Annotated in this window: 52 protein-coding genes, 2 tRNA genes and 1 pseudogene (1 of these 55 cut by a window edge); 36 read left to right on the top strand and 19 right to left on the bottom strand. The window is 70.7% G+C overall.

The annotated features are described in order from the left end of the window. Together ABZV94_RS15635 and ABZV94_RS15630 are read right to left on the bottom strand one after the other, a co-directional pair. Positions 1-1,278, bottom strand: partial view of an exopolysaccharide biosynthesis polyprenyl glycosylphosphotransferase gene (locus ABZV94_RS15635; protein ID WP_356340778.1) — the 5' portion only. Its footprint begins 144 nt before the window's first position; 1,278 of the gene's 1,422 nt are visible here — the first part of the coding sequence; the start codon lies at positions 1,276-1,278; the stop codon falls past the left edge of the window. After that, positions 1,275-2,564, bottom strand: coding sequence for a glycosyltransferase family 4 protein (locus tag ABZV94_RS15630; protein ID WP_356340776.1), 1,290 nt, complete (start codon positions 2,562-2,564; stop codon positions 1,275-1,277). The genes ABZV94_RS15635 and ABZV94_RS15630 overlap by 4 nt, the downstream gene beginning before the upstream one ends. Positions 2,565-3,069: 505 nt before the next feature. Here ABZV94_RS15630 and ABZV94_RS15625 point away from each other — a divergent pair. From ABZV94_RS15625 to ABZV94_RS15595, 7 genes are all read left to right on the top strand, one after another. Continuing rightward, complete coding sequence (locus ABZV94_RS15625) at positions 3,070-3,309, top strand: chaplin (RefSeq protein ID WP_356340775.1); 240 nt, start codon at positions 3,070-3,072, stop codon at positions 3,307-3,309. A gap of 171 nt (positions 3,310-3,480) precedes the next feature. Next, complete coding sequence (locus tag ABZV94_RS15620; protein ID WP_356340774.1) at positions 3,481-4,590, top strand: hypothetical protein; 1,110 nt, start codon at positions 3,481-3,483, stop codon at positions 4,588-4,590. A gap of 143 nt (positions 4,591-4,733) precedes the next feature. Then, positions 4,734-5,021, top strand: a complete 288-nt coding sequence (locus ABZV94_RS15615) for a hypothetical protein (protein WP_356340772.1) — start codon at positions 4,734-4,736, stop codon at positions 5,019-5,021. 158 nt (positions 5,022-5,179) lie between these two features. Further along, positions 5,180-5,683, top strand: a complete 504-nt coding sequence (locus tag ABZV94_RS15610) for a DUF5949 family protein (protein ID WP_014672803.1) — start codon at positions 5,180-5,182, stop codon at positions 5,681-5,683. Positions 5,684-5,909: 226 nt separating this feature from the next. Then, positions 5,910-6,422, top strand: a complete 513-nt coding sequence (locus ABZV94_RS15605; RefSeq protein WP_356340771.1) for a hypothetical protein — start codon at positions 5,910-5,912, stop codon at positions 6,420-6,422. 100 nt (positions 6,423-6,522) lie between these two features. Then, entirely contained in the window at positions 6,523-7,014 is a 492-nt protein-coding gene (locus ABZV94_RS15600) for a tyrosinase family oxidase copper chaperone (RefSeq protein ID WP_356340770.1), read from the top strand. Then, positions 6,998-7,864, top strand: coding sequence for a tyrosinase family protein (locus ABZV94_RS15595; RefSeq protein ID WP_356340768.1), 867 nt, complete (start codon positions 6,998-7,000; stop codon positions 7,862-7,864). Before ABZV94_RS15600 ends, ABZV94_RS15595 begins: the two co-directional genes overlap by 17 nt. A 93-nt stretch (positions 7,865-7,957) precedes the next feature. On the opposite strand, the gene ABZV94_RS15590 is transcribed toward ABZV94_RS15595, so the two are convergent. The 3 genes from ABZV94_RS15590 to ABZV94_RS15580 form a co-directional block, all read right to left on the bottom strand. Next, on the bottom strand, positions 7,958-8,263 hold the full coding sequence (locus ABZV94_RS15590) for a chaplin (protein ID WP_356340767.1): 306 nt from the start codon (positions 8,261-8,263) through the stop codon (positions 7,958-7,960). Positions 8,264-8,850: 587 nt separating this feature from the next. Beyond that, positions 8,851-9,810 carry a D-2-hydroxyacid dehydrogenase family protein gene (locus ABZV94_RS15585; RefSeq protein ID WP_356340766.1) on the bottom strand — a complete coding sequence of 320 codons (960 nt, stop codon included), beginning with the start codon at positions 9,808-9,810 and terminating at the stop codon, positions 8,851-8,853. Positions 9,811-10,126: 316 nt separating this feature from the next. Further along, entirely contained in the window at positions 10,127-10,585 is a 459-nt protein-coding gene (locus ABZV94_RS15580; protein ID WP_356340765.1) for a hypothetical protein, read from the bottom strand. A gap of 416 nt (positions 10,586-11,001) precedes the next feature. Between ABZV94_RS15580 and ABZV94_RS15575 the strand changes: the two genes are divergently transcribed. Then, a complete protein-coding gene (locus tag ABZV94_RS15575) occupies positions 11,002-13,494 on the top strand; it encodes a phospholipase D-like domain-containing protein (RefSeq protein WP_356340763.1) in 2,493 nt (830 codons plus the stop codon). Between the two features lie 315 nt (positions 13,495-13,809). On the opposite strand, the gene ABZV94_RS15570 is transcribed toward ABZV94_RS15575, so the two are convergent. After that, complete coding sequence (locus ABZV94_RS15570; protein ID WP_356340762.1) at positions 13,810-14,238, bottom strand: hypothetical protein; 429 nt, start codon at positions 14,236-14,238, stop codon at positions 13,810-13,812. 231 nt (positions 14,239-14,469) lie between these two features. Here ABZV94_RS15570 and ABZV94_RS15565 point away from each other — a divergent pair, with 231 nt between their 5' ends. The 3 genes from ABZV94_RS15565 (at position 14,470) to ABZV94_RS15555 (ending at position 17,098) form a co-directional block, all read left to right on the top strand. Then, complete coding sequence (locus ABZV94_RS15565) at positions 14,470-15,429, top strand: DUF4240 domain-containing protein (protein ID WP_356340761.1); 960 nt, start codon at positions 14,470-14,472, stop codon at positions 15,427-15,429. Positions 15,430-16,450: 1,021 nt separating this feature from the next. Continuing rightward, positions 16,451-16,660, top strand: a complete 210-nt coding sequence (locus ABZV94_RS15560; RefSeq protein WP_356340760.1) for a hypothetical protein — start codon at positions 16,451-16,453, stop codon at positions 16,658-16,660. Positions 16,661-16,690: 30 nt separating this feature from the next. After that, positions 16,691-17,098, top strand: coding sequence for a hypothetical protein (locus ABZV94_RS15555; RefSeq protein ID WP_356340758.1), 408 nt, complete (start codon positions 16,691-16,693; stop codon positions 17,096-17,098). 178 nt (positions 17,099-17,276) lie between these two features. Here ABZV94_RS15555 and ABZV94_RS15550 read toward each other — a convergent pair. The 3 genes and pseudogenes from ABZV94_RS15550 to ABZV94_RS15540 form a co-directional block, all read right to left on the bottom strand. Then, a tRNA-Arg gene (locus ABZV94_RS15550) sits at positions 17,277-17,348 on the bottom strand. A gap of 88 nt (positions 17,349-17,436) precedes the next feature. Continuing rightward, positions 17,437-17,784, bottom strand: a complete 348-nt coding sequence (locus ABZV94_RS15545; RefSeq protein WP_356340783.1) for a hypothetical protein — start codon at positions 17,782-17,784, stop codon at positions 17,437-17,439. Between the two features lie 38 nt (positions 17,785-17,822). Next, positions 17,823-18,578: pseudogene (locus ABZV94_RS15540) on the bottom strand (GntR family transcriptional regulator). 79 nt (positions 18,579-18,657) lie between these two features. Here ABZV94_RS15540 and ABZV94_RS15535 point away from each other — a divergent pair. From ABZV94_RS15535 to ABZV94_RS15520, 4 genes are all read left to right on the top strand, one after another. Beyond that, on the top strand, positions 18,658-18,936 hold the full coding sequence (locus ABZV94_RS15535; protein ID WP_356340757.1) for a hypothetical protein: 279 nt from the start codon (positions 18,658-18,660) through the stop codon (positions 18,934-18,936). A 523-nt stretch (positions 18,937-19,459) separates the two neighbouring features. Next, positions 19,460-19,684: a hypothetical protein gene (locus ABZV94_RS15530; RefSeq protein WP_171156168.1), complete on the top strand. Its 225-nt coding sequence runs from the start codon at positions 19,460-19,462 to the stop codon at positions 19,682-19,684. Beyond that, positions 19,681-20,424, top strand: coding sequence for a GntR family transcriptional regulator (locus tag ABZV94_RS15525; RefSeq protein ID WP_356340755.1), 744 nt, complete (start codon positions 19,681-19,683; stop codon positions 20,422-20,424). Before ABZV94_RS15530 ends, ABZV94_RS15525 begins: the two co-directional genes overlap by 4 nt. Then, entirely contained in the window at positions 20,421-20,723 is a 303-nt protein-coding gene (locus ABZV94_RS15520; protein WP_356340754.1) for a hypothetical protein, read from the top strand. Before ABZV94_RS15525 ends, ABZV94_RS15520 begins: the two co-directional genes overlap by 4 nt. A gap of 268 nt (positions 20,724-20,991) precedes the next feature. On the opposite strand, the gene ABZV94_RS15515 is transcribed toward ABZV94_RS15520, so the two are convergent. Further along, the gene (locus ABZV94_RS15515; RefSeq protein ID WP_356340752.1) at positions 20,992-22,593 is read right to left on the bottom strand and encodes a restriction endonuclease; all 1,602 of its coding nucleotides are present in this window, start codon (positions 22,591-22,593) and stop codon (positions 20,992-20,994) included. Between the two features lie 575 nt (positions 22,594-23,168). On the opposite strand from ABZV94_RS15515, the gene ABZV94_RS15510 reads away from it, so the two are divergent. Beyond that, positions 23,169-24,791 carry a DUF6119 family protein gene (locus tag ABZV94_RS15510; RefSeq protein ID WP_356340751.1) on the top strand — a complete coding sequence of 541 codons (1,623 nt, stop codon included), beginning with the start codon at positions 23,169-23,171 and terminating at the stop codon, positions 24,789-24,791. Positions 24,792-26,057: 1,266 nt separating this feature from the next. Further along, positions 26,058-26,441, top strand: coding sequence for a hypothetical protein (locus tag ABZV94_RS15505; protein ID WP_356340750.1), 384 nt, complete (start codon positions 26,058-26,060; stop codon positions 26,439-26,441). 351 nt (positions 26,442-26,792) lie between these two features. Here ABZV94_RS15505 and ABZV94_RS15500 read toward each other — a convergent pair whose 3' ends face one another. Then, positions 26,793-27,257 (bottom strand): NUDIX domain-containing protein, encoded by a 465-nt coding sequence (locus ABZV94_RS15500; protein ID WP_356340748.1) that lies wholly within the window; start codon positions 27,255-27,257, stop codon positions 26,793-26,795. Positions 27,258-27,275: 18 nt separating this feature from the next. Here ABZV94_RS15500 and ABZV94_RS15495 point away from each other — a divergent pair, with 18 nt between their 5' ends. The 12 genes from ABZV94_RS15495 to ABZV94_RS15440 all read left to right on the top strand — a co-directional run bounded on the left by ABZV94_RS15495 (position 27,276) and on the right by ABZV94_RS15440 (position 34,886). Next, positions 27,276-28,055, top strand: a complete 780-nt coding sequence (locus ABZV94_RS15495; protein WP_356340747.1) for a GntR family transcriptional regulator — start codon at positions 27,276-27,278, stop codon at positions 28,053-28,055. A 137-nt stretch (positions 28,056-28,192) separates the two neighbouring features. After that, positions 28,193-28,549: a hypothetical protein gene (locus ABZV94_RS15490; protein ID WP_171156182.1), complete on the top strand. Its 357-nt coding sequence runs from the start codon at positions 28,193-28,195 to the stop codon at positions 28,547-28,549. 2 nt (positions 28,550-28,551) lie between these two features. Continuing rightward, positions 28,552-29,907, top strand: a complete 1,356-nt coding sequence (locus ABZV94_RS15485) for an FtsK/SpoIIIE domain-containing protein (protein ID WP_356340746.1) — start codon at positions 28,552-28,554, stop codon at positions 29,905-29,907. 81 nt (positions 29,908-29,988) lie between these two features. Then, positions 29,989-30,192 carry a hypothetical protein gene (locus ABZV94_RS15480; protein ID WP_171156186.1) on the top strand — a complete coding sequence of 68 codons (204 nt, stop codon included), beginning with the start codon at positions 29,989-29,991 and terminating at the stop codon, positions 30,190-30,192. Continuing rightward, positions 30,192-30,878: a DUF2637 domain-containing protein gene (locus tag ABZV94_RS15475; protein ID WP_171156188.1), complete on the top strand. Its 687-nt coding sequence runs from the start codon at positions 30,192-30,194 to the stop codon at positions 30,876-30,878. Before ABZV94_RS15480 ends, ABZV94_RS15475 begins: the two co-directional genes overlap by 1 nt. Positions 30,879-30,896: 18 nt before the next feature. Then, positions 30,897-31,091 (top strand): hypothetical protein, encoded by a 195-nt coding sequence (locus tag ABZV94_RS15470; protein WP_356340744.1) that lies wholly within the window; start codon positions 30,897-30,899, stop codon positions 31,089-31,091. 1 nt (position 31,092) lies between these two features. Continuing rightward, the gene (locus tag ABZV94_RS15465; protein ID WP_356340743.1) at positions 31,093-31,284 is read left to right on the top strand and encodes a mobile element transfer protein; all 192 of its coding nucleotides are present in this window, start codon (positions 31,093-31,095) and stop codon (positions 31,282-31,284) included. A gap of 12 nt (positions 31,285-31,296) precedes the next feature. Continuing rightward, the gene (locus ABZV94_RS15460) at positions 31,297-31,452 is read left to right on the top strand and encodes a hypothetical protein (protein ID WP_101417603.1); all 156 of its coding nucleotides are present in this window, start codon (positions 31,297-31,299) and stop codon (positions 31,450-31,452) included. Positions 31,453-31,476: 24 nt separating this feature from the next. Continuing rightward, the gene (locus ABZV94_RS15455; RefSeq protein ID WP_356340742.1) at positions 31,477-31,794 is read left to right on the top strand and encodes a SpdD-like protein; all 318 of its coding nucleotides are present in this window, start codon (positions 31,477-31,479) and stop codon (positions 31,792-31,794) included. 127 nt (positions 31,795-31,921) lie between these two features. Beyond that, positions 31,922-33,289, top strand: a complete 1,368-nt coding sequence (repSA, locus tag ABZV94_RS15450) for a replication initiator protein RepSA (protein ID WP_356340741.1) — start codon at positions 31,922-31,924, stop codon at positions 33,287-33,289. Beyond that, positions 33,286-33,486: a helix-turn-helix domain-containing protein gene (locus tag ABZV94_RS15445; RefSeq protein WP_171156200.1), complete on the top strand. Its 201-nt coding sequence runs from the start codon at positions 33,286-33,288 to the stop codon at positions 33,484-33,486. The genes repSA and ABZV94_RS15445 overlap by 4 nt, the downstream gene beginning before the upstream one ends. Next, on the top strand, positions 33,486-34,886 hold the full coding sequence (locus ABZV94_RS15440) for a site-specific integrase (RefSeq protein WP_356340740.1): 1,401 nt from the start codon (positions 33,486-33,488) through the stop codon (positions 34,884-34,886). Before ABZV94_RS15445 ends, ABZV94_RS15440 begins: the two co-directional genes overlap by 1 nt. 178 nt (positions 34,887-35,064) lie before the next feature. Here ABZV94_RS15440 and ABZV94_RS15435 read toward each other — a convergent pair. Further along, positions 35,065-35,140: transfer RNA gene (locus ABZV94_RS15435), tRNA-Arg, on the bottom strand. Positions 35,141-35,460: 320 nt separating this feature from the next. Between ABZV94_RS15435 and ABZV94_RS15430 the strand changes: the two genes are divergently transcribed. The 4 genes from ABZV94_RS15430 (at position 35,461) to ABZV94_RS15415 (ending at position 42,273) form a co-directional block, all read left to right on the top strand. Next, a complete protein-coding gene (locus ABZV94_RS15430) occupies positions 35,461-37,068 on the top strand; it encodes a dynamin family protein (RefSeq protein ID WP_356340738.1) in 1,608 nt (535 codons plus the stop codon). 3 nt (positions 37,069-37,071) lie between these two features. Next, positions 37,072-39,525 (top strand): GTPase, encoded by a 2,454-nt coding sequence (locus ABZV94_RS15425; RefSeq protein WP_356340737.1) that lies wholly within the window; start codon positions 37,072-37,074, stop codon positions 39,523-39,525. A gap of 333 nt (positions 39,526-39,858) precedes the next feature. Continuing rightward, on the top strand, positions 39,859-40,392 hold the full coding sequence (locus tag ABZV94_RS15420; protein ID WP_356340736.1) for a single-stranded DNA-binding protein: 534 nt from the start codon (positions 39,859-39,861) through the stop codon (positions 40,390-40,392). Positions 40,393-40,944: 552 nt separating this feature from the next. Then, positions 40,945-42,273, top strand: a complete 1,329-nt coding sequence (locus ABZV94_RS15415; protein ID WP_356340782.1) for a TQXA domain-containing protein — start codon at positions 40,945-40,947, stop codon at positions 42,271-42,273. Between the two features lie 17 nt (positions 42,274-42,290). Here ABZV94_RS15415 and ABZV94_RS15410 read toward each other — a convergent pair whose 3' ends face one another. The 4 genes from ABZV94_RS15410 to ABZV94_RS15395 all read right to left on the bottom strand — a co-directional run bounded on the left by ABZV94_RS15410 (position 42,291) and on the right by ABZV94_RS15395 (position 47,327). Further along, positions 42,291-43,526 carry a cellulose-binding domain-containing protein gene (locus ABZV94_RS15410; RefSeq protein ID WP_356340734.1) on the bottom strand — a complete coding sequence of 412 codons (1,236 nt, stop codon included), beginning with the start codon at positions 43,524-43,526 and terminating at the stop codon, positions 42,291-42,293. 195 nt (positions 43,527-43,721) lie between these two features. Then, complete coding sequence (locus tag ABZV94_RS15405; RefSeq protein ID WP_356340733.1) at positions 43,722-44,408, bottom strand: lytic polysaccharide monooxygenase; 687 nt, start codon at positions 44,406-44,408, stop codon at positions 43,722-43,724. Positions 44,409-44,720: 312 nt separating this feature from the next. Further along, positions 44,721-46,688 carry an NHL repeat-containing protein gene (locus ABZV94_RS15400; protein WP_356340732.1) on the bottom strand — a complete coding sequence of 656 codons (1,968 nt, stop codon included), beginning with the start codon at positions 46,686-46,688 and terminating at the stop codon, positions 44,721-44,723. A gap of 174 nt (positions 46,689-46,862) precedes the next feature. Beyond that, entirely contained in the window at positions 46,863-47,327 is a 465-nt protein-coding gene (locus ABZV94_RS15395) for a hypothetical protein (RefSeq protein ID WP_356340730.1), read from the bottom strand. Positions 47,328-47,926: 599 nt separating this feature from the next. On the opposite strand from ABZV94_RS15395, the gene ettA reads away from it, so the two are divergent. From ettA to ABZV94_RS15380, 3 genes are read left to right on the top strand one after another with little or no spacing between them, the layout of a single operon-like run. Beyond that, on the top strand, positions 47,927-49,591 hold the full coding sequence (ettA, locus tag ABZV94_RS15390; RefSeq protein ID WP_356340729.1) for an energy-dependent translational throttle protein EttA: 1,665 nt from the start codon (positions 47,927-47,929) through the stop codon (positions 49,589-49,591). A 6-nt stretch (positions 49,592-49,597) separates the two neighbouring features. Beyond that, positions 49,598-50,035, top strand: a complete 438-nt coding sequence (locus ABZV94_RS15385) for a thioesterase family protein (protein WP_356340727.1) — start codon at positions 49,598-49,600, stop codon at positions 50,033-50,035. Next, positions 50,032-50,712: a hypothetical protein gene (locus tag ABZV94_RS15380; RefSeq protein ID WP_356340726.1), complete on the top strand. Its 681-nt coding sequence runs from the start codon at positions 50,032-50,034 to the stop codon at positions 50,710-50,712. The genes ABZV94_RS15385 and ABZV94_RS15380 overlap by 4 nt, the downstream gene beginning before the upstream one ends. Before the next feature lie 15 nt (positions 50,713-50,727). Here the strand turns inward: ABZV94_RS15380 and ABZV94_RS15375 are convergent, their stop codons facing one another. The 3 genes from ABZV94_RS15375 to ABZV94_RS15365 form a co-directional block, all read right to left on the bottom strand. Next, a complete protein-coding gene (locus tag ABZV94_RS15375; RefSeq protein ID WP_356340725.1) occupies positions 50,728-51,678 on the bottom strand; it encodes an ABC transporter ATP-binding protein in 951 nt (316 codons plus the stop codon). Between the two features lie 85 nt (positions 51,679-51,763). After that, on the bottom strand, positions 51,764-54,499 hold the full coding sequence (locus ABZV94_RS15370; protein WP_356340724.1) for an FtsX-like permease family protein: 2,736 nt from the start codon (positions 54,497-54,499) through the stop codon (positions 51,764-51,766). A gap of 131 nt (positions 54,500-54,630) precedes the next feature. After that, positions 54,631-56,605, bottom strand: a 1,975-nt coding sequence (locus ABZV94_RS15365) for an ABC transporter permease (RefSeq protein WP_356340723.1), incomplete at its 5' end; no start/stop codon positions are given.

The raw sequence follows: 56,605 nt of genomic DNA, 5'->3' as shown, positions 1-56,605 counted from the left end.
GGCGAGCCCGGTGATGCCGGTCTGCATGCGGTGGCGGGCCGCGTACCCCGGGTACGTCCTGCTGAACTGGGCGACGAAGTACGGCCGTTCCGGGCGCGGGCCGACCAGGCTCATGTCACCGCGGACGACGTTCCACAGCTGGAGCAGCTCGTCCAGCGAGGCCTGCCGCAGGAACCGGCAGAACGGGTTCATCCTCCGCTCGCCGGCCACGCTCCACCGGGTGGCCGCCTCGTGCTCGTCGGCCGGACGGTGCGTGCGGAACTTCAGCAGCGTGAAGGGACGGCCGTCCTTGCCGACGCGCTCCTGCCGGAACACCACCCCCGGCCCGTCGGTGAGCCGCAGCACCGTCGCGCACACCAGCAGCAGCGGGCTGATCAGCACCAGCAGCGCCCCGGAGACCGTGATGTCCAGCAGCCGCTTCGCCACGCTCGTCCGCCGCCGCGCGCACAGGTCCAGCCGGCGCACGGCGAACCCGGCGAGCTGGTCGCGCATCTCGTACGCCGGGCTGTCCGCGTCCACCTCCCACAGCGTGCAGCCCGACTCGGCGAGCGCCCGCAGCAGCGGCCCCTTCTCCGTGCGCACGGCCGGGTGGACGGTGAGGACGACCCGCACCCCGTTCTGGATGAGCGCCCGCTCCACCTCCTCGCCCGTGGTGAGCACCGGCAGACCGCCCGCGCCGTCCGGGTGCTCCGCGACCACGCCCACCGGCCGCACCCCGCAGCCCGGCCGGCGGAGCAGTGCGGCGGCCACCCGCTGCGCGGTCGCCGCCGGCCCGATCACCAGGGCGGGCCGCGGGTGACGGCGCAGGACGACCCGTCGCCGCCAGTACACCGCGCCCCTTCCGGCAGCGGCCACCGCAGCGTGCAGGGCGCAGCCCAGCAGCAGGGTCCGGGCGGTGAGGGCGCGCTCGGGGTCGTACGCGGCGAGCAGCGCGGCCAGCGCCAGCCAGGCCACCGCGATCCGCCCGCACACCAGGGGCAGTTCGTCGAGCACACCGGGCACCGGCCGAGCCGAGTGCGGGCGCAGCAGCAGCGCGCCGCACACCAGCGCGGCGACGCTCACCGGCCGGCGGGCCGCCTCGTCCAGCGCGACCGCGCCCACCAGCGCGGCGAACAGGTCGGCGGCGAGCAGCGGCAGCGGGGAGGCGGGCCGCGCGGGTGGGCGCCACGCCGGGAACCGGAAGCCGCCGGCGGCGCGGGCCGGCAGCACCGAGACGGGCGAGAATCCGTGGTCCCACGGCTGCGAGCCGGGGGAGGGAACGGTGCTTTCCGCAGTCACGAGTGGATGGACTCCCTGCACTCGGAGGACACGGGCTGGGCTGCTTCACCGGCTCCCGGCAGGGTGGCAGGGCCGGGACGGGCGGTGCCGGGGGGTGGATCAGCGGCGCCGCGGCCTGCGTCGGTGGTGCCGGGGGCTGGGCAAGCGGTGCCGGGACCCGTGTCGGTGGTGCCGAGGAGGTCGCCGTAGAGGGACGTGATGCGTGCGGCGGTGTGCCGGATGTCGTGCGTGGACAGGACGTGCCGGCGGCCCTGGTCGCCGAGCGTCGCGCGCAGCGGTGGGTCGGACAGCAGCGCGGTGACCGCGCCGGCCAGCGCCACGGGGTCCTCGGGCGGCACCACGCAGTGCGCGACGAGCGCCGGCGGCATGCTCTCGCGGGCGCCGTCGACGTCGGTGACGACGACGGGGGTTCCGCAGCCCAGCGCCTCCAGCGGGGCGAGCGCCATGCCCTCCCAGCGCGAGGGCAGCACCACCAGGTCGGCCGTCCGGTACCAGGGCACGGGGTCGGCGACGGCTCCGGTGAACCGCACCGAGGGGGGCGCCTGCTGACGTAAGGCCTCCCGCTCCGGGCCGTCGCCGACCAGCACCAGTCGCGCCCGGGGCAGCGCCCCGAGGACGTCCTGCCAGGCGCGCAGCAGCACGTCCTGGCCCTTTTGCCGGCAGAGGCGGCCCACACAGACGACGAGCGGACTGCCTTCGTCGCCGGGTTCCGCGGCCGAGGGGGTGCCCGTGGACGGAGCCGGTGCGAAGCGGGTCGTGTCGATGCCGTTCGGGACGACCGCGTACGCCGCGCGCACCCCGGCGCGCAGACCTGTCGCACGCTCCGCCTCGCTGACGCACACCACCCGGTCCGCCCAGCGCGCCCCCCATCGCTCCCAGCGCAGGGCGAGCGCCGAGGTCAGGCCGCCGACCGCCTCGAAGGACCAGGCGTGCGGCTGGAACACGGTCGGGACACGCCCGCGCACGGCGAGCCGCGCGGCCAGGCCGGCCTTCGCACTGTGCGCGTGCACCAGTGCGGGCCGTACCTCGTCGACCAGGCGTGCGAGTCGCCGTACCTCGCCCGGCAGGCCGGGCCCCGGGGAGCGGGCCGCCCGCCAGTCCCGGACGTCCGCGCCCAGTTCCCGCAGGCCGGCGGCGAGTGCGCCGCCCGGACAGGCCGCCGTGACCCGCAGGCCGGCCGCCAGCTGGGCGCGGGTCAGGTCGAGCACGACCCGGGCGACACCGCCGTCGACGGGTTGCGCGAGGTGCAGGACCCGGGGCCCAGGGTCGGGTACTGGCTGGTGCATTCGCGGGTTACCTCGCTCACGGGGGCGCTCTCGGGACTGCGGTCGTGAACGCGGCCGTCATCTCCGGGCGTTCGCAGCGGCGAAGAGCACGCCGGCCCGTGCCGCGTCCGCGTGGGAAACGAGCCGGAAGCCCAGGTGGTCACCACCTCGTCGCAGAGCCCGGCCGAGATCGCACAGCGCGCAGTCGTAGCCGAGCGTGTCGGCGTAGGCCCGGACCCGCCGGGCGCGTACGTCACCCGGTGCACCGGTCGTGGAATCGACTACGCCGTCCGGAGGATCGGTGGGGTCGCGCGGCGCGGCTCCCCTCCCCACGTGCCGGAGAGGCCCGCAACTCTAGCGGCCGACCGGACCAACCCTCAGAAACCGTGCGAACTCGGTGGAGTTGTGAAGGGGCCTCCCGCGTACGTCACTCCATTGGCGGCACAACCCCCAGGGGTGCCACGCGTTGACACAACGCCGGGTATCCCGCCCGGATGTTTGTGTCGATCCCAAGGAGCACCTCTCCATGTCGCGTATCGCGAAGGGCCTGGTCCTGACCTCCGCCGCCGTCGCGGCCGTCGCCGGCGGCGCCGGCGTGGCCTCCGCCGACGCCGGTGCCGGCGCCGTCGCCGCCGGCTCGCCCGGCGTGCTGTCGGGCAACGCCATTCAGGTCCCGATCCACGTGCCGGTCAACGTGTGCGGTAACACGGTGGACATCATCGCGCTGCTGAACCCGGCGTTCGGCAACACCTGCGTCAGCGACTGACGTCGGGGCGCAACCCTTCGGCCGGCCGCCCGTCCCGCTCGTCCGTCGCGGGGTGGACGGCCGGTTTTGCGCTCCCCCAGGTGGATCACAGTGGGTGGGTGAGCGGTTGCGGTGGGCTACCGGTGAATCGACGGTGGGGTCAGGTCCCACTGTTCACCGAAAGGAACACCCATGCGTGATCTGCCTGCCCGGCGTCTCGCGTCCACCGTTCTCTGCGCGTCCGTCCTGGTCGGGATCACCGGCCCGATCGCGGTCGCCGCAGACGCGGCCCGGGAACACGACCGTGCCGCCTCCCGGGCGCCCGTCCCGGCAGCGGAGAAGGAGAAGCTGCTCGCCCAGATCAGAGCCCTGGGCAAGGCGGACTCCACACTCGATCCGGTCGTCGACCTGCTGAACCGGTCGCTGGAGCGGGGCAAGCTCCCCGCCGACGAGGCCCGACGGCTGGGCGAGGCGGCCAAGGCCGCCATCGCCAAGGCCGCCACCGATCCCCAGCCGGCCACCCCGACGGCAGCGGCGGTCCAGCCCGCACCGGCCCGGCCCGCGGCGGCGACGCCCACCACGCCCGCGAAGCCCGCGGCTCAGACGACGCCCACGACAGCGGCGAAGCCGGCGACCCAGACGACGGCGACGCCTGCGACGGCGGCCAAGCCCGCGGCGTCCACGCCCACGACCGCGCCGAAGCCCGCGACGCCCACGGCCCCGGCGGCGTCCGCGTCCCCGGCGAAGCCGGCGGCGGCCACGCCCACGGCGTCCGCGTCCCCGGCGACCTCCGCAAAGCCCGCGGCGCCGACCGCCCCCGCCACGCCGACCGCGCCCGCCTCTTCCACGACGTCCGCCAAGCCGGCCGCGCCCACGGCCTCCGCCTCCCCGGCGACCTCGGCCAAGCCGGCCGCCCCCACCGCCCCCGCGGCCTCCACCACCCCCGCGTCGCCGGCCGCTCACGCTGCCTCCGCCGCCCCGGTGGCCCTTGCCGCGCGGGCGGCCACGCGGCACGGGGGCATCGCCAAGCTGCCCTCGGCCCGCGACCTCACCAGCGACGCGCTCTCCGCCCTGGAGACCGCGATCGACAACCTGGTCAAGGCGGTCACCGAGCAGCTCGACCAGATCCTGTCGTCCGCCACCGACGTGGTGTCCGGCCTGGTCGACCTGCTGGGCACGACCCTCCTCGGCAAGGACGCGTCCGACGCCGGCGTCGAATCCCTGCCTTCCCTGCCCGCGTTGCCGTCCCTGCCCGCGCTGCCCAGCCTCGCCGCGGAGTCGAGCCAGCCGACGACCGGCTGACGACCGGCTGACGTGGGGAATCACCTGGACCGCACGGCAATTTCATATGTCTTCTCGGCGCGGGGTTTCCGCCCCGGCCGGGCATCGTTGGACAGGGCGTCAGACATCCCTGGGTGACGTGAGTTGCCGAAGAAAGGAACACGATGAAGTCCCTGAAGGCCGCCGCCGTTGTCGCCGGTTCCGTGGCCCTTGCCGGCGTCGCCGCACCCGCGTTCGCCTACGACGCCCAGCACCTGCCGCCGATGAGCCTCAACGGCGCGCTCGCCGAGCTGGCCGAGAAGCCGCCCGCCGTACAGGAGCTGATGCCGTTGCAGCACCAGTCGGACGCGCTGGACACGGAGAACAAGGACTCCGTGCTCAGCAGCGTGAAGGGCGCCACCACCACCCTCAACCAGCGGGGGCTGCTCGGCGGCCTGCCCCTGCGACGCTGACGCCCGCTCGCCGCCAGGGCCGGTGCCGCACCGTGCGGAACCGGCCCTGGCGCGTGCCGACGACCCCGTCCCTCGATCGTGTGGAGCCGCCACGGGCGCTGCTCCGGAAGGGTGAGAAGCCGCCGGGTCACGCCACGGCCCGTCGATATGGTCGCGCGGTGACCTCAGTATCGAGCGAAATCCGCCCCTTCCGCGCCGCCGACCTCGGCACGCTCGCCCTGCTCGCCTGGATGGCCAGGAACGAGGAGGGCGACGGCAGGACGCCCTGTCTTCTCGCCTGTTCGCTGGGTGACGGCCCGGACGGCCCGGAGGCCGCGTCCGCCGCCGTGGCGCGGCTCCTCGACGAGATGGGCCTGCCCGTGGGCGGCGACCCGGTCGACGGCACCACCCGGCCGAGCCTGAAGGTCGGCATGCTGGTCGTCGCGGGCCAGATCGTCCTGCAGATGCCGCACGTCACCACGCAGGTGACCCCGCCCGCGGAGTGGCTGAGGGCGGTCGGGAAACTCGGTTACACCTACTTCATGTTCACCACGCGCGTCTGCCCCACGACCGGCCCCCGCCGGCCGGCCGAGGGCGCGGAGCTGGCCGCGTTCGCGGGCGCCCCGGAAACCACGAACGCCGCCGCACACGCCTATCTGCCCGCCCGCAGCCTGCGCGTCTGAGCCCGGCCCGCCGCGTTCACCCGGGTGCTTGCGCCGGCACACACCGGGGTGGCCGGAACGCCGGCGCCGATCCGTTGGTGGGACTTCTGGACGAGCTGACTATTACGACACTCGGGCGAATTGCGAAATGAAGGCGTTTTCCGCTCGTTACGCGGTACGGACGTCGAACCCCCGCATCCCGGCGGACGTCGAACACCCCCGCATCCTGAAAGGGACCGTACCTGACATGAAGCCGACCACCCGAGGAACCCTTGCCGCCGTCGTCACCGGCGTCGCGGCCACCGTGGGGGCCGCCGCCCCGGCCGCGGCGGCCGGCACGGTCCCCGTCCCCGTGCCCCTGGGCGGCGCCTCCACGGCGCTCGGCATGGAGCTGCCGAGGCTCGGCGCCGAGCTGCCGCTGCTGAAGCCGGGCGCCCCCGACGGGCCCCGGTACGTCACCGGCCGGCTCCTCCCCGACCGGACCCTGCCCCAGCTGCCGGTGACCAGCGGGCTGCCCGGCCTGGACGCCAGGGCGCCGCTGCCGCACGTCCTGGGCGACGGTTTCGACCACCTCGGCGTCGACGCGCCCGCCGGCGACCTGCGGGCCCTCGCCCCGGGCCTGTCCCTCGACGCCCCGCTGACCGCGCCCGACGGGAGCAACTTCGGCCTGCCCGGCGCCAAGCTGCCCCAGGCCGGCGTCCTCGCACCGGTCCTGCAGACCGTCGCCGGCGGCAACCTGGGCACGGGGCCGGGGCTGTAGCCGGGCACGGCCGTACCCGCCGTACGGCTTTCCGCCAGTGACCCCGCGTGCCCTCGGCCGGTTAGCCGGTACGGAATGTGATCCCGGAGGAGGAGCGAACATGGTCGTCGGTGTCGGCGGAGTGGCGGTCGGTGCGGAGCAGCAGGCCGGAGCGGGGGCGGCCAGACCCTCCCGTAGGGAGGTGGCGCGGAGGCTGCTCGCCTCCACGGCGGCACTGGCGCTGGCCCCGGTCGTCGCCGCCTCCCGCCCCGTGCCGTCGGCCGGGGCGTCCGGCGGCTCCTTCGACGAGACCTACCGGGGCCGCCGTATCCAGGGCGTCCTGGTCCCGGCCGCGGGGCGCGCGGCGACCGGGGGCGAGTGGCGGATCACCATCGACGGCCGCCCGCTGCATCTGATGCGCCGGGCCGACGGCACCTGGCTCAGCATGGTCGACCACTACACGTCGTACCGGACACCGCTGGAGGCGACCCGGGCGGCCGTGGACGAGATCGGCCCCGGCCGGCAGCTGCGCGACCTCGCACCGGGCCGGCTCACCGGCGGGCGACCGGGAGGGCACGCACACATGGGGGGACAGCATGGCGTACGTGCGTAAGAACGTCAGCACGCTCACCGCGGGCGAGCGGCGCCGGTTCGTGAACGCCCTGCTGACGCTCAAACGGCGCGGAGAGTACGACGAGTTCGTGCGCCTGCACATCGACTACTACACCACCGACGGCGAGGACGGTCTGCGCACCGCCCACATGGCGCCGTCGTTCCTGCCCTGGCACCGCAGGTTCCTGCTGGAACTGGAGCGGGCGCTGCGGCGGGTCGACTCGTCGGTGACGGTGCCGTACTGGGACTGGACCCGGGACCGCTCGACGACCTCCGTGCCATGGACGAAGGACCTGCTCGGCGGGAACGGGCGGCGCTCCGACCGGCAGGTGATGACCGGCCCGTTCGCCTACGCGGCGGGCCACTGGACCCTCAAGGAGGGCGTCACCGACGGCAAGTTCCTCACCCGGGACCTCGGCCGCTCCGCCGCCCCGCTCCAGCTGCCCACCCGGAGCGAACTGAAGTGGGCGCTGGACGACCCGGTCTACGACGCCCGGCCCTGGGACTCCACCGTCCGCAAGGGCTTCCGCAACAAGCTGGAGGGCTGGGGGCCCGGCAGCGGCAGCGGTTCCTGGAAGAACCACAACCGGGTGCACCGCTGGGTCGGCGGCGCCATGCTCGGCGGCGCGTCCGTCAACGACCCGGTGTTCTGGCTGCACCACGCGTTCCTCGACCTGCAGTGGTACCGCTGGCAGCGGGCCCACCGCAGCCACCGTTACCTCCCGGCGGAGCCGCCCGGCGCCGCCGACGAGCAGCACGAGCGGGTCGTCGCCCGGCACCAGAAGCTGCCGCCGTGGGACGAGACACCGGACCAGCTGGAGGACATGAGCCGCGTCTACCGGTACGCGTGAGCGGGCGGGCGTCCGCACGCGGGAAGAGCCCCGGCGCTCGGAGTGCCGGGGCTCTTCCCTGTCGTGCCTGTCGTGCCTGGCGTGCCGGTCGGCTCAGTTGCCGTAGCCGTCGCCGTAGCCGCCGTGCCCCGGACCGGGGTTGCCCGGCTTGCCCTTGTCGCTGTGGTTGACGCAGGCGTTGCCGAAGGCCGGGTTCAGCGCTCCGACGATGTCGACGGTGTTCCCGCAGACGTTGATCGGGATGTGCAGCGGAACCTGGACCAGATTGCCGGACAGCACGCCGGGCGAAGCGACGGCGCCGCCCTGAGCGCCCGCGTCGGCCAGGGCCAGCCCGGCCCCGCTGACCACCACGGCACCGGTGCCGAGGGCGACAGCGGCTGCCTTCGCGATGCGAGACATCACGTCCTCCTTTTGTAGCTCGGAAAGCGCAGCGGCAGGCCCGCCGCCGCACTTTCCGTTCAACGGCGCCGCACGGGGCTGGTCACGGTGATCAGCGGCGGATCACCCTTTCAACGGCAGGTCGCCGCCGCGTGAGACCCCTTCGGGCGCGGACACCGGTAGGGCTCCCGAGGGCGCATGTCAGCGGTCGCGGCAGCCGATCGGTCTGCCCGTCGAGGGGAACCGGCCGCGGAGCAGGGCGAGGGCCGTGCCCCTGGGCGGGAGACCTGTCGTCTGGGCGACCTGCCGGGACTGCGCGAGCAGGGGGCCGTGGCCGACGGGCCGGGGTTGGGGGGCCGGGGTTGGGGGGCGGCCCGGCCGTCACCTGCGGTGTGCTGCGCGCGCCGGCCCGCCCTGTGAACGCGTGCGGTCGGAGGCGGGCTGACCTGTTCGTCGTAGAGCCGGCCGTACGGTCCGTCGTAGGGATGCGCGGTACCGGTCCGCAGCAGGGTCTGGCCGTACTGATCCGGCGTACGGCCCCGGTACCGGTCCGCCGAAGCGTTCCGTCGTACCGAGCCCGCGTACGGTCCCGCCGTACCGTTTCGCCCTCAGGGGAGCCGTCGTACGGGGGAGCCCGCGAGCCACGCCTGGATGTTCTCGACGGCCTGGCCGTAGTACGTCGTGTAGTTGGCGTGGGAGACGTAGCCCAGGTGGGGTGTGGCGAGGAGGCGGGGCGCGGTGCGCATCGGATGATCGGCCGGCAGCGGCTCGGTGTCGAAGACGTCGACGCCGGCGCCGGCGATCCGGCCCTCGTGCAGTGCGGCCAGCAGCGCGTCCTGGTCGACGATCGCGGCGCGGGAGGTGTTGACGAGGTAGGCGGTCGGCTTCATCAGGGCCAGCTCGGCGGCGCCGACGAGGCCGCGGGTGCGGTCGCCGAGGGCCAGGTGGACGGACACGAAGTCGCTGTCGCGGAGCAGTTCCTCCTTGGAGCCGGCGAGTTCGACGCCCACCTCCTCGGCGCGCTCCTTGGTGAGGTTCCGGCTCCACGCGCTGACCCGCATGCCGAAGGCGAGGCCCACCTGGGCGACACGGCCGCCGATCCTCCCCAGCCCGAGCAGACCCAGCCGGCTGCCGTGCAGATCGGCACCGACGGTCGACTGCCAGGGCCCGTTGCCGCGCAGCGCGTTGCTCTCCTGGACGATCCCACGGGCGAGACCGAGCAGCAGCGCCCAGGTCAGCTCGACCGGCGGGGTGCCGGAACTCGCCGTACCGCACACGGTGACGCCGTGCGCCTCGGCGGCGGCGTAGTCGATGACGCTGTTGCGCATCCCGGAGGCGATGAGGAGTTTCAGCCGGGGGAGGCGGGCGATCAGCGAGCCGGGGAAGGGGACGCGTTCGCGCAGGGTGACGACGATGTCGTAGTCGGCGAGCGCGGAGGCGACGGCGTCCTCTCCGTCAAGGTGCTCGCGCAGCGCGACGACCTCCACGCGCTCCTCGATCACCGACCAGTCGGCCAGCCGGGTCGCCACACCCTGGAAGTCGTCCAGCACCGCACAGCGAAGTCGCACGTGATCTCCCTCCCTGCCGGTGACTGTAGCGCCCCCGCCTGGCCCCCTCCCATCCGATCCCGGGTCACCCGACGACCCGGCTCACCTGCCCCGCCTCCCCAGCCACGCCACACACCCCCACCGCACGGCTCCACCCACGGCGAGAGCCACGAGAACGGCTCCCCAGTCGATGACGTGCGGAAGCCCGGGGAAGAACGCGAAGAACGCCAGGGCCCCCACCAGCCCCACCACGAACGCACTTCCACCGATCCACCGACGCCGCGCATCCGCCACTTGCCCCGGCCCGGGGTCCCGCTCCTGCTCGCTCATGACCGACTCACTTGGTGATGTGGTGACACTGGCTGACGCGCCGTACCCCGTTGACGTAGAGGCGGGCGCATGCCCTGCCATAACGAGGGAGCGTCTGGGGAGAGTTGCTCCGCATGGGGTCGATCTTGCACTCGCTGTGGGTCTTGCCCCGTGAGGTCCGGTAGGTTCGATTGTTGGTGTCGGCGTAGGTGAAGTCGATGCGCCAGTTGCAGAAACCGCTGCTGAGCGCCGCGACGAAGGCGCAGTCGACACCGGCGTTCTGGTAGGTGATCTTCCTGCCGCTGCCGCGGATGATGTGCGTGAACATGCAACCGGTCGGCACCTTCACGGTCATACCGCCCACGCTGTACTCGAAGGTACGCACGGGCGTCGAGCCCATGGCGCCGGCGTGCGCGTTCGCCGGCGCGGCGAGGGCGAGGGATGCTGCGGCGGTCAGCGTCGTGACAACGCGCCTGAAGTACGCCATGGCCAAGGTCGGTCCCCTTCTGATGGTCGCCCGATGAACAGCCTGGGCAACCGGGTTCCGACGCGACCCGTTGCGGGGCGCCGGTCGGCTTCAGCAAAGTGAGGGAACTTGGCAAGGCCGGGATGACCAGCAAAAACGTTACCTGGGTTCCGGGCCGCTTCCCACCCCACAGAGCGCCGCCGTACGGACGGGGCGCGAGGCGGGGACGTCACGGGGAGGCACAGCGCGGTGACGAGCAAGTCACTCGACTTGGACGGTGCCTTGCCGGCGGACGGGTCACCCGGCGATCGAGTTCCCAATGGGGCTCGTCCGCCCTCCCGCGACCACCGTGCGCCGACGCGTCGACCGGTGATCAGGAGCGATGACCGCACCATAAGATGGCTCGTCCTCAACTTGTCATGAACTGAAGGAAACATATGGGCAGACAGATACGGAGCCTGGCGGCACTCGCCGCCCCTCTCGCGCTGGGGGCGGCACTGCTCGCTCCGGCCACTGCTCAGGCGGAGACCGTGGCCGCCGGAAACTACACCGCGGTTTTCAACTACCCCACGCCCACGACGTACGACTCCTCGATCAACACCTCGGTAGGTGACCTGATCGATCTCGCGGCGCCCAACTCGACGCTGTACATGGGCATGTACTGGTTCAACAGCTCGACTCTGCGGGCGAAGCTCACCGCCGCCCAGAGCCGTGGCGTCACGCTGCGCATCATCTCGGAGTCGGCGAACCGGGGCAGCAGCGACCTGGACAGTCTGACGCTGACGGGCAACTCCACCCTCACCTGGTGCTCCCGAGGCTGCCTGGGCAACGGCTCGGGCGACACGAACGCGATCGACCACGACAAGTACATCGTGTTCGACGCGCTCACCGACGGACGCACGAACGTCGTCTGGCAGAGCTCGCAGAACCTCGCGGGCGGTCAGGACGGCGAGATCAACAACGCGGTCGTCGTGTCCAACAACGCGACCCTCGCCTCCCGTTACCGCGCGCACTTCAACGACCAGATCAAGCACGCCGGCGACAGCCTGCACACGACGTACGACTACACCACGGGCGACCCCAGCTCCCCCGTCGAGGCGTTCTTCTTCCCCCGCGACACCGCCTCGGACGCCACCCACTACGGCAACGCCGACATCCTCGCCTCGTTCATCGACAAGGTCGACTGCTCGATCGACGGGAAGATCAGGATCTCGGCGGCCGAGCTCGACCAGCGTTCCACCCGCCCGGCTGTCTACGACGCCCTGGAGGCGAAGCGGTCCCAGGGGTGCAGCGTGGACGCGAACGTCCGCGATCTCAGCAACGGCGGCGGCAACAACGGCGTCAACGACCTGACCGGCCTCGACATCGCGGCCTACGGCAACCGCCCCGGCGGGTGCCGCTACAAGTCCTCGGCGACCGCGTCCTGCAACCACGGCACGACCCACTCCAAGTACCTGCTGACGGAGTGGACGAAGGCCGACGGCACCAAGGTCCAGCACGTGTACACGGGCTCGCACAACTGGACCTCGGGCTCGCTGAAGACGAACGACGAGACGCTGCTGCGCATCGACGACCCGACGGTCTACCAGGCCTACGTCGCCAACTTCAACAAGGTCCGCTCGGGCGCGGTCGACATCGACGCCTCGAAGTACGGCTCGACGTCCCAGCACTACTCGCGGGTCAACGTGCAGGCCGACGGCGACCAGCACTACAGCGCCATCGCCTCCGGCGGCACCTCGTCCGTCTACACCGCGGTGGTGTACGAGCAGGGCGACCGGCACGACTCCTCGGACACCGAGCTGGGCACCGACGTGTACATCCGCATGTACAAGGACGGCGTCCCGCTGTGGAACGAGAAGCTGCTGAGCAACAGCGGCACCGCCGGCAACACGACCTGGTCGCACCAGAAGCCCGACGTCGGCGTGGACGACCAGGGCAACGCCATCGTCGCGTGGGCCAAGGACGACGACGGCAACAAGTTCGCCGACATCGCCGTGGTCAAGGTGGCCCCGAACGGCACGGTGACCGCCCTGCCGCGCCCGCACGCCTCCGGTAGCGGGGACCAGCTGCGGCCGACGGTCGCGGTGGCCGGCGACGGCTCCTACACCGTCGCCTGGGAGAGCACGGCCGACGGCTCCACGCTCAACCAGATCTACGCGAGCAGCTGGTCCGGGACGGGCACGCTGCGCTACCAGGACGTCCAGGTCAGCACGATCAACGCGGGTGCGGCCGGGTCGAACCGCCGCCCCGACGCGGCGATCGACGACGCCGGGAACACCACGATCGTGTGGGAGGAGGACGCGGACGGCAACGGCGGCCTCAACATCGGTCTCGCCAAGCTGAACACCTCGGGCGGTTTCGCGGTGGCCCGCAAGGTGGCCAACTCCCTCACCGACGGGCAGCAGACCGTTCCCGCGGTGGCGTCGGCGGGCGACGGCCGGTTCGTCGTGGCGTGGACGGACGAGTACACCACCGGCAGCGGCACGCCGGTCCGTCCGCAGCGGATCTACCACCGCGTCTTCTCGGCGACCGGCAGCGCCGCGGCGGCCGAGCAGCGCACCACCGAGGACGGCACCAGCAGCGGCCCGTACGTCGACGACCAGCGGCCGATCTCCGACCAGGACGTCCCCGATGTCGCGGTCGCCGACGACGGCAGCTTCGTGGTCGCGTGGAAGGAGGCCTTCGACGTGAACATCGGCGGGACCGTGTACGCGGGCAAGGACGACGTGTGGGCCCGCGGCTTCAACGCGGACGGCACGACGACCGGCAGGCTCCCCGCCTACCGGATGAACGTGGTGACCGGCGGCGGCCAGGGCGGCCCGGCCGTGACCCTGGCCTCGACCGGCCGGCTCGCGCTGACGTACTCGGACGACTACGACGGCAACGGCTTCAACGAGATGCGGCTGCGGGACGCGTTCAGCAACTCCTGAGTCCGGCACACTCCGAACGTCCGAGGGCGGCACTCCGGGAGGGGTGCCGCCCTCGCTGCTGTGCGCAGGTGCACAAGGCCCCGCTGGCGGTGCCGGCACACATGCGCCATGAGCGGCTGAGGCGGCACGGCATCGGGGGGGGAAGGAGGGAAGCCCGGTCTGCTGCCGACCGCGGCATCGATGTCCCCGTCGCCCGGGCGGACGCTGGTGGCGTGGCCCGCCGGCACACCGGGCCGGGGCTGCGCCGGGATGTCGAGGGCCGTTTCCGTCCGCGCCACCGTCCCTGCCGTCGGCCGCAGCTCCTGTGCGTACCGCTCAGATCCGCCCGCCGGTGAGACGGGTGATCGGACCATGCGTGCGGCTCACCGCGCGGCGACCCACCAGGTAGGACGTGGCACTCAGCGCCGACAAGCCCGCACCCACACCGGCGGCGAGGAGCTTCCGCTGGGCGATCACCGTCCAGGCCGTCCTGGCGAAGTCCACGGCCTGCCCCGAGGCGGCGACGACGGCCCGGCGGCCGGCCTGGACACGCTCGGCCGCGCTGTGCGCGACCGCGCTGCCCTTCCCGGCCACTCGCCCCGCCCCGTCCACGGCTGCTGACGCGCCGTCGCCGACCTTCTCGGCTGCCTTGTCCGCCGCCTGCGACGCGGGAGCAGCCGCCTTCGCCGTGGCCCGCCGGGCCTTGGCGGACGCACCTCGCTGGGATACGGAACTCTCATTGGTGCCGCTGTTCGACTGACTCATGGACTTCGCCTTGCCGCTCCCGCGAACGCCAAACTCACCCAGCCTGGAGGGGCACGCCGATCCGCGTCCGAATCCAGACGCGGGCGTGCCCGAACGGCAGACCGTAGCTTCGTCGCGCTGGACCGCTTTCACCGTGATTCCCCGCTGCCCCCACTCGATCTGGGTTTGCGGTGCGGCCTTCGCGACAACCGACAACCCCTGCTGTCGGACCCGAGTGCCATGATGGCCGGCATGGACGAGGACGCGTTCTGGGCGCTGATCGAAGAATGCCGACCGGCCGGGCCCGCCCCTGATGCCGATGGCCTCGCGGCGGCCCTTGCAACTCGGCTTGCGGCCGGGCCGGTGTCCTTGATCGCTGAGTTCGCCGAACAGTTGGCCTGGGCGCTGTACCGACTGGACTTGCAGGAGTACGGCCATCGCCTCTCCGGCGACGCGTTCCTCCACGCGCGTGCGGCTGTCATCGCCGATGGCCGCGAAGCCTACCGGCAAGTGCTTCGGGATCCCGCGCGGTTCACGGCGTATGCCGCGGGCCTGATGTGGGCCGAGTCGCTGCTCCACGTGCCAGACCGGGCGTACAAGGCCCTCACCGGGCAGGAGTGGGATCGTCGCACCCGCTACTCGTACGAGTCCTACTCGAACCGGGCCGGCTGGGGGCGACAAGCCATGACCGACGACGAGCTTGTCGAGGCCGTCCGTGCCCGCGTCGCCGACCGCGACCTGCCCCCGCCGGCCACGCCGGAGGACGTCGCGGCGGTCGAAGCCGCGGTCGGCCGCCCGATGCCGCAGTTGCTGCGGCGCCTCTACCTCGAAGTCGCCAACGGCGGTTTCGGAGTCTGGGAATGCCTTTCGTTGACGGACACCGGCCATTGGTTCAGCGACGAGCGGGACATGATCGAGGCTCACCGCCTCTTCTCGGCGAAGGACGACTCGGGCAGCCCTGCGACACCCGAGGGGGTCGTCCCGCTCATGGATCGCGGCTGCTGCATGTGGACCATGATCGACTTCAGCACTGCCGAGGGCCGCGTCTGGGACTGGGATGCCAATGACTGCTGCGTCCTGGTGCCAACCACCTTGACCCTCGCCCGGTGGCTTACGGGCTGGCTGGAGGGCTGGATAGTCCCAGGGCCGTACTCCGCGTTCCGAGTACACGCTGACGGCTGCCGTGTTCCGCAACCGTCAGGTGCTTCGTAGTGGGCGCGGCTCCGAGCAGCGTGCCTCACCGAGGTGAGATCGTCACCGAGTTCGAAGCTGAGTTGGCAGACGGCTGCAAGAGGGAAACACCCACACCTGACCCTTGGCTGACGACCGTGGCCAGCGCCATCTTTTCGGCTAACAGGGCCTACTTCGAGCTGTAGCGCAGGCCCATTCTGCAGCGCGGGTCGGGGCTCTGCAGAGCGCCGACCTGCGCTGACCTGCGGATTCGTTTGCCGTCGGCGGCGCGGGCGAGGGGCTCGTCGGCCTATCTTGGCAGAATTCGAGCTGCTAACAGAGGCTGAACAGCTCTGTTGCGGCGGCTGCGTGCGACCTGAGATGCCGGCCTCCTGACTACCGGTCCCGCCAAACAAGAAGCTCGACGAAGCCCACGGTTCTGAACACCCCATGCCGTGGGCTTCTCTCATAGCTGGGCGGCCTCGGACGGCCCGGAGACGGCTCGGCTACCGCAGCGCCTCTCCGCTTTGTCATCGCCCTGGTCGGGGCTTGCCTCGTGAGCCGGAGCCACAACTGGTTGCCGCTGTCCAGGGTCGCTGATGTCAGCGCTGGACGTCAGCGGAACAGCCCCGGGACTGGGCAGACCTCCAAAAGTTCGTCTGGCCGGTCGGCCCAGCGCCACCAGACATGCCGACCGGCACACCTCCATAGTGTCCGGCAGGTCCGCCGGCCGTCGTCCTCCCGCTCGGAGAGAACAAGGCCACCGGACTGCATGGGTTGGTTGCACTCGGGACAGGCTGGGGTGTCGGTGGTCATGCAGCGCACCTTAAGGACGCGACCGCTTCGTCCCGCTGCAACTTGGGCGGGTGCGTGACCTTGGGGTGGTGAGCATCTCACCTGCGGTGATGGTCCGCAGGTGTGTGTGGTTGTCCGCTGCTGTCTGTCGGCGATGTCACGTAGTTAGACACTCAGCGTGACATACCCGGACCTCTGGACCCCTGCCGCTGCGCTAGGCTCCGCGCCGGGGCGAGGAGAGGGGGTTTCGCAGGTGACGCCATTTCGCATGGGTGAGTGGACGGTCTACGTCCTCGTGTCCCTGGGGGTGCTGTGGGCGGCGACAGGCAGGTGGCGTGATTACCCGAACTCTGATGGTAGGACGGCCGAAGAGGTTGCCGTTGTGGCAGTGAGGCGGTCCCGAACGTTCAACCGTTTTGTCCTCGCCGTGCTCGTAGCTCTGCTCCTGACAACCATCGTGGTCGTCGTCAGTTACTGAGCCAGCAGACATCCGCTTTGTAAGATCAATTTGTCCCCGCTAGGGCCGCTGCCGTCGGCCCTCACGCGCATCCTGCGGCAGCACATCGAGGACGAACAGCTCCAGCCGGGTGATCTGCTCATCCAGGGCGAGTTCGGTGGCATCCTCGCCGGCTCCGTCATCCGCCGGGCGTGGCGCAGTGCGCGTAAGGCCGTATTGCCCCCGCACGTCTTTGAGTCACCCACCGGACGGCGTGTTTACGACAACCGCAACACGCGCCTGACGAAGTGGCTCAACGACGGCATCCCGCCCGCTCACGTGGCCGAGTGGGCCGGGAACAGCGTCGCCGTGCTGCTGGCGACTTACGCCCGGTGCATCGACGGGCAGCTGCCGGACCTGAAGCGGCGGCTGGAAGCTGCGGGTGACCTTCCGGAGGCGGAGGTGCCGGGCGCCGGCTGATCTTCGGCCGGTCGAGAACTTCGCCACGTATGCGACCCGGCCACCCGCGAGAACCCGGTGACAGCCGGACAGCCCCGGAGTCTGCCCTTGATCATCAAGAGGGCGTCCGGGGCTTCGTCGTACCCGCTGACAGCCGCTCTGACCAGCGAAAAGCCCTCCCGAGCGGGAGGGCGGATACTGGCGCCCCCGGCAGGACTCGAACCTGCGGCCAAGCGCTTAGAAGGCGCCTGGTGTGACGACCGGCGCACCCTTGATTACCTGCACCTCTTCTCGTGCCTGGCACTACGGTGCCTGGCCTTCGACACGGATTCGACAGCGCTTCGGTACCCGGGTGCTAGTCAGTCTCCGGCGAACCACACGTAACTGCCCGCGGTGGAGACGCACTCTTGCAAGACCGCGGCAAGATCATCCAATGCCGCGCGCTGCCGCTCGTCCGTGCACTGTTCCCTCAAACCGGGCACTTCGGCGAGGGCGGCTTCGGCCTCTTGCTCGTTCATCATCGTGTCCCCGTAGAGGTCGACAGCGGTGAGTCGACCAGGGACACCGAGATAGTGAAGCGCCCCCAAGGCGTCGGCCAACGCATCGGCGTTCCCGTGGCACCCGCGCAAGAACGTTGCGCGAGACTTCTTCCAGTTGCGAGCCGGCCGAGCAGAGTGCAGTTCCACATCGATCCCCACGCCCGTCATCATGCATCCCGCAATGAGGTTTTGCAGGGGGTGATCGATCAGCGGTTGATCGGAATCTCGTAGACGATCTCGCAGTGAGCGGCGGGCACCACGATGTCGGCCGTCTCCACGGGCCGTCCCTTGTCGCTGTAGTACGTCCGCCGGATGTGCGTGACGAGCGCGGCCTTCTGGATGCCCAGAAGTGACGCTTCCTCGGCGGTCGCCTGCCTCGGCTCAGGCTGCTCGACGGCGTGGCTGACGGTGACACCGATAGCGGCCATCCGGTTCACGACCCCCGCCCCGGCGTGCGGCCCTCCCTCCGGGAGGACGACGAGAGTGCCGGCGGTGAGGTCGTACGGCTCCCAACTCGTCTACAGCTGCACGGGCCTGCCGTCGGTCAGGAACTCGTATGTCGTCCGGACGCACAGGTCGCCCTCGGCGATGCCGAGCCGCGCCGCGATGTCCGCCGGAGCCGGCACCTTGGCCTCAGTCCGGCTCTCCCAGTCCCCTTGCCTGCCCACGGCCTTCATGTCCGCCCGGAACGGCGACCCGTCGGGCCGCTCACGCGCGGACGAACGGACCACCCGTACCCGCTGCCGGGGCTCGGCGACGTATGTGCCCGAACCGGCGCGGCCCTCCAGCACGCCCTGGGAGATCAGTAGCTCCTGAGCCCGGCGGACCACGTTCTCGCCAACCCCGTACTCCTGGCCGATCTGGGCGCGGGACGGCAGACGGTCCCCGGGCTCCCATACGTGCTCCGCGATCCGGCGCCGGAGTTCGTCGGCGATGCGGAGATAGGGCGGCTGCTCAGGCATATGGAAAATCTAGTCCACTAGCTCTAATCTAGTTAACTAGCTTCACTGAAAGTGATCGCCGGTTGTCGGAGGCTGCCCTGTGCCCGCTTCGGGATCCCGCGCGGCGGCCATCGCCGCCCGGCTGTCCGCCGCCGGGCTTCCCGCGCGCGTGGAGGAGTACGACCGCTACACGTCGGTCGAAGCGCAGATACCGGAAATGCCCTCCGCCGACTTATGGCGGGAGGCCCTGGAAGTGGTGGCCGAGGCCGATCGGTTCGGCCTCCACGCCACCAGCCAGAACGGCCGCACCCTCTGGGCGGTCGTACACAAAGCGGTCCCCGCGACGGGCGATGTCGGGGAACCGAGCCATCAGCGATAGGAGCTGAGCAGCGTGCTCAACCGTATCCGCCGTGCCGTCTCGCTCACCAGAGCGCGGTACGCCCCCAAGGGCAGGCACCGCCGCCCCTTAACGACCTTCCGACCGACGGTCGCCCCTGCCTGCCCGGTGTCCGCCGATGCGTCGAGGCGGCCACTGGTCCGAGTTTCCGACATCGCCAACCACCGACTCCCGCTCGCAGGGGAGGACAACGCACTCGTCCGCCCCTACGTGCTGGCCTGGGAGCAACGAGTACGGCCACGGGCGGTGGTCGTTGCTTCCCATCTGCCGGCTGATGCCTGGTCGACCCTGGCGGGGGCCCGCTGATGTCTCCACGCCAACAGCTCCGCGTCACCGACGCCTCGGCCGTCCCCTACCGGTCGTCCGCCTGCCGTATCGGCACACACCCGATCTGCACGGAGTCCTGTCCCGTCTCCGCGCCGACCGACCTGCCGGTTGTCTATGAGACGTGCGCGTGCCCGTGTCACTCGATCCCGGGCCACTCCAAGCCCAGAGAGGTGCAGCGGTGAGCGGCTGGGCACCGGGCGGCGCGCTGGTCTCCACGGTCGAGGTCACGGCGACCACCGTGCAGCGAGGCGACGTCATTCAACTGGGCGGCAGAGCGTGCCGGGTCATGGACCTCTTCCAACTCCCCCAAGGGGCCAAACGGCTTCTCTTCGAGTCGGGCGAGCTGCTGACCATACACACGCGAACCCGGCTCGCCGCCGTTCGCGTGCAGAGAAGGCGGTGACCCGGTCTGTGCCTCGACGCCATCACGACATCGCCGACGATCTCCGGCGCCAGATCACAACGGGCGCAGTCAAACCGGGTGAACGCCTGCCGTCTGAGGCAGACCTCGCCGACCGATACAAGGTCAGTACGGCCACACTGCGAAGTGCGCTCGCGGTCCTCCAGGGCGAAGGTCTTGTCGAGAAGATCCACGGGAAAGGCAACTTCGTCCGCCGCTGCCGCCGCAAGGTCGTGTACGTCGGAGGGTGGGGAACGCTGGACCCGTGGACCGCCGCTGAAGCGGCCATGCGCGTCACTGTTCGCACCGCCACCGTGCAGGCGGACGGCCATCTGACGTCCTTGCTGAGGGTGCCGACGGGCAGCCCTCTCGCTGAGTTCTGCTGCATCAGCCATGAGGGAGACTCACCGCACGGTCTGGCCCGCATCTACATCCCGCGCGACCTGGCACCGGCCGGCGTGCTGGGTGACGACTCCTCGTGGCGGGACACGGCCACGCGCTTCGCCGTCCTCGGCTCGGCACCGGCAACTGTCCGGGAAACGGTATGTGCTCGTCCACCGACACCGGACGAGGCATCCGCCCTCCGGATCGGCCCAACGGCGGCAGCCCTCGCGATCACACGGGTCGCGACCGACGCCACCGGTCGTGTCGTCGAGGCCGCGCTACTCGTGTTCCCCGGGGATCGCGTCGACGCGGTCTTCACCACCCACAACGTGACCGATGAGAAGGGAACCCAACGATGACGGCACCGAACGAACTGCGACTCCTCCCGTGGTCGGGGCCGGAGGGGAAGGCCTGTTACTTGGACACCGACGACAAGGCCGGCTACATGTCCCGCCTGGCGGACAACATCGAAGCGGTGCAACTGGGGACGGCCGCCGAGTTGCTGGAGCATGCCTCCGCCACCCTCGACGACCAGGACGCCGGCCCGGAAGACTTGCAACGGCTGGCGACGGAACTGACCAGGGCGTTGCGGGACGTGCTCCGCGTTGCAATCAGCCGCGGTCGCCTCCTGGCAGTGAGCGACCCTCATCGACCCTGAGGGGGTCGCTGCGTCGTCCCAGAGGCTGAGGCAGCTTCCTCTGCTGCGGCCTGCTGGGTGCGACGTGAGATGCCGCCGAACAAGAAGCCCGACGAAGCCCACGGTTCTGAACACCATGCCGTGGGCTTCTGTCATTGCTGGGCGGCCTCGGACGGCCCAGAGACGGCTCGACTGCCGCAGCGCCTCTCCGCTTTGCCGTCATTGGTCAATATCGAGCGACCTCGGACGGCCCAGGGACGGCCCAGCTCCCGCGGGCGGCCCGCCGGCCTCAACGCGAGGGGCGTCTCTTCGGGGGGACCGGGCCCGGGATTACATCCTTGCCAAGGTGTTCCTTGATCAGGTACTTGAGTTCCGGCCCTTCGATGAGCTGGAGTCGGCCGTGTTGGCGAGCAAAGTCGTGGCTTGCCCTGCCGAACCACGATGTGGTGATCAGGACCCCCTTGGCGGCACGTTTGTGCTCGACCACTCCGGCGAGCGCCTGGACGGACTCCACGCCCACGAGCTTGCTGTAGCGCTTAGCCTGAATGATGCACTCACCGTTGAAGACCGGGTCCTTGCTGACAGCCACCGCGTCAATGCCCTCGTCTTTGGACGCCTGGGTGTTCCAGGCCTCCATGCCGATCGCCTCGAACAGTTGGCGAATTAGGTGCTCGAACTCGGTGGGCGTTAGCTTCACCAGCACGGGCCTGCTGTCCAGGCCTGCGACTACGTCCATGCTGTCCATGAGCCGGTACTTCGACAGGTCGAACTCGACGATGGGGCGGATCGGTTCCAGATCGTAGGGGTTGGGAGACACCAGCGCGTTGAGTCCCCTGAGGCACTGCGCTGGATCAACCTGGCTGAGACGGAGCTTCCCGAACTGCTCCCTGCTGGCGCTGAGCGTCACCAGGCAGGGTGAGACCTCCTGACCGGTGGCCCGGTCGATGGTTCTCACATGCCCGTTGAGGATTACGCCATTGACGATCCGGTCCGGATCGCTCGTCAGGACCTCGTGGACTGTCCTCAGAGCGACTTGGGCCAGGACCGAGGCGTAGATCTCCTTGCGCTCCTTCTCCGGACGAGGCAGCACGGTCGTCTCGTCTCGGTTCTTCACGTACCGATAGCCCCGCGCGGTAGGAACAATCGACTCAGGCGGCAAGTGGATTTCAACGAGTACGTCACCTGTGGCAGGTCGAAAGGCGATCCGATGCTCGTGGGGGAAGCCCAATGGATACTCCGACGCATCCAGAACAGCCCCTAGATGAGCCTCAACCGCCGCGGGCTCCCCAGCCCTGTACGCCTCACGCTCCTCGTCCAACTTCCCGTTGAAAGTTGCCACCTCGTCAAGGGCCTGCGCTTCGGCCTGGCGATGCTCGGCACGCCTCCGCTCCAGCGTTGCCAGCCGCTTCTCCTCAGCTCGCCTGTGGCGCTCTTGCGCCTCGCCGAACCGCACACGCGCCTCGGCAACCTCAGCTTCATAGCGCCTCCTGCCAAGACCCAGGACGGCAGCCAGACCGCCGGGCTCCGGTGGCGCGAACTCCTCCCAGCGCGGCGAAGGCTCCGGACGAGACCAAGGACGCTCGTCTAACTTCCTCGGTGTGTGAGTCCTCCGCCGGCGCTCAAAGGTCGTAGGCGGATCGCCCACCAACGCGTTACGGAGCAACTGCCCAAGCTGCTCGACTTCGTGCTCGACCCCGATCGTGCGCACCTGCGCCTGCTCAGCCTGCTGCTCCTGATACGCGGCCTTCCGCTCGCGTTCCTGCCGCTTGCTGGCCGTCTCAGCGGCCTTGCGTTCCCGTTCCGCTCGTCGTGCCCGTTGCTCCTGGGCACGTCGTAACGCCTGCTGCTGCCGCTGATGGTCGTTGCCTCGGCCACTGCCCCGTTGCGCCACCTGTCCATCCCTCCCCTGGCCTTACTCCGCCACAGGGCTGCATTCCCCTTCCAACTCGCAGAATCACGCAGGGCAGAGACGTTGCCTCAGCCGGACGGCACGGTGCATCGTGGAGTCAAGTCGTCTGTGCCTCAACCGACGACAGCCAGCCACGATGGCGGGTTTGCCAACCGACCAGGCGCGCGTATGCCTCGCCGCACTCCCACTGGCCTCAGCTGCGCTGTCGAGGTGTCGTTGACCAGAGGAAGCAAGTTTGGCCGACCCATGAGCACACCGCCTGAGCCATCAGCTGAGGTCACCCGGCAGGCCAGAGACGGTGGCGGACGCCGGTGAACGATGGCGGCCGTCAGCGCGTCGGCAAATAATAGGACAAAAGTGAATGACGCCTCGCAGTACGGGGCCCTCGGGCGGGAGCAGTGCCTCGCGTCGAGGCTCACCGTCGTAGGCGCCGGCATCCGGCACGTTCGCAACTAAACAGAATATACGTTCGAATTCTGCACTGTATCTGCACACTTCCCATTGAACACATTCACGCTTATGGTGAGGTTCAGGGTGGCTACGTGTAGGGGGGCGTCATGAAGCTAACGGTGCATCTTGCGCGCGAGAATGTCGCGGACTTCTCCGAACTCATCAGGCCCGTTTACATCGAGAGTCTCGGACTTGAGAAACTGGACCCTGCTGCTTCTCTGGGGTTCCCGGCGCAGGCTTATATTCAGCAGGACAAGCCAACCCAGCCTAAATGGCTCAGCTTTCTGAAGCCTCACTTTAACGTCTCCGAAATCTGGAACACTTCGACATCTTTCGTCTTGTTGGTGAAGGTTTCCGGACGAATTTTCGCCCTGACGTTCGGCATGTCAGGTTACAACGCGCTCGACCCTGCGAAGCTTGAAAAAGGCTTCGGCTTGCGAGTGTCAGCTAACTCGGTGGACGAGAATGACCTAGTAACGGTGGACACGCGTAATCTTGACGCAGTCACCCGTCAGCAGCGTACTCACCTAAGCGCCGGGAGTCGGATCTCAGAATTCTCCATTCCTTTGGAGCAAGATTGGGTACGCAGAATTCAAGGCAAGACCGGCAAGCTCTCCCATATCAGTAGCCTGGCCGGTGCAGACTCGCTTCAAATCAATATTTCAGCCCCCTTGAAGCGGCTGCCTGCGGTTCTCGCCGAACTCTTGGAACGATACAAGGCCACGGACTACAAGCGCGGGTTCCCGTTTTTGGACTACTTCCAACCTCTCAGTGAGGGTTCCGAAGTTGTTTCCGCCCTCGATGAGACGCTGCTCGACTGGATGAAGGAGCGGAGGGATGGAAAAATTTCACTCGCGATGCCTCAGATCATCGACGATGAGCAAGTAAATCACTTCGAGATTTCTGCCCGCAGGAGAGTGGTCGAGCTTGACGAAGTCACCTTGGGTGGCGTGTATAGGTTCTTGGATGAGTTTTATGGGGGAGACGACCCTCTAGGTGAAATTAAGGTTGTGCCCGTCTCGGACTCTGGTCAGGCGGCAGGGAAGAAGCGTACATTACGTGATTGGGTCGTCTGCGAGTTGGAGTATTCAGGTAAGACGTATGTGCTGTCCCTCGGGGATTGGTACGAGGTGAACAGAGATTACGTCGCATCGGTTAACGAGGCCATTCGTGCGATCCCTGATCTGACGCGCGATTTTGACTTCGACGAGTGGGACCCTAAGGAGAAGGAAGGTGAATACAATGAGCGAGTTGCCAAGAAGCATGGTTGGGTCCTGCTCGACAAGGACAACTATTACATCGGCGGACCCTCGCAGAAGATCGAGATTTGCGATCTTCTAACCAAAGATATGCATCTGATTTGCGTGAAGCAGCAGTCAAGCTCGGCCACCCTCTCCCACTTGTTCAGTCAAGGCAGCGTTTCGGCGGAGCTTTACAGAGGTGAGCCGGACTACAAGGCTCGCATCTACCGCGATGCCTCGGAGTACTGGAATGAGGCTATTGAGGAGCCGAGTGACGGCCCTGTGATCGTTTATGCGATAGCCAACGACCGCGCGGGGGATCTCGCCGACAATTTGTTCTTCTTCAGTAAGATAAGCCTACTTTTCAATGCGCGCATAGTGCAGCGACTTGGTCTCGGCGTGGCTTTGGCGCGCATTCCGATGCCTGAAGGATCACTGCGACGTAAGAAGAGGAACCCCCGTAAGAAGCAAGCGTCACGATCAGGCTAGCGTAGCGGCGGGAACGGAAAGCACTTGCCGAACGCCGCCGACATCCGCTGCCCGCGCAGCAGCCGCCGATGAGTAGTGCAGCCAGCCCGCCAGGATCCAGTTTGCCCTCCCCTGTGAAGCGTTTCATGCTTGTCTTTTCTGATCAGGCCTCCGTCTTCACAGCTTCATACCGCAGCCGTAAGTAGCTTGTGCAGCAGGTGCACGCTCTGCAGAGCGCAACTGATCACCGGCGGCCGTGACCTGCGGCCGCCTAACTGATCAAAGTCCTGACCTGCTGCCGAGTTGCCGGCTCCTGTCGACGTCGGTCACCGTCGAGCGCCTTGCCGAGGACGGTTCGGGCGGATGCTCACACGCTGGTCTACTGATCACCGGTCCCGCTCACCGGCGAGAATGACGAAGCCCATGGCTCTGAACAGCGCAGACGCCATGGGCTTCTGTCGTTGTCGGTCGGCGTCGGGTGACCTCGGACGGCCCGGAGACGGCCCGTGCCTCGCGCTGGAGCGGCCAGCATCCTCGTCGCGGAGCAACTCGGTTGGGCTGCACAGCCACAACTCAGCCGGACACGACGCAACCACTCACCATATTGCTACATGGATGGCATGATGTTTCTTTGTGATTGGAAGCATCAGGCGACAGTTGAGCGTCAGACGTTCTAAGCCCAATGAAGGCCTCGTAAGTAGACTAGAGGGGAGCCTTGCATGCCTGAGGCTCCCCCCTGCGCCGCGTAAGATGCGCGCCCTTTTACGTGCTCGCTTGTATCGCGGCGCAAGGGTTCCCATCATCGGCCTGTTGTGTTCCTTCCTAGCTATCATATGGGTCGACGGTATGGTCACAAACTTCATCAAGGGGGATGCTCAGCGAATATATCTAGGATTCAGCAGGCCGACTGTTGACGGATGGCATCTAATTGAGAGCGGTCACTTTCGGAGTATTAATGAGACGCTTACCTCGCCAACCGTGAAAGCTGTCTTTGGCGCTGCTGTTTGGACGGCGTTTCAGTGGCTGCCCCCTTTTCTAGCTTTCAGCACTGCCCTGGGGCAGCGATGGTCCCTCTCTCGAAAGACTCGCATATGGCAGCGCTATGGTGCTTTGGATAACGTTGCACGAGGAGTGACGGCATGTGCTGACGTGATGAGGGCCAGTCCCGCTAAGCGACCCAGCGCCCTACGTCATCTGGCCAAGCAGATTTCGCATGTGGAGGACGGGATCCTTACCCTTCACCGTCACAGCCATCAGCTTCCCGTTCGGTCGCACCGAAGGCGCGAATTGAAGAAGCATGCACAACTAGTAGTCTCGCAATTGCGCAAGGCGGAATCACGAGTTGATGTCGAGGGGGATGCGGCGCTGACTCCACTGGCTTCCCTGTTGATGAAGATCGGCACACGCTCCATGGAGGGTAAGATTGGAGCCCTTCTCGATAAAGAAGATTTCGAAGCGGATCTGAATCCTGTGCGGGATTGGGAACCATTGAGACTCGCATTGGCGGCCGTCTTAATTGCTGGTTGCGCTGTCGGTGTCAGCCTTCTTTCTTTGCCGGAAGATGTAACTCCATACGTAATTGGTGGTTGTGGTGTCGCCATCCTCGCTCTCCTTTATGGCCGCCGTGCCCATAATCTTCTCGGCTTGATTGATGCGATTCGCGGTGCATAAACCGAGATGCTGTAGCAGTCGAAAACCTCAGGTCGGTGGAACGGCTTTGGGCTGGAGCTGATTTGGCGCGAGTGATCATGGCCCATTACGCTAGCCAGCGGATCGGGCAGGTTTGCGATCCTGCCCGTTAGTGCCCGATCTTGGGCCATGATCTTCGAGGCTCGCGCCAAATTGGCTGCCTAAAGCCGTGGAGCCGACCGCCCCAGCCACGGAGAGGGTCCCTACCTCAGCCGGCATGCACGCAGCGCGCCGCCGGGCGCGGCCAGCCGGGGCGAAGACAGGAGGCAGGCCGCGCCGCAGAGGCGGCGCGCGCCCGCGCTGTGCGCGGGCCTTGATGAAGGAGAGAAGGTTTTATCCCGCTGGAATCAGGTGCTTGCCGTCGTGGCTGCGTACGTGAGGGCCGTTGCCGTCCAAGGCATCCAGGAGCCTGACCGCGAAGACCTCGGACATGCGCTCGCTGACCTCGTCGGGCGTGAGCCAGGAAACCGCGGTTGACTCGCTCGACGTGCGCTCGGTACCGCCGGAGGGCTTGCACCGGAAGACCAGGGCCACGATGCCGCGGGTGAGGTTCTTGTAGACGCCGGTCAGTTCGTCCACCTCGACGTGGATGCCCGTCTCCTCCAGGACCTCGCGGGCCACGCCGGCCTCGGGGGTCTCGTTGAGTTCGAGGATGCCGCCGGGGAGTTCCCAGGTGCCGTTGTCGGCTCGGCGGATTGCCAGGAGGCGGCCGTCCTCGCGCACCACCACTCCGGCCACGGATACGGAGTGCAGGGGAGACGGCGTCGCTTCCTGTGCTTGACTCATGTAGAGGAGCATAGGAGGCAGAGAAGGACTATGGGAACTGCGGCGGGAGGGGTCGGGTCCGGACCTCGGTACGTGCAGATCGCGGACGAGATCGTGCAACAGATCCGGGCGGGGGTCCTCAAGCCTGGCGACATGGTGCCGAGTGAGTCTGAGCTGGTGGAGCGCTACGGCGTGTCCGGCGGCACGATCCGTAAGGCCATGGTCGAGGTGCGGGCGAGCGGGCTCGTAGAAACCCGGCATGGCAAGGGCTCGATCGTGAAGAACCGGCCTCCGGTGCGGCACCGCTCCTCTGATCGCTTCCGGCGTTCGCTCCGGCAGGGAGGACAGGCGGCCTATCTTGCGGAGTCCGCCCAGTCCGGCGCCACGGCCAAGGTCAGCGTTCTCTACATCGGACCCATGGAGGCGCCAGAGGATGCGGCCCAGCGGCTGGGCGTTCCGACCGGTACGCAGGTGCTGGCTCGTCGGCGTCTCTACTTCCGTAACGGCACACCGGTCGAGACCGCGACGTCGTATCTGCCCTGGGACGTCGTGAAGGACATCCCGGAGCTGTTCGCCGAGAACCCCGGCGGAGGTGGCATCTACGCCCGACTCGAAGACCACGGACATGAGTTCGCGGAGTTCGTCGAGACGCTGCAAGCGCGGCCGGCCTCCAAGGCGGAAGCCTCGGAGCTGGCGCTGAGCCCGGGGGCGCCCGTGGTTCATCTGATCCGTGAGGCTCGTACGACCGCGGGTCTCGTGGCCGAGGTGTGCGACACCCTTATGGCCGCTGACCAGTTCGTTTTCGAGTATCGGATCCCTGCCGTCGACTGACGCGCACTCAACTCTCGGCAGCCCGTCACGAGTTCTTCTTCGTGGCGGGTTGACTCATGTACAGGAGTCGGCACTCTTCTTCCTGTCACTCATGTACATGAGTGGCTGAGTCCAGCATCTATAGAGGAGTGCCCTCCGTGCGTCAGATTCCCGTTGACACCTCCGGTGCCGTCGTGATGGTTGCCAAGTCCCCGCAGGTCAAGGTCCGTGACCGCCGTACCGGTGAGATCGCCACCGACGCCGAGACCGGGGCCAAGCTGATGACGGTCGATGTGATGTTCGCGGCGAACGAGGAGGTAGAGATCCTCTCCATCACCGTCCCGGAGCCCGGCATCACCGGCGAGCTGGCCATGGGCACGCCGGTCGCGCTCACCGGCCTGATCGCCCGGCCCTGGGAGAACGACTTCAACGGCCAGAAGCGGCACGGCATCGCGTTCCGCGCCGTCGCGGTCACTTCGCTCGCCGATGCCGCCGCAAGGCCCAAGGCGGCCTGATCATGACCGCCTTAACGGTCGCTCTGATGCTGGTCGCCGCCGCCGTAGGTGTTCTGCGGTGGCGGCGCCCCGCCTGGTACTGGTTGACCTTCGGGGTCACGCTGGCCGTGGTGCGGGTTCTGGTCCGGTACGGCTCCGTCATGGACGCGTGCGGGCTGACCGTTCCGCCCGCGCGGTGGCGGCTCGCCCTCGCCCGTGCCACCAACCGGCCGATACCGGGGCCACGCGCCCCGCGCATTCTGCGGCTGCGGCCGACGCGTACCGGCCTGGTCCTGCGGCTCAAGCTGCGGCCTGGGCAGGACGCCTTCGACGTCGCCGCCGCCTCGGACCGGCTCCGGCATTCCTTCTCGATGTACGGCGTGACCTCGCGGGAGCTGCGCTCCGGCGTCGTAGAGGTGCGGATGACCGGCTACGACGTGCTCAAGCGGGTGCAGATGCCGGCCAAGACCGACACCCGGCCGATGCGGGTACCGGTCGCCCTGCGGCAGGACGGCTCGGTGCACTACCGCGACTACCGGGCGATACCCCACGCCCTCACCCTCGGGGCCACGGAGTCCGGCAAGTCCGTCTACCAGCGCAACCTGGTCGCCGGGCTCGCCCCGATGGACGTCGCCCTCGTCGGCATCGACTGCAAGCAGGGGGTTGAACTGTTCCCACTGGCCCGCCGGTTCTCCGCGCTGGCCGATGACCCCGACACCGCCGCCGACGTGCTGGACGCGCTCGTGGTCCGGATGGAGCGCATCTATCAGGTCATCAGGGCTCAGCAGCGCCTCGCCGCCGACGTGCCGGACGCGGAGATCGCCGCCGACATCTGGGACCTGCCGTCCGATCTGCGCCCGACCCCGGTCGTGGTCCTGGTCGACGAGGTTGCCGAACTCGCTCTGTACTCCAACAAGGAGGAGGAGAAGCGCCGGGACCGCATCATCACCGCCCTGGTCCGCCTCGCCCAGCTCGGCCGAGCGGCCGGTATCTACCTCGAAATCTGTGGGCAGCGCTTCGGCTCCGAACTCGGCAAGGGCATCACCATGCTCCGCGCCCAGCTCACCGGCCGTACCGCGCACCGTGTCAACGACGAGACCTCCGCCAACATGGCCTTCGGCGACATCGCCCCGGACGCCGTCGTCGCCGCCATTCAGATCCCGGCGGAGATGCGGGGGCTCGCCATCGCGGGCGATTCGTCCGGAGGCTGGCACCGCATCCGCGCTCCGCACACCTCGCTCCGTCAAGCCGTGAACATCTGCAACCGGCATGCCGACCGGACGCCGGATCTGCCCGAGCTGGCTCCGTTCCGGCCCGCTCTCTCCGGCTCGGCCGACGCTCCCTTGCTGGCGGCCAAGCCTTCCCCGGCTACCGCCTGACTTCTCGGATTCCCACCGGTCGGCGCGACCGCTCTCGCGCCAAGTTCCTACCCCACCATGCCCAAGAAAGGAGATCTCGCTGTGTGCCCGAACTGCGAGGACTTCGCCCGGACCGTGCTCCTGCTCGGCCAACTCGCCCTCTACGCCGACACGACCGGCGCCGACCTCGATTTCGTGGAAGCCGTCAGTCCCTCCCTCGCCGTCTCCCTGCCGGAGCCGCCGCCCGGCGTGTTCCCGGACGGCTACGACCCCGACGGCGGCCCCGCCTACCCGGGTGACTCCTGATGGGTGCTCGTCACGGCCTCCGCGTCGACGCGGTCCTGGTGCAGGCCGTCATCGCCGGCGCCCTGTCCTTCGCGCATCTGCACGACCTGGCCTCCGCCGCCGGACAGAACGGGTGGAAGGCATGGGCCTACCCGGTCAGCGTCGATCTCCTCCTGGTGGCTGCCTGGCGGCGCCTGCGCAGTGAGGGCCCGTCCCGGCTGGCCTGGTGCTGGTTCCTGGTCGCACTCTGCGCCTCGCTCGGTGCCAATGTCGCCACCGCCGGGTTCCTCGACCTGACCGACCCGCCCGCCTTGCTCCGCCTCGGCATCGCCGGATGGCCTGCTCTTGCCTTCCTCGGCGGCACGCTCCTCGCTCACTCGTCGGCTGCGGAGTCGGAGCCGCTTCCGCCGGCACCCGTCGCGGAGGCCGAGGGCGCGGAGCCGCCGGCTCAGCAGCCGGTACCGGACGCCGAAGCCGCTTCGGCCACAGACGCCGTACCCGAGCCTGACGCGGCCCCGTCCCCTTCGGACCAAGCTCCCGCCCCGGCCTCCGCTCCGCAGGTCCCCGCCGTCCTCGTCGACCACGCCCGCAAAGTCGCCGACGAGTACCGCGCCCGTACCGGGGCCCCGATCGACCCCGACACCCTGCGCTCCCGCCTTGGCGTTCCGCCCCACCTCGCCGACGCCATCGCCGCCCACCTCGCCTGATCGGCGAGAGGAAGACCAGTGATCCGTGACCCGGGCGACCTGACCGCCTCCGACTACCTCGACGGCGCCCGTGAGACGGCCGCCGCCAACCGGCCCTTCCTCGCCCACCTGCTCGCCGAGGAAGCCGCCCGCCTCACCGCCGACCCGGCCACCGCCGCCGACATCCGTGCTGGCTTCCCCGCCCCGACCACGACCCGAGAGGAGACCGACTGACATGCCCGCCCGCGACCACTTCCACTCCGTGATGCGCATCGGCCCCGTGCAGATCGGCACGCACCGCGACCGCAACGGCCAGACCAAGCACGCCGCCGTGTGCAGCTCCGACGGCTGCGGCTGGTCCGCCGACTACTCCAGCCAGTCCGCGGCCCAGCTCGCCGCCCGCACCCACCGCTGCCGCGTCCGCTAGGAGACATCCGCCATGCAGGTCCCGCTCTGGCTCGCGCTGCTCGTCGTCGGCTACCTCGGCGTCAAACTCATCCGCCCGCCCGCCTGGCTCATCGCCGTGCTCCTACTCGGCGGCTTCCTCCTCGCCGACAGCGTCCTCGCCCCGGCCATCAACGCCCTCGTCAAGTAACCAGCCCGCGAGAGGAGAGCACCGATGTTCCGCCCGAAGATCCCGACCATGCCCACGCCGACCGGGCTCGGCACACCGCCCGTCGTCGTTGAGCCGACCGCCATCATCTCGAACGCGGGGGCCCCGCCGGTCGCCCCGACGCCTCCCACGCCGGTCCGGCCCACGGTCCAGCTCACCCCCGGCACCGCCCTCGCCCTCATCGGCGGCGGCACGGCCGTCGTCCTGGTGCTCGGAGCCGTCCTGGTCTCCCTGCTCCTGGCGGTCGCCATCACCGGAGCCTCGGTCGCCGTCTGCGCGGTCGTCCTGCGCTCCCTGCTCGCCTCCGACGCCAAGCGTCGCTGACCGGCCCCCGGGCGGCCTCGATACCGCCAAGCATCCGCCGCCCGGGCGCCGTCCCTGTCCGATCTCGCAACCGGAAGGAACCCCAAGCATGGCCCACCGCGCCTCACCCGCGACACCGAGTGCGCGCATGCCCGACACATTGCTTGACCCGATCACTCTCGGAGACGTGCTCCGGGTGGCCTCGGCCTCGGACTACGCCCGCTGGGAGGACCAGATCCGCCGCACCAGCGGCTGCTCCGACCCGATCCACCTCACTGGCTGGGTCCTCCACAAGGACAAGACCAGCGGCGAGACCCTGCACCACTACTCCACCGAGAAGGAGCCGGGCGGACGCCTCCGCCTCGCCTGCGGCAACCGCCGCGCCTCCCGCTGCCCGTCCTGCGCCTGGACCTACGCGGGCGACACGTACCACCTGATCCGCGCCGGCCTGGCCGGAGACGACCGCCGCGACATCCCCGCCACCGTCCGCGATCACCCGCGCGTCTTCGCCACCCTCACGGCCCCCTCGTTCGGCCCGGTCCACAACCGCCCCGATCACGGCACCTGCCGCTGCGGCACGCCGCACGCGCCCGACGCTCCGGAGCTGGGCACCGCTCTCGACCCGGACAGCTACGACTACGCGGGCGCCGTGCTGTTCAACAACCACGCCGGTCAGCTCTGGCAGCGGTTCACCACGCGACTCCGCCGCGAACTCGCCGCCCGCGCCGGCCTGCCCCGCCGGGAACTCGCCGGACACCTCCGCGTCTCGTACGGCAAGGTCGCCGAGTTCCAGAAGCGCGGCGCCCTGCACTTCCACGCCGTCGTACGCCTCGACGGCCCGGAGGGGCCCGGGACACCCCCGCCCGTCTGGGCCACGGTCGACCTCCTCACGGACGCGGTCCGTGCCGCCGCAGCGCACTCGTACACGTCCGTGTCGGTCCCGGCTGCTGGTGACGAGCCGGCCCGTACCTTCCGCTGGGGCCGACAGCTTGACGTCCGCCCGGTCAAGGCGTTCGGTGACGGCTCCGACATCACCGAACAGGCCGTCGCCTCGTACGTGGCCAAGTACGCCACCAAAGCCGCGGAGAACACCGGCACCCTCGACCGCCGTATCGGCGAACTCGCCGAACTCGACCGCCACCAGGTCCCCGACCACACCCGGCGGCTCATCACCGCGTGCCGTGACCTGGACAGCCTCTACCCGGACCGGCGCCTCTGGGCCTGGGCCCACATGCTCGGCTTCCGCGGGCACTTCTCGTCCAAGTCGCGCACCTACTCCACCACCCTCGGCGCCCTCCGCCAGGAGCGCGCCGACTACCGCGCCGCCCAAGAGGCATCCGTCCTCGGCCTTGACTACCGCGAGCCGGACACCGTCCTCGTGCTGTCCGACTGGCAGTACGCCGGCCACGGCCACACGCCAGGCGAAGCCGCCCTGGCCGCGACCATCGCCCGCGACCTCCAGACCAACCGCGAAACCGCCCGCGAGGCCCTCCTGAACGAAGGGAGCACGGAATGACCACGGCCATCCGGTCACGACGGACCATGCTCACCCTTGCGGAGGTCTGCGAGGAACTGGCCATCTCCCGCTCGACCTTCTACGACTGGCGGGCCAAGCGCCGTGCGCCGCGCTGCATCAAGCTCCCGAACGGCGACCTCCGGATCCGGCGGAGCGACCTCGATCACTGGCTCGACGACCGCGAGGACGCCGCCTGATGGAGACGACGTATGACGTGAAGATCGACAAGATCCTCACCTACAAGGGCGCGCGGAAGACCACGTACACCGTGCGTTGGGTGGTCGCGGGCAAGCGCTGGCGTGAGCCCTTCAACACCGTCGCGCTCGCCGAGGGCTTCCGCTCGGAACTCATCCGGGCCACGGGCAAGGGTGAGGCCTTCCTCGTCGCCACGGGGCTCCCGGTGTCCCATCGCTCCAAGTCGGCTGCCATGAGCTGGTACAAGTTCGCCGTCGAGTACGTGGACGCCCGCTGGTCTCAACTCGGCGGCAACAGCCGCAAGAACATCGCCAAGACCATGACGGCGACCACCATCGCGCTGCTGCGGGCCAAGCCCACCCAGTTCGCCCCTGCGGCCGTACGCACCGCGCTGCGTGAGTGGGCGTTCAACACCAACCGACGTCCGGACGCTCCCCGAGAGGTGGTGGCCATCCTCAAGTGGGTCGAGCGGAATTCTCTGCCCGTCTCCACCTGGGAGGACCCGGAGAAGGTTGACCAGGTCCTGCACGCCATCGACACCCGCCTCGACGGCAAGCAAGCGGCGGCCTGGTCCCGCAAGCGCAACCGCCGGATCCTCAACGTCGCCATGAAGTACGCGATCCTGCGGCGCATCCTTCGGGCCAACCCCCTTCCCAAGGGCAAGGAGTCGACGGCGGCCACGAAGACCACGAACGCCGTGGACAAGCGGTCCTTGCTGAATCCCGAGCAGGCGGCGGCCATCCTCGACTGGATCCGGCGCCGGCCGCGGGGCGGCAAGCGGCTCCACGCCTTCTTCGCCACGCTGTACTACTGCGGCCCCCGGCCCGAGGAAGCCGTAGCCATGCGCGTGGAGGACGTGACCCTGCCTGAGCCCGACGCCGACGACCAGCGGTGCGAGCTGCTTATCCACACGGCGACGCCGGAGATCGGGAAGCAGTGGACCGACACGGGGGAGATTCACGAGCAACGTGACCTGAAGGGCCGGGCGGAGGGCGAGACGCGCACGGTGCCGGGGCACCCGGCCCTCACGCGCATCCTGCGGCAGCACATCGCCGATGAACAGCTCCAGCCGGGTGATCTGCTCATCCAGGGCGAGTTCGGTGGCATCCTCGCCGGCTCCGTCATCCGCCGGGCGTGGCGCAGTGCGCGCAAGGCCGTACTGCCCCCGCACGTCTTTGAGTCACCCACCGGACGGCGTGTTTACGACAGCCGGAACACGCGCCTGACGAAGTGGCTCAACGACGGCATCCCGCCCGCTCACGTGGCCGAGTGGGCCGGGAACAGCGTCGCCGTGCTGCTGGCGACTTACGCCCGGTGCGTCGACGGGGAGCTGCCGGACCTGAAGCGGCGGCTGGAAGCTGCGGGTGACCTTCCGGAGGCGGAGATGCCGGGCACTGGCTGATCTTCGACCGGTCGAGAACTTCGCCACGTATGCGACCCGGCCACCCGCGAAAACCCGGTGACAGCCGGACAGCCCCGGAGTCTGCTCTTGATCATCAAGAGGGCGTCCGGGGCTTCGTCGTACCCGCTGAAAACCGATCTGACCTGCGAAAAGCCCTCCCGAGTGGGAGGGCGGAGACTGGCGCCCCCGGCAGGACTCGAACCTGCGGCCAAGCGCTTAGAAGGCGCCTGCTCTATCCACTGAGCTACGGGGGCCGGTGGGGTGGCCTCGTGCCTGGTGCCCTGGTGGGGGCTGACCCGTGACGTTGCCGGGGTCAAGGATAGGGCTCCCGGTTCCTTGACCCTGTCGCTTCGCCTCCGTGGCTCGATGTGGAGGTTCGGTGAAGCGGTCCTGATAATCGCAGGCAGGTACGAATCGTGCACCGCTTTTGGCGCCTGGCGCACCGGGTGTTGTGCAGTCGTTATGCCTGGCCTGTGCCCGTGTCCCGGTCATCCCTTCCGTCCGATCTGTTCCGTCGGCGCGCAGACATGTCTATATGCTTCAGAATTCCCCTAAAATTGGGCATTCTTCGCATGTGGTGACCTTGGACGTACGGCCTCAGCTGCTCGACACACTCTCCGCTCTGCGCGACCGTGTCGCCGCCGCACGCTTTCCGCTGCCCCTTGCGGGGGCGCCACGCGCGCGTGCCAACCGCGACGAACTCCTCGCGCAACTCGACGACTATCTGGTGCCCCGCCTACGGGAGCCCGAGGCGCCACTGCTGGCCGTCATCGGCGGCTCCACCGGCGCGGGCAAGTCCACGCTCGTGAACTCCCTGGTCGGCCGACGGGTGAGCGAGGCCGGTGTGCTGCGGCCGACCACCCGCACGCCGGTCCTTATCTGCCATCCGGAGGATCATCACTGGTTCAGCGGGATGCGCGTGCTCCCCCAGCTCACCCGCGTGTGGGTGCCCCACCAGGACCCCGCCGACGAGCTGCTGCTCACCGACGAGGACCCCGCGCGCGTGCTGCGCGTCGAGACCGCCGACACCCTCCCGCGCGGGCTCGCCCTCCTCGACGCCCCCGACGTCGACTCGCTGATCGCCGAGAACCGCGTCCTCGCGGCCGAGCTGATCTGCGCCGCCGACATCTGGATCATGGTCACGACGGCCGCCCGCTACGCCGACGCCGTCCCCTGGCACCTACTGCGCACCGCCAAGGAGTACGACGCGACCCTCGTCACCGTCCTGGACCGGGTGCCCCACCAGGTCGTCTCCGAGGTCTCCCGGCAGTACGCGGCCCTGCTCACCAAGGCCGGGCTGGGCGACGTACCCCGCTTCACGGTGCCCGAGCTCCCCGAGTCGGCCTGGGGCGCCGGACTGCTGCCCGCCACCGCCGTCGCCCCCCTGAAGAGCTGGCTCGTCCACCACGCCCAGGACCCCGCCGCCCGCCACCAGGTCATGGCCCGTACGGCCTACGGCGTCCTCAACTCGCTCAAATCCCGCCTCCCCGAGCTGGCCAGCGCCGCCGCCGCCCAGTACGCGGCGGCCCTCCGGCTCACCTCCGCCGTCGAGACCGCCTACGACAAGGAGCACGCGCGCGTGCGGGCCCGCCTGCAGTCCGGCGCCGTACTCGCCGGGGACGCCCTCAAGCGCTGGCGCGCCTTCCCCCTGGACTGCACCGCCGGGGAACTCCTGGACGCCCTCGTGGACAGCCTGGCGGCCCTGCTGCTGTGCGCCGTGACCGCCGCCGACGAGCGGGTCGACAACGCCTGGCGGCGTGAACCCGCCGCCGACGCCCCCGGGCTCGCCGCCCGGGACGCCTCCCTGGAGAGCGCCGAGCACCGCATCGGGCTCGCGGCCCGCCGCTGGCGGCGCGAGCTGGAGGAGTACGCCGAGGACGAGGTCCGTGTGCTGGAGCGCACCGGCGCCCCCGACCAGGAGGTCGTCGCCGCCCTCGTCGCCACCGCCGTGCTCGGCGGGCGCCGGGCGCGCACCGCCGGCGAGGGGCTCGCCGAGCGGCTCGGCGCCCACGGCGTGCTGCGGCTGCGCGACCGGGCCGGACGACTGCTCATCGAACAGGTGGACCGCGTCATGCACCGCGAACGCGAGCGGCGCCTCGCCCCGCTCGACGCCCTGGACGTCCGTCCCGAGCCCCAGGCCGAACTCATCGCCGCGCTGTCCGTACTGCAGAAGGAGAGGTGACCGGTGACCGCCGTCACTGACCACGACCACACCGATCACACAGAGCACATGAGGCGCATGGACCACGGCAGCGACAGCGGCGACACAGGGTCCGGGAAGCACGGCGGTCACCTCGGCTCCGGCGCCGTCGGGGGCGTCGAGCGCGCGGGTGGCCTGCCGGAAGCGCGCCTGAGCCTCGCGAAGGCGGAGCGCGCGGACGACGACCCGGGCACCGATCGTTCCGATCGTCACGCGGACGCACGGCCCGCCGCCCTCGGCCTCTCCGGGGAAGCAGAGGGCGAGCGGAAGGGGGTGGAGGGCGGCAGGGGCGAGGACGAGGGCTCGGACGAGGGCGATGGCAGGGACCTGGACGCCGCTGAGGGCCCGGACGCCGGCAAAGGCCCGGGCACCGGCAGCGGGCGCCCCGCGCGCGTGACGGACGAGAACACCGACCGCCACTCCGAGGCGGACGGCAACGGCGAACGCGACCGTACGGCCGATCGTGACCGCACCCCCGATCGTGACCGCCCCGCGCGCGGGCACAGTGCCGAGGAGGGAGGCGTCTCCGGCGTCTCCGTACCCCGGCCACAGCCCCACTCGCCGAAGCCCCGCTCCTCGTCCGACGCCTCGCCCCCCAAGACCACCACCGCGACCGGTGCGGGCGCCACGACCGGCGCCGGCACGGGTACTGGTGCCGGTACCGGCACGGGTACGGCCACCGGCACCGGTACCGACGCCAAACCCGACTCCTCCGGCGCCTGGGACGACGGTCTCATCGCGCGGCGCGTCACCGACGCCAGCGCCGCCACCCTCGCCGCCGAGCGTGCCACCGCCGCGGAACCCGCACACCGCGGGCCCGGCAGCCACACCCCGGCCCCACTGGCGTACGACGGCCCGCTGCGCTCCCGCCTGGACGCCCTGCGCGAACTCGTCGGGCTCTCCCGTACCCGGCTCGACAGCCGCACCCTCGCCGAGGCCGGCCGCGTCCTGGACGAGGCCGCCGCCCGCCGCAAGCTCTCCGGGCGGCACACCGTCGTCGCCCTCGCCGGAGCGACCGGCAGCGGCAAGTCCCAGCTGTTCAACGCGCTCGCCGGAGTACCCATCTCGGAGACCGGCGTACGACGTCCCACCACGGCCGCGCCCATCGCGTGCAGCTGGAGCGACGGCGCCGCGGGGCTCATCGACCGCCTGGGCATCCCGGGCCGGCTGCGCCGCCGCCCGCTGCACGGCCCCGACACCGAGGGGCAGCTGCGCGGGCTGGTCCTGATCGACCTACCCGACCACGACTCCGCCGCCGTACAGCACCGCGAACAGGTGGACCGGATCCTCAAACTGGTCGACGCCGTCATCTGGGTGGTCGACCCGGAGAAGTACGCCGACGCCGTCCTGCACGAACGGTACCTGCGGCCGATGGCCGGCCACGCCGAGATCATGTTCATCGTCCTCAACCAGGTGGACCGGCTGCCCGGGGACGCCGCCGACCAGGTCCTGGACGACCTGCGGCGGCTGCTGGACGAGGACGGCATCGCCCTCGGCGAGCACGGCGAACCGGGCGCCACCGTGCTCGCGCTGTCCGCGCTCACCGGCGACGGCGTCGGCGACCTGCGCGAGGCGCTCGGCCAGTTCGTGGCGGAGCGCGGCGCGGCGGCCCGCCGGGTGGCGGCCGACGTCGACACCGCCGCGGCCGAGCTGCGGCCGGTCTACGCCACCGGACGACGGGTCGGCCTCAGCGAGGAGGCGCGCGTGGAGTTCGCCGCGCGGCTCGCGGACGGGGTGGGCGCCACCGCGGCGGGCGAGGCCGCCGAGCGCGCCTGGCTGCGCAACGCCAACCGCGCCTGCGGCACACCCTGGCTGCGGCTGTGGCGCTGGTACCAGGGCCGTGGCGAGTCCACGACGGGCCGGCACGCGGTGCGCGCCCAGGCCGACGAGGAGGCGACGGCCCGGCAGAGCGTCGAACAGGCGGTGCGTACGGTGTCCGACCGGGCCTCGGCCGGGCTGCCCGCCCCCTGGGCCCAGGCGGTGCGCGAGGCGGCCGTACGCGGCTCCCACGGACTGTCGGAGGCGCTGGACGACCTGGCCGCGCGGGCCGGGCTGCCGCCGGGCCGCCCGCCCCGGCCGGGCTGGTGGCCGGTGGCCGTACTGGTCCAGGCGGCGATGACCCTGCTGCAGATCGCGGGCGGCGCGTGGCTCGTGGGCCAGATCGCCGGCGTGATGGCGCCCAACCTGGGTGTTCCGGTGCTGCTGATGGTGTGCGGGATCATCGGCGGGCCGCTGGTGGAGTGGGCCTGCCGGATGGCGGCCCGGGGGCCCGCGCGGCGCTACGGCCAGGAAGCGGAACGCCGGCTACGGGAGGCGGCGGCGAGCTGCGGCCGGGCCCGGGTGCTCGACCCGGTGGCGGCGGAGCTGCTGCGGTACCGGGAGGTCCGTGAGCAGTACGGGAGGGTCGTGCGCGCCGGAAGCGGAAGCGGGGTGAGGTGAGCACCACGGATCGGCGCGGGGAGGGGCGGTTGGCGGGGCGTGGGTGACCGGAGGGGCGGGCGGTCGTCACTCGCGCGGGTGGCGGGGTTTTCCACAGGGGGACGGTCGTCCACAGCGCTCAGCGGGCTCGGCCCGACGGAGGCAGTCTGAGGTCACGGCGATCGCACGGCGGGTCCGGCCAGATGAAACGGCGGGCGGTGCGGGCGGTCGCCGGGAGTGCCGGCGCGTACGGCAGAGGTACGCGCCGGCACGGCAGACGCAGCCGTGCGGGACGGGCCCGCACGCGTGTCCGCCCGGCCGGAACGGGCCGGGCGGGGGAGGGGAGCGATCGAAGTGAACGAGACCAACGTCTGTGTGGTGGGCAACGTGGCGACCCGGCCGGCGTACCGCGAGCTGGCGACGGGACCGTCGGCCCGGTTCCGGCTCGCGGTGACCGCGCGCTACTGGGACCGGGAGAAGAACGCCTGGACCGACGGGCACACCAACTTCTTCACGGTGTGGGCCAACCGACAGCTCGCGGTCAACGTGGCCGCGTGCGTGGAGGTGGGCCAGCCGGTCGTCGTCCAGGGCCGGCTCAAGGTGCGCACGGAGGTGCAGGGCCAGCAGCAGTGGGCGTCCGCCGACATCGACGCCGTCGCGATCGGCCACGACCTGTCGCGCGGTATGGCGTTCTTCCAGCGCGCGGTCAAACCGGAGGCGCCACCGGCGGCGGCCCGCCCGGAGCCGGACTGGGAGACGCCGCGGCCGGCGGAACCGCGGGACGGACAGCCGGAACAGCACGGTCGGCAGCGGCACGGCACGCACGAACAGGGCGCGGAAGAAGACGGACTCGCCCCACAGGAGCAGCAGGCGGTGGCGGTGACGTGACGTCGGGGAGCGGGCTGCCAGCGGTCAGATGACGTCAGCGAGACGGGCTGCTGTTGGCGACGTGACGTCAGCGAGAAGGCTGCTGATGGTGACGTGTCGTCAGTGAGATGGCTGCCGACGGTGACGCCACGTCAGTGAGATGGCTGTCGGTGGTGACGCCACGTCAGTGAGACGACTGCCGATGGTGACGCCACGTCAGCGAACCATGCTCGCCCACGCCTTGTCGCTGATCGCACTCACAAGCTGTGCGTACCGCCCGAAGCGCACCGGACCAACAGGTGGATTTGTCGATACGGGCAGCTCACGGACGGTCCCCGCGATAACGATTGCGGATCGGATCGGCCATCGGATGATCCGACCGGCGGGTGAGGCTCCGGGTGATCCATAGGATGCCGGGCGTGCCCCTAGGGGCTGCCGATTCTGCTGGTGGGACCGTCCCCCCGCTTCAACGGGTCCTGCTCGAAGGGGAATTCTGTGCTTGCTGCGCTCTCTGGGTTCTGCCGGTCCACGGGAACGGCCCGTCCGGCCGCCGCCGCCACGGTGACCGCCCTCATGGCGGCCGGCGTGCTGTCCGGTGCCGGTACGGCCGTGGCCGAGGACACACCGCAGGCCCAGGGCGGCGCGACGGCCACGATCAACGGACTGAAGACCTACGGCGAGGCCGTGATCCACGAGGACGGCGGCGACCAGCGGGTGTCCGCGGGCCTGTTCGAGATGTCCGTGGACGGTGGCGGCACCCTGCAGACGTACTGCATCGACCTCTACAACCCGACCCAGCGGGACGCCAGATACCAGGAGACCCCCTGGAGCGGCACCTCGCTGGGCACCAACAAGGACGCCGGCCGGATCCGCTGGATCCTCCAGAACTCCTACCCCCAGGTCAACGACCTCGCCGCACTCGCCCGGCGCGCGGGAGCGAGCGGGCTGACCGAGCAGGACGCGGCGGCCGGCACCCAGGTGGCCATCTGGCGCTACTCCGACGGCGCGAAGGTCGACGCGGTGGACCCACGGGCCGAGAAGCTCGCCGACTACCTGGAGAAGAGCGCCCGGAACGTCGCCGAACCGCAGGCCTCGCTCACCCTGGACCCACCCGCGGTCTCCGGCCGGCCGGGCGACCTGCTCGGGCCGGTGACCGTGCACACCAACGCGGGCGCGGTCACGGTGAACCCGCCGGCGGACGCGGCCACCAGCGGAGTGCGGATCATCGACAAGACAGGCAAGGTGATCACCTCGGCGAAGAACGGCAGCCAGCTGTTCTTCGACGTCCCCGAGGACGCGGCGGACGGAGCGGCCCAGCTGACCGTGCAGGCGTCGACGACCGTGCCGGTGGGACGGGCCTTCGCCTCCGACAGCCGCAGCCAGACCCAGATACTGGCCGGCTCCAGCGAGTCCACGGTCTCCGCGACCGCGACGGCCGGCTGGGCGGGAAAGGGCGCCGTACCGGCGGTGTCGGCCCGCGAGAACTGCGCCAAGGGCGGCGTGGACATCACCACGGTCAACAAGGGTGACGAAGCGTTCACCTTCGGTCTGATGGGCACCGAGCACACGATCCCCGCGGGCGCGTCCCGCACGGTGACCGTGCCGCTCCAGGAGGACCAGGCGTACGACTTCACGATCACCGGCCCCCATGGCTTCAGCCAGCGCTTCACCGGCGTCCTGGACTGCAAGACCCAGGGCACGATCACGACGGAGACGGCCCAGCTCCACACCGAACCCAGCCCGGCCACCGCGGGCGGCGACACCGCGGACACCACCAACCTGGCCGCGACCGGCGGTTCGATGATCACCCCCCTGATCGCGGGCGTGGCCATCGGGCTGGTGGTGATCGGCGGCGTGGTCCTGATCGTGCTGCGCCAGAGGGAGTCCACCCACGGCGGGTGACCCGTGAGCGGGATGCGTCAGCAACCGATCGGCGCCGAGCCGACGGCCACGTCGTCGAACCACAGGGTGTCGTCGCCGGTGCCGTAGCCCTCCCAGCCGAGCCGCAGAGCCGTGGGCCGGGGCGGCGTGGTCCGGGACAGCCACTGCTGGTCGACGTCCTGGGTCGGCACCGCGTCGGCGTGCAGTCCGGGCACCTTCTCGTTGCCGAGCCAGGTGTCCAGTTTCGGCGCGGTGGTGTCGACCGCGAACCGCAGGCACTGCCAACTGCCCGTCGGAAGCGGCCTGCTCAGCGCCACCCCGGCCGGACTCTGCGCGGGCAGCGTGGCGTCGTCGCTCTCCCTGTTCCACTGGAGCGCGCCGTTCTGCCCGCCGACCCGCAGCGCCCGGCCGTCCTGGGAGGAGTCCGGCATGGACACGAAGGTGACATGGGAGGAGGGAAGCGGGGTCGTGTGTCGGATCCAGAGGCGGACGTACAGCATCGGGCCGACCGACGACAGGTCGGTGGTGGCGGCGACGAAGGCGTGGTTGCAGTAGCCGGCCCGCCCGTCCACGCGCAGTGACCTGGTGCCGCCGTGCGCGACCACCGTGTCGACGGCGACCGTTCCTGTGCCCTGGCAGTCGGGCGCGGTGAAGCGCCAGTCGCCGGACGGTGAGGTGCCGGCCTGGTCCTCGAAGCCGGTGCAGAGGACGGCGGACCCGCAGTCGGCGGACGGGTCCGTGGGGGGAGGGGTGCCCGGCGTGGTGGGTGGCGTGGTCGGCGGGACGGTGCCGTCACCGTCGCAGGGTACGCCGTTGAGGCTGAAGTCGGTGGGTGCGGGGTCGGCGGACTGCCAGGTCCCCTGCAGCCCGAAGTCGGTGCCTGCACCGCTGGGCAGGACGGCGTTCCAGTCCGTGCTGACGGCGGTCACGGAGTGGCCGGTCTGGGTGACGGTGGCGTTCCAGGCCGAGGTGACGTGCTGGTCGCCGCCGTAGGTCCAGGTCAGGCGCCAGCCGTTCAGCGCGGGGCCGAGGTTGGTGACGCGGATCTGGGCGGTGTAGCCGCCGGTCCACTGGTTGGCGGTGTAGTCGACCCGGCATCCGGACGCCGTGGCGGCGCCGTCGGCGGGCCCCGCCACCAGGAGCGGGACCGCCAGCGCGAGAACGGCCGCAGTCGAGACCGTGGCTTTGGTCGCCACCGTGGTGAGGGCTGTGCCTGCGGCTGCGGTCCAGGACCTGCGCAGCCATCGCCGGCATCGCGCGAGCAGGGCGGGCATGTGCGGCTCCTAGCGGGAGGGGAGGGGAGGGGAGGGGAGGGGGGAGGGGGAGGGCCCCCTCTGGGAGCGCTCCCGACGGACACGTACTCGGGCGCGGACACCGGCACGGACACGGCCCGGTCCGCGCTCGGCCGAGCCGCGTCCGTCGGGTGGGGACGGGGGTGATGACGGTGAGCTGTTGGGCGGGGGTGGCGGTCAGCGGAAGTTCACGTCACTGCACAGGAAGTACGTCTGGTCCATGTGCGAGGCCTGCCAGATGGTGTAGACGACGTGCCGGCCGCTGTAGCCGGAGGTGCTGACGGGGATCGAGTAGTTCTGGCTGGGCGCGTACTTGCCGGTCTTGGTGACGAGTTGCAGATCGTTCCAGGTCAGCGGCTGCTTGGTGGGGTCGAAGCCCTGTCGGGTGACGTAGACGAGGAAGTAGTCGGCGCCGTGGCTGGCCTGGTCGTACAGCTTCACGGTGAAGTCGGCGCCGATGTCCGTGGTCTTCCAGGGGCCGACGGCGTCCAGGGAGTTGTAGCGGCCGCCCTCGGTCTGGCCGCCGCTGCACAGCTGTCCGTTGGGGATGACGGCCGGGAAGTTGCCGGCGGAACCGTTGCGGTAGAGGCCGTTCCAGTTCCACATGGCGTTGGGGTTGGCCTGCCATGCCTGCCAGCACATGGGGTCCTGTTGCGCCATCGCCGGGTTCTGGAAGTCGCTGCCCCAGCGCTGCCAGCAGCCGTAGTTGCGGGAGGCCGGGTCGATCACCGAGCCGTGGGCGGAGGCCGTGCCGCCCCAGGTGATCAGGCTGGCGAGCACCGCTGCGAGGGTGCTCAGGACGAGCGCCAGGCGGCTGCCCGTACGACGTGCGTGCCGACTCTGAACATGGTCATGACAATGCATGAGGAGGCTCTTCCTGTGGGGGAGTCCGTTCCCTGTGGGGTTGTGGCGGAAGCGCCATGGGAGCGCTCCCGCGCCCTCCAGGCTGCGGGTGGCGCTCCACGGCGGCAACCGTTTGTTTCCGCCAAACCTGAAACGCGCCGCGTCCGGCGGCGCCGACACCGGCGGACTCCAGTGGTCACAGCGGAGCCCTCGCGCGGACCATGACCTCGGCCATCACGTCCGCGAGGGCTCCGTTTTCCGCACCCCGGTGACAATCCGCAGGCTCGTCCGGTGCGCCGTAAGCTCACGGGGCCGACGGTCGGCCCGCGTGGCCTACTTCGGGCAGGCGCTGGTGGTTGCCGACGACGGGCGCGTCGGCAGAGGGGTCAGGGGCGTGCAGACAGGGGTGGCGGCGCCGATGAGTTCCACCAGACCCACACCGCCGGTGGGCGGGACGATCTTCGACCAGTTGTTGGCCACCCAGGCGTTGCCCGAGGAGTCGATCTGTACGGCTGTGAGGTGCTGGATCGCTGCGTTCCGGAAGCCGTCCGTGGGGGAGAGGACCGTGCCGACGGACGCGCCGGACGGGCAGGCTCTGGTGTTCACTCCGCACAGGAGGGTCACGGAGGAGTTGCCGAAGCCGGCGACCCATACGCGGTCCTGGCCGTCGATGGCGACCGACCAGGGGAAGACCCGCTTGGGCAGTTGGCGCACGCCCGCGACGGTTCCGTTCGGCCGGATCTCGGTGACCGCGCTGCTGAAGAAGTTGGCCACCCAGGCGTTGCCCTTGCTGTCCAGGGCGAGCCCGATGGGCGCCTGGAGGGACTTGTCGGTGGTGGAGGTGACCGGTTTGAAGTCGGGGCCGATGACCGTGACGCTTCCACCGACCTTGCTGGGCCGGCCCGATTCCCTGATCTGCTGGTAGGAGAGGTGGCTGTTGGTGACCCAGGCCCGCCCCCGGCCGTCGATCTGCACGGCGAACGGGTGGTTGAAGCTCTTGTCGGTGATGGTGACGGCCTTGCGTGGATCGCCGTGGGGATAGACCACGACGCTGCCCACCCCGGGCTTGCCCTTGAGGCCGTGGGAGTTGGCGATCCATATGTTGCCCCGCTGGTCGACGGCGACGCCCTGCGGTTTGACGAGGTCGCCGTCCTTCCACCCGGCGGAGGGTGACAACGGCTTGCCGGAGGCGGAGTACTTCGACATCGCGTTGCCGCCGTAGCTGGGCGCCCACACGGCTCCGCTGTGATCGATCGCCAGGCCCCAGGCTCCGCCCTTCATGCCCCCTCCGCCGATGGGGCTGCCCAGGGTCGGCCGGCCGGTCGGATCCTGCACGGTGACGTAGGGGCTGGGATCCCTCGTACCCGGCTTCCAGTTGTTGGTCGCCCATACGTTGCCCTTCGCGTCGAACGCGATGCGGCCCGGTGCGTAAACCTCGGGAGCGGGATGGCGCACCGCCAGGATCCAGGAGCGGGGTGCCGAGGTGAGCGCCGGAGTGAACACGGTCGCGGCCCGAGCGAGTGCCTCCAGGCGGGCCGGGGACTGTGTCGGATTGCGGGCCAGGTCGAGGACCGCCTGCACGGTGTCGGGCGGCGGGCTGCCGCCGGCCGGTGTCGCCAGTCGGATCAGCCTGTCGCATCTCGCACTGTCCGTCACGCAGAGTGAGACCAGGTTGGCCAGTGTGTTCTGCGTCGTGAGCGTCTCCTGGTTGGCGCTGTCACCGGTGAGAGCCTTGGCCGGCTTGCCGGTCGTGGGGTCGGCGAGGCTGAACGAGGTCGCCGCCGCGTTCTGAAGCCCCGGAGCGGGGCCGGTGATGCCGTGCTGGTCGCCGAACTGGGCGAAGGCGTACGTCGCGGCGACGGTGGTCAGTTCGTTGACCGTCACCTTGTCCAGCATCCGCTCGTGTACCGCGCCGCCCGAGCCGAACCCGACGACCGAGCGCAGTTTGAGCCGGTGCGCCTGCTGGGACGTCGTCTCGGCGTAGACCACGCCGTCGGCGGGCTTGGTGTACGTGATCCGGAAGGAGCCGTGGGTGTCGGTCGTGGCCTGCCCCAGCTGCGTGACTCCGGAGCGTGACCCGGCCATGAGCGTGACCTGGGCGCCCCGGAGCGGCTTGCCCGCGCCGGTGACGGTCCCCTGCAAGGAGGCGGGGGCGGCGCCGAGCGCTGGTGCCGGCAGGGCGAAGGCCGCACAGGCCGCCGCGACGGTGGCCGACGCCAGTCGCAGGACCCGGGCCCGCGCCTTGCCGTGGCGCGCCTCACGGGCCGGCAGCGCACGACCGTGCGTATCAGAAATACTCATGGATTTTCCCTTTGCTCCGCGAAGCCGAAGAGCCGAAGAGCCGAAGAGCCGAAGAGCCGAGCAGCCGAGCAGTGGGAAGAAAAGGGCATCGCTGTGACGGTCGGCGGGAATACCTCGCGGGCCGGAAAGCCGCGCGGAGCGGATCGAGCAGTAAAAGAGGCTGCCTGCCGTGGCCTACGTCACCTCGGTGCCTGCCGAGCCGATTTCCGGCACCCTCAGTGTGAACCAGCCGACCCGAGTTCCCAGCAGCCAGACCACGCCCAGGTAGAGTCCTGGACCGACTTCCCGCATCTCGTCGCGAACGCCCCGAGCGACCAGCGATATTTTGGAATAGTCGATGACGATGCATTCCTGGTCGTCCATCAGGCTCGGCCCGGTGTAGACCTGCGCCACGACGGCAAGGACGTCGAACGAGGTCATCCGATTGCTCAGATAGCCCTCGTGGTCGAAGACCTTTCCCCGCCACACGGCCATGCGCACGAGCCAGGCCAGCGGCTCGGCCAGCCACCTGCCTCCCCACCGGACGATGCCCGTGCCCTCCAGCGGGCCGTGCGGAATGTCCCCCGGCGGACTGGCACGGAAGAGTTCCACCAATCCCTTGTCGCCCATCCTGAGCAGATCCGTCTCGGTGAGTGCCACGATGCGTCCTCCCGGCAGTCGTTGCGAAACGTCACTCGTGCCCCGACGCGGCGTCGACTCGGAAAGTTTCCGATTCACCTGGAAAGGGTTCGGTATGGCTTGTCGGAGGCGAGAGAAAAAGGGCAGCGGAAAATGTCCCCACCTGATGTCGCTGCCCGCACCGACGCTCGATCACTCGACAGGGCATCGGGCCGACAATCACCATTCTCAGCGCTGCCGTGGAGAACCGCCACCGCTGCCGAGAGGCCGGCGAACACCCGCGATCCGGGGCGCATGCGCGTATTGAGTGGCCTGCGTACGCGCGCGTCGGAGTGGCCCGCACTCGCCAGCGTGGCGACCGCGCCGAGGATCATGCGGCCGTAGCCGTAGCCGTAGCCGTAGCCGTAGCCGTAGCCGTAGCCGCAACCGTGGCCGGTGCCCTGCCGGAGTCCCGAGGTCGCCCGGCGGTGACCCCCAGGCCGGGCGCGGCGGCGCGGTCGGCGCCGGAGATGGCCAGGTCAGAGCCTCCCGGCTGTCCGGGTTTCCCCCCAGGGGTGGCGGTCAGGCAAGATGGGGTGTATCTGCCCACTGCCAGATTTCAAGCTGCCGGACGGTTTCTCTTGGCTGAGTACATCTACACCATGCGCAAGGCGCGCAAGGCGCACGGCGACAAGGTGATCCTTGACGACGTCTCCCTGAACTTCCTGCCTGGCGCAAAGATCGGTGTTGTCGGCCCGAACGGCGCCGGTAAGTCGACGATCCTGAAGATCATGGCGGGGCTGGAGCAGCCGTCGAACGGCGACGCCTTCCTCGCGCCCGGGTACACCGTCGGCATCCTGCTCCAGGAGCCGCCGCTGACCGAGGACAAGACCGTCCTGGAGAACGTCCAGGAGGGTGTCGCCGAGATCAAGGGCAAGCTCGACCGGTTCAACGAGATCGCCGAGCTGATGGCGACCGACTACTCGGACGCGCTGCTGGAGGAGATGGGCAAGCTCCAGGAGGAACTCGACCACGCCGAGGCCTGGGACCTGGACGCCCAGCTGGAGCAGGCCATGGACGCCCTGGGCTGCCCGCCCGGCGACTGGCCGGTGACCAACCTCTCCGGTGGTGAGCGCCGCCGCGTCGCGCTGTGCAAGCTGCTGCTCCAGCAGCCCGACCTGCTGCTGCTCGACGAGCCCACCAACCACCTCGACGCCGAGTCCGTGAACTGGCTGGAGCAGCATCTCGCCAAGTACCCGGGCACCGTCGTCGCCGTCACCCACGACCGGTACTTCCTGGACAACGTCGCCGGCTGGATCTGCGAGGTCGACCGGGGCCGCCTCCACGGTTACGAGGGCAACTACTCCAAGTACCTGGAGACCAAGGCCGCCCGCCTCAAGGTCGAGGGCCAGAAGGACGCCAAGCGGCAGAAGCGGCTCAAGGAAGAGCTGGAGTGGGTCCGCTCGAACGCCAAGGGGCGGCAGGCCAAGTCCAAGGCCCGTCTCGCGCGGTACGAGGAGATGGCCGCCGAGGCGGAGAAGATGCGGAAGCTGGACTTCGAGGAGATCCAGATCCCGCCGGGCCCGCGTCTGGGCAACGTCGTGGTCGAGGTCAACGACCTGCACAAGTCGTTCGGCGAGAAGGTGCTGGTCGACGGGCTGTCGTTCACGCTGCCGCGGAACGGGATCGTGGGTGTCATCGGTCCGAACGGTGCCGGCAAGACCACCCTCTTCAAGATGATCCAGGGTCTGGAGACGCCGGACTCCGGTGACATCAAGGTCGGCGACACCGTCAAGATCTCCTACGTCGACCAGAGCCGCGAGAACATCGACCCGAAGAAGACGCTGTGGGAGGTCGTGTCCGACGGCCTCGACTACATCAACGTCGGCCAGGTCGAGATGCCGTCCCGGGCGTACGTGTCCGCGTTCGGCTTCAAGGGCCCGGACCAGCAGAAGCCGGCCGGCGTGCTCTCCGGCGGTGAGCGCAACCGGCTCAACCTGGCGCTGACCCTGAAGCAGGGCGGCAACCTGCTGCTCCTCGACGAGCCCACCAACGACCTCGACGTCGAGACGCTCTCCAGCCTGGAGAACGCGCTGCTGGACTTCCCCGGCTGCGCCGTCGTCGTCTCCCACGACCGGTGGTTCCTCGACCGCGTCGCGACGCACATCCTCGCCTACGAGGGTGAGTCGAAGTGGTTCTGGTTCGAGGGCAACTTCGAGTCGTACGAGAAGAACAAGATCGAGCGGCTCGGCCCGGACGCCGCGCGTCCGCACCGCGCCACCTACAAGAAGCTGACCCGGGGCTGATCGGTCTTGCGCCACATCTACCGCTGCCCGCTGCGCTGGGCGGACATGGACGCGTACGGCCACGTGAACAACGTGGTGTTCCTCCGCTACCTGGAGGAAGCCCGCATCGACTTCCTGTTCCGCCCGGACAAGGACTTCAAGCAGGGGTCCGTGGTGGCGCGCCACGAGATCGACTACAAGCGGCAGCTCGTCCACCGGCACGAGCCGGTGGACATCGAGCTGTGGGTCACCGAGATCAAGGCCGCGTCCTTCACCCTCACCTACGAGGTGAAGGACGGCGATCTCGTCTACGTGCGGGCGTCGACGGTCATCGTCCCGTTCGACTTCGACGCCCAGCGTCCGCGGCGGATCACCGCGGAGGAGCGTGCGTTCCTCCAGGAGTACACGGACGCCGCCGAGGCCGCCGAGGACGGCGCGCCCGAAGGGGAGGCCGTCGCGGCATGACCGTGCTGCACCTGGCCGACGAGACGGAGGCGGCGGACCTCGCCGCCTTCCTCTCCCGGCTGCTCCACTTCGACCGTGGAGCCGCGGTGCGGCTTCAGGCGGCCGGCACCGCACTCGCCGTCTTCGGCCGGCCGCCGTCCTTCGAGGTGCTGGCCGTCCGCGCGGTGCGGCTGGCGAAGCCGTACGAGGACGGGCTCGACGTCACGCTAGACGCGACCGTCTCCGCCGGTGAGTTCCTGGAGTCCGTGGACGAGCGCGCGGCCACCGCCGCCGTGCCCGGCGCGGTCACCGGGCCGCCGTGGGCCGGGGTGCTGCCGCCGCGTGCCGGCTGGCGGCCCGAGCCGGGGCTTCCGGCGCCCGACGCGCTGGGTGCCACGGTCGCCGCGGCGGTGGCCGAGTTCCGCTCGCGCACCGAGGAGCTGGGGCCGCAGGGCCGTACCCGCGCGGAGCTGGACCGGATCGGGCAGGACATCTGGTCCCGGCAGATCGCGGGCACCCGGCTGCCGGTACGGGCGGTGCACGCGGCGCGGTCCCTGGGCTTCCTGCGGCCCGGCACCGGGGCGGGCGACATCGCGCTGTTCTCCTCGGGGGCGTGGCTGCGGCTGCGTACGCCGTACGGCTCGGTGGCCGTGCGGCAGGCGGGGCTGTTCGGGGCCTTCGGGGTCAGCGTGCGCTGAGCCGGGCGGTCCGGCTCACCGGGTGTCGTCCGGCCACACGCCGATGTGGTCGGATTCCAGTTCCAGGGCCACGCGGTCGCGCATGTCCAGGGCGCGGAGGTAGTCGGCGGGCAGCTGGAGGCGGCCCGCGCGGTCGAGCATGGCGTACTCGCGGGCCACGACCGTCTCGTGGCCGGTCGCCGCGTCGATCTCGCTGCGGCGCAGCACCTCGGTGGAGGTTCGGCCGTCCCGGATGGCCACCGTGCGGCGGACCTCGCTCGCCACCGCCTGGTCGTGCGTGACGATGACGACCGTGGTGCCCAGGGTCTCGTTGGCCGTGCGGAACGCGTCGAAGATCTGGGCGGCCGTCTGGGAGTCGAGTTCGCCGGTGGGTTCGTCGGCGAGCAGGACGGCCGGGTCGTTGGCGAGGGCCACGGCGATCGCGACCCGCTGCTGCTGGCCGCCGGACATCTGCTGCGGTCGGCGGTCGCGGCAGTCGGCCACCTGAAGCAACTCCAGGAGTTCCAGTGCGCGTTCGGTGCGCGCGCGGCGGCCCTTGCGGGTGCGGGAGAGCTGGAGGGGAAGGGCGACGTTCTGGGCCGCGGTGAGGTAGGGGAGGAGGTTGCGGGCGGTCTGCTGCCAGACGAACCCGACGACCTCGCGGCGGTAGGCGAGGCGGTCGGCGGCGGTCATGGTGAGCAGGTCGCGGCCGGCGACGCGGGCCGCGCCGGCGGTGGGGGTGTCGAGGCCGGCGAGGATGTTCATCAGGGTGGACTTGCCGCTCCCGGACGCGCCGACCAGCGCCATCAGTTCGCCCTCGCGGACGAGGAGGTCCAGTCCCTGGAGGGCCTGGACCTCGATGCCGGCGGTGGTGAAGATGCGGACGAGGCGGTCGCAGGTGATCAGGGCGTCGTGGCCGTAGCCGGGGGTGGTCCTGGCGTCCGTGACCCGTTGGGCGAGGTCGGTGAGGGTGGGGTCGGTCGTCATGGGGTCTCCTGCGGGGGATGCGCCGTGCCGGTGCGGGGCGGGGGCGGGTCGCCCGCCCGCGCCTGCGGGGTGCCGCTGGGCGGGGTCATCGGCCGTCCCCCGCCCGTAGTTCGGTGACGGACCCCCGTCTCCCCGTCCACCACGCCTGGAGTGCCGCCACTCCCACCGCCACCGTCACCACGGCGAGTGCCGGGAGCAGGAGGGACCAGGTGTCCGGGCGGAGCCGGGCCTCGGCCGTGGGAGTGCGGGCCGACGGGAGGGCGACGGCCGTCAGGTCGATGCCGGGAGCGAGGAGGCGGATCGCGGTCCAGCCGGTCAGTGTGCCGCCCAGGGCGGCCAGCAGGGCCTGGGGCAGGGATTCGAGGATCAGCAGGCGGCGGGACTGGGCGCGGGTGAGGCCCATCGTGCGCAGGCGGGCCAGCAGCGCGGAGCGTTCGGGGGCGGCCCGGAGCAGCGACAGCAGCAGGGCCAGCACGGCGAAGCCGGCGCCCGCGGCGACCGCCGCCGTGTAGACGTGCTCGGCGCCGGACTGGAGGGGCGAGTCGGCGTACCGGGCGCGTTCCTCGGCCCGGACCCGTACGGCGGCCGAGTCCCCGACGGCCTTGCGCAGGGCGTCCGCGTCCACGGGGTCGCCGGTCAGCAGCAGGGTCGTGGGGCGGGCGGCGGGGGCGGGGAGGCCCGCCCGGTCGACGAGGAGGAAGTCGGGACCGGAGACGGCGGGTGTGCGGTCGCGGACCAGGACGATCCGCACGGTGATCGCGCTGCCGTCCTCCAGCCGCACCAGGAAGGGCCGCCGGGTGCCGTACGAGGAGGCGACGGAGGGGGAGGCGACGGCGGGGAGGGGGCTCGAGCGGTGGTCGGCGCCGGCCGTGAGCCGGTCGGCCGGGAAGGCGCCGGAGCCGGTGCGGGCCGTCAGGGCGCCGTAGCCCCGCGGGTCGACGCCCACCAGGGGTACCTCGTTCCCGCCGTCCTCCGGTTTCGCCTGGTAGGCGATGCTCACGGGCGTCACCGCGCGCACCCCGGCGACCGAGCGGGCCCGGGCGGGGGCGTCGGCCGGCAGGGGGGCGCCCGCGTCCGCGCGGGCGTCCGCGCCGACCGTGTGGGGGGCCGCCCGGTCGCGGGGCGAGGCCACGCCCGCCAGCACCGAGCCGCCGAACGCGGCCGTGGTCAGCGCGGTCAGCAGGGCGAGGAGCGGGAGCACCGCGGAGGCCTGGGTGCGGCCCGCGCGGGCCAGGGAGAGGTGGCCGACCGCGCCGCGGAGCCGCCCGGCGGGACCGGACAGGCGGCGCAGCAGCGGCGGGTGGAGGCGGAGCAGCACCAGCGCGGCGATGACACCGACCAGGACGGGAGCCACGGCGGTCAGCTGGTCGCCCGTCGTGCCGCGCCGGCGCAGGGTGGCCACCGCACCGGCGGCGAGCACCAGCAGGGTCAGCTCGGCGACCGCGCGGCGCCGGGAGGGCCGTATCGAGGCGATGTCCTCGCGGGGGGCCGTCAGCCGGACCGTGCGGTGGGCGAGGGCGGCGCGCAGGGGGAGGGCGGCGCAGGCGGTCAGGGTGACGGCCAGGGCGGACAGGACGGCCGGGGTGACCCGGCCGGCGGGGACCAGGAGCAGGGCCGCGGCCAGGCCGAGCGCGCCCGCCGGTACGGCGGTCACGGCGGTCTCGGCGAGCAGCCGCCCGGCGAGTCCGGGCAGGGAGGCGCCGCGGGCGCGCAGCAGGGCGAGTTCGGCGCGGCGCCGGTCGGCGGCCAGTCCGCCGGTCATGAGCAGGACGACGGCGACGACCGTCGCGGTGCCCGCGGCGGCCACGGAGACCAGCGGGGCGATGCCGGAGCGCAGCCGCGAGAAGGAGGCGAGGGCGTCGTCCAGGCCGGTGTCGATGTCGGTGGCGTCGTCGGTGACGGCGCGGGCGCGTTGCAGGCCGGGCCCGGACTCCAGGGCGGCGACGGCCGGCCGCAGCCGGTCCAGGTCGTGGGCGTGCAGGCCGCGCAGATCGGGGGCGAGGTGCCAGTAGCGGACCGGGTCGGTGCTGGTGCCCAGCAGGGCGGGGGCCGCCTCGGGGGCGAGCAGCAGTGCGCCGAGCCAGTACTTGTCCGGGTCCGGGCCGGGGGTGGGCAGGGTCACCAGGGTGGGGGTCCGCAGCAGCGGGACGGTGGACCAGTAGGCGCCGCCGGGGTCGCGCGGGACGAGGACGCCGGTGACCCGGACGGCGAGCGGCTCGCGGCCGGGCGCCGGCATGTGGACGACCGAACCGACCTTGATGTGCAGGGCCTCGGCGGTGGCGGCGGTCACGGCGGCCTCCACCTCGGGGGTCGAGGCGTCGACCGGTTCCGTGGCGCGCGGCAGCCGGCCGGTGCGTACCCGCGCGTGCTCGGCGAGGCCGCTCTGCGCGGCCAGCGAGATGCGGGCGGGCAGTCCGGTCGGCCGGGGCAGCCACGGGTCGGGCACCGCCGGGCTGACGGCGCCGGCGACGCCGTACGCGGACTGGGCGCGGTGCACCTTCAGCGGGCCGCCGACCGTGCCGAGCACCTTCTCGTACTGCCGCCCGAGCGCGTCGGGGCGCAGTGCCGCGGTGCGCCGCCCTGGCGGCAGGCCGAGGTCGGGCTGGGGGGCCGACACCCGTACGGTGGTGTGCTCCGGGCGGGCCTGCCGGAGTGTCCGCTCAAGTCCCGCGTCCTCGTACCGGTCCACCGCCCGCGGGAAGGCACCCGCCAGGCACGCGGCGAGAGCGACCAGCAACGCGAGCGCGACGGCGGCACCGGGCGCGGCCCGCAGCCGGGTCCGCACCCACGGAGCGGCCACGCGCGTCGACGGCCGGCCCATGTCATCCACCTCCCTGTGCGGGCGGCGCCGGTACGGGGTCCGTCCGGCGCACGACCGCCGCCTCTGGCGGGGCCGCCTCCGACGTGGCGGCCCCCGGGGTGATGCCGGGTCTCCGCCCCGGTCGCCGCACGTCACTCACCCCCCTGCGCACGGAGCGCCCGCGCCGGATCGGCCCGACGTACGGCGGCTGTCGCCGCGATCGCCAGCGGTGCCAGGGCGACGGCGGCGAGCAGCAGCGCCACTCTCGCCGACGGGAGCCGGACCAGCAGGTCCGGTACCGGGCGGGTCGCCTCGCCGGTCAGGACGACGAGGGGCAGGACGGCGCGGGCCAGTGCGGTGCCCAGGCCCAGGCCCACCGCGAGGGCCAGTCCGACGAGGACGGCCTGTTCGGCGGCGACCGTGCGGGCCAGCTGGCGGCGCGGTACGCCGAGTGCGCGCAGGACGGCGAACTCGGCGCCGCGGGCCCGTTGCGCGCCGGCGGCGCCGACCGCGAAGCCGACCGCGGCGAGCGCCGCCGCGACGACGGCCGCCGCCGTGAACGCGGCCTCGGGTCCGGCGCCGAACGGGTCGTCGCGCAGTTCGGCGGCGATCTCGTCGCGGACGACGACCTGCCCCGGATCCACGTCCGGCAGCGCCCGGACGGCGGCGGCCACGTGCGCGGAGGCGTGGGGCGCGGTGGCGAGCCACCACTCGGTGGGGGTGGCGTTCTCTCCGTACCGGGCCTGGAGCAGCTGGTTCAGGGCGCGCAGGTCGAGCAGGACGGCTCCGCCGTCGTGCGCGCCGGTGGCGGCCGGATCGATGGTGGCCGGCAGCGCCCGTACCGCCCGTACGATCCGCACCGGCACCCGCCGGTCGCCGATCGTGAGGTCGACCCGCTGCCCGGTGCGGGCGCCCGCCGCGGCCAGGTAGCGGTCGGTCGCGACGGCCGGCACCTCGGCGGGCGCGGCCTGGGCGGCCTGGAGCCGGAGGGTGACGGAGGCGACGGTCCAGATGTCGGCGTCCGGGAGGTAGCCGGTGCTGTAGGCGAAGGTCGGCGGACGGGTGCCGGTGACCTGGGGGCGGGTGGGGCTGGTGGCGGTGCTCGGTACGGCGGCGCCGCCGGTTTCCGCGGTGGTGGTCCACCGGGCGGGCAGGGTGAGCCGGTGGTCCGTGCCGTCGGTGCCCGACGCGGTCAGGCCGTCGATCGTCAGGCGGTGGTGCTCGGCGCGCTCGGCGGGCTGGGTCAGGTCCAGGCGGAGACCGGTGAGGGTCGCGGGTCCGGTGGCGGTGCCGAGGGCGAGGGTCAGGGTGTGCGGGCGGCCGTCGGCGGGGAGCTGCCCGGCCGGCAGCTGGTACGGCACCCCGTACCGGTCGGTCAGGGTCACCGTCACCGCGGTCGTGGTGCCCGGCCCGGTGGAACTGTGCAGACGGGCCGTGAGCTTCAGCCGGGCGGTGCCGGCCGGGACCCCGGCCCCGGCGGGGGTGCCCTTGGGGGTGAGCCGGCGCAGCAGCGGCCGTACCGGTTCGTCCGCCAGGTCGGGCCGCATGAGGACGGCGTCCGCCGCGTGCGCGGTGTCCAGGGCCAGCACGGTCGCCGTGCGGTCGCCGGACAGCGGCTGGGCGGCGCGCACCGCGGGGGCGGCCTCGCGCACCCGGGGCAGGCCGGCGTACAGGTCCGTGCGGCCGAACCGGTCCTCCCCGGTGGCCAGGACCCGCACCGGCACCCCGGCCCGGAAGTCGGCCTGGTCGTCCTGCGAGCGGTCCCAGGAGGCGGCCTGGCCGATCGCGAGCATGCCGAGGGCGACGGCGAGGACGAGCAGCAGCACCGGGCCCGCGGCGCGCGCGGTGCGCCGGCTGAACTGCCAGCCGGCCAGCGCCACCGGCAGCCCCCGGCCGCCGGCCGCCCACCGTTCGGCGAACCGCGCCACGGGCGGCAGCAGCCGCAGCGTGAGCACGGTCCCGGCGAGCAGGGCCAGCGCGGGCGCGGCCACCAGCAGCGGATCGACGCCGAGCGCACCCGACCGGTCGGCGGCGACGGCGCCGGAGTCCTGCCGGCCCAGCTGCCAGTAGGCGACCCCGGCGATCGCGAGCAGTCCGAGGTCGGCGCCGGCGCGCAGCGGGGCCGGT

It is taken from the genome of Streptomyces sp. NPDC004658, assembly GCF_040609555.1.
Lineage (GTDB): Bacteria > Actinomycetota > Actinomycetes > Streptomycetales > Streptomycetaceae > Streptomyces.
The sequence above is the reverse complement of the archived record's forward strand: the minus strand, read 5'-3'. Positions and strand labels throughout refer to the sequence as shown.

What these genes read in the sequence shown, in the direction of transcription:
- ABZV94_RS15630 (WP_356340776.1), bottom strand. Translation starts at nt 2,564, where the DNA reads ATGCACCAGCCAGTACCCGACCCTGGGCCCCGGGTCCTGCACCTCGCG.
- ABZV94_RS15625 (WP_356340775.1), top strand. Translation starts at nt 3,070, where the DNA reads ATGTCGCGTATCGCGAAGGGCCTGGTCCTGACCTCCGCCGCCGTCGCG.
- ABZV94_RS15620 (WP_356340774.1), top strand. Translation starts at nt 3,481, where the DNA reads ATGCGTGATCTGCCTGCCCGGCGTCTCGCGTCCACCGTTCTCTGCGCG.
- ABZV94_RS15615 (WP_356340772.1), top strand. Translation starts at nt 4,734, where the DNA reads ATGAAGTCCCTGAAGGCCGCCGCCGTTGTCGCCGGTTCCGTGGCCCTT.
- ABZV94_RS15605 (WP_356340771.1), top strand. Translation starts at nt 5,910, where the DNA reads ATGAAGCCGACCACCCGAGGAACCCTTGCCGCCGTCGTCACCGGCGTC.
- ABZV94_RS15600 (WP_356340770.1), top strand. Translation starts at nt 6,523, where the DNA reads ATGGTCGTCGGTGTCGGCGGAGTGGCGGTCGGTGCGGAGCAGCAGGCC.
- ABZV94_RS15595 (WP_356340768.1), top strand. Translation starts at nt 6,998, where the DNA reads ATGGCGTACGTGCGTAAGAACGTCAGCACGCTCACCGCGGGCGAGCGG.
- ABZV94_RS15590 (WP_356340767.1), bottom strand. Translation starts at nt 8,263, where the DNA reads ATGTCTCGCATCGCGAAGGCAGCCGCTGTCGCCCTCGGCACCGGTGCC.
- ABZV94_RS15580 (WP_356340765.1), bottom strand. Translation starts at nt 10,585, where the DNA reads ATGGCGTACTTCAGGCGCGTTGTCACGACGCTGACCGCCGCAGCATCC.
- ABZV94_RS15575 (WP_356340763.1), top strand. Translation starts at nt 11,002, where the DNA reads ATGGGCAGACAGATACGGAGCCTGGCGGCACTCGCCGCCCCTCTCGCG.
- ABZV94_RS15570 (WP_356340762.1), bottom strand. Translation starts at nt 14,238, where the DNA reads ATGAGTCAGTCGAACAGCGGCACCAATGAGAGTTCCGTATCCCAGCGA.
- ABZV94_RS15565 (WP_356340761.1), top strand. Translation starts at nt 14,470, where the DNA reads ATGGACGAGGACGCGTTCTGGGCGCTGATCGAAGAATGCCGACCGGCC.
- ABZV94_RS15560 (WP_356340760.1), top strand. Translation starts at nt 16,451, where the DNA reads ATGGGTGAGTGGACGGTCTACGTCCTCGTGTCCCTGGGGGTGCTGTGG.
- ABZV94_RS15545 (WP_356340783.1), bottom strand. Translation starts at nt 17,784, where the DNA reads ATGACGGGCGTGGGGATCGATGTGGAACTGCACTCTGCTCGGCCGGCT.
- ABZV94_RS15520 (WP_356340754.1), top strand. Translation starts at nt 20,421, where the DNA reads ATGACGGCACCGAACGAACTGCGACTCCTCCCGTGGTCGGGGCCGGAG.
- ABZV94_RS15510 (WP_356340751.1), top strand. Translation starts at nt 23,169, where the DNA reads ATGAAGCTAACGGTGCATCTTGCGCGCGAGAATGTCGCGGACTTCTCC.
- ABZV94_RS15500 (WP_356340748.1), bottom strand. Translation starts at nt 27,257, where the DNA reads ATGCTCCTCTACATGAGTCAAGCACAGGAAGCGACGCCGTCTCCCCTG.
- ABZV94_RS15495 (WP_356340747.1), top strand. Translation starts at nt 27,276, where the DNA reads ATGGGAACTGCGGCGGGAGGGGTCGGGTCCGGACCTCGGTACGTGCAG.
- ABZV94_RS15485 (WP_356340746.1), top strand. Translation starts at nt 28,552, where the DNA reads ATGACCGCCTTAACGGTCGCTCTGATGCTGGTCGCCGCCGCCGTAGGT.
- ABZV94_RS15475 (WP_171156188.1), top strand. Translation starts at nt 30,192, where the DNA reads ATGGGTGCTCGTCACGGCCTCCGCGTCGACGCGGTCCTGGTGCAGGCC.
- ABZV94_RS15465 (WP_356340743.1), top strand. Translation starts at nt 31,093, where the DNA reads ATGCCCGCCCGCGACCACTTCCACTCCGTGATGCGCATCGGCCCCGTG.
- ABZV94_RS15460 (WP_101417603.1), top strand. Translation starts at nt 31,297, where the DNA reads ATGCAGGTCCCGCTCTGGCTCGCGCTGCTCGTCGTCGGCTACCTCGGC.
- ABZV94_RS15455 (WP_356340742.1), top strand. Translation starts at nt 31,477, where the DNA reads ATGTTCCGCCCGAAGATCCCGACCATGCCCACGCCGACCGGGCTCGGC.
- repSA (WP_356340741.1), top strand. Translation starts at nt 31,922, where the DNA reads ATGCCCGACACATTGCTTGACCCGATCACTCTCGGAGACGTGCTCCGG.
- ABZV94_RS15445 (WP_171156200.1), top strand. Translation starts at nt 33,286, where the DNA reads ATGACCACGGCCATCCGGTCACGACGGACCATGCTCACCCTTGCGGAG.
- ABZV94_RS15440 (WP_356340740.1), top strand. Translation starts at nt 33,486, where the DNA reads ATGGAGACGACGTATGACGTGAAGATCGACAAGATCCTCACCTACAAG.
- ABZV94_RS15415 (WP_356340782.1), top strand. Translation starts at nt 40,945, where the DNA reads ATGGCGGCCGGCGTGCTGTCCGGTGCCGGTACGGCCGTGGCCGAGGAC.
- ABZV94_RS15410 (WP_356340734.1), bottom strand. Translation starts at nt 43,526, where the DNA reads ATGCCCGCCCTGCTCGCGCGATGCCGGCGATGGCTGCGCAGGTCCTGG.
- ABZV94_RS15405 (WP_356340733.1), bottom strand. Translation starts at nt 44,408, where the DNA reads ATGCATTGTCATGACCATGTTCAGAGTCGGCACGCACGTCGTACGGGC.
- ABZV94_RS15400 (WP_356340732.1), bottom strand. Translation starts at nt 46,688, where the DNA reads ATGAGTATTTCTGATACGCACGGTCGTGCGCTGCCGGCCCGTGAGGCG.
- ABZV94_RS15380 (WP_356340726.1), top strand. Translation starts at nt 50,032, where the DNA reads ATGACCGTGCTGCACCTGGCCGACGAGACGGAGGCGGCGGACCTCGCC.
- ABZV94_RS15375 (WP_356340725.1), bottom strand. Translation starts at nt 51,678, where the DNA reads ATGACGACCGACCCCACCCTCACCGACCTCGCCCAACGGGTCACGGAC.
- ABZV94_RS15370 (WP_356340724.1), bottom strand. Translation starts at nt 54,499, where the DNA reads ATGGGCCGGCCGTCGACGCGCGTGGCCGCTCCGTGGGTGCGGACCCGG.